52 protein-coding genes and 1 pseudogene (2 of these 53 cut by a window edge) are annotated in these 56349 nt (G+C 61.9%); 20 read left to right on the top strand and 33 right to left on the bottom strand.

Going from position 1 to position 56349, the window contains the following annotated elements:
- Nucleotides 1-1753, bottom strand: the 5' portion of a protein-coding gene (locus J5Y06_RS13480) for an Rne/Rng family ribonuclease (protein ID WP_209335702.1). Its footprint begins 1418 nt before the window's first position; 1753 of the gene's 3171 nt are visible here — the first part of the coding sequence; its start codon is at nt 1751-1753; its stop codon lies off the left edge, out of view.
- Between the two features lie 665 nt (nt 1754-2418).
- Between J5Y06_RS13480 and J5Y06_RS13485 the strand changes: the two genes are divergently transcribed.
- The 3 genes from J5Y06_RS13485 (at nt 2419) to prfB (ending at nt 7536) form a co-directional block, all read left to right on the top strand.
- Nucleotides 2419-3645 carry an N-acetylmuramoyl-L-alanine amidase gene (locus tag J5Y06_RS13485; protein ID WP_209335703.1) on the top strand — a complete coding sequence of 409 codons (1227 nt, stop codon included), beginning with the start codon at nt 2419-2421 and terminating at the stop codon, nt 3643-3645.
- A gap of 198 nt (nt 3646-3843) precedes the next feature.
- Nucleotides 3844-6288: a penicillin-binding protein 1A gene (locus tag J5Y06_RS13490; RefSeq protein ID WP_209335704.1), complete on the top strand. Its 2445-nt coding sequence runs from the start codon at nt 3844-3846 to the stop codon at nt 6286-6288.
- A 116-nt stretch (nt 6289-6404) separates the two neighbouring features.
- Nucleotides 6405-7536 (top strand): peptide chain release factor 2 gene (gene prfB / locus J5Y06_RS13495; protein WP_209335705.1). Its coding sequence is split into 2 segments (ribosomal slippage): nt 6405-6470 and nt 6472-7536, totalling 1131 coding nucleotides; the frame shifts between segments, so codons are not numbered across the junction.
- Nucleotides 7537-7579: 43 nt separating this feature from the next.
- Here prfB and J5Y06_RS13500 read toward each other — a convergent pair.
- From J5Y06_RS13500 to J5Y06_RS13535, 8 genes and pseudogenes are all read right to left on the bottom strand, one after another.
- Nucleotides 7580-8827 (bottom strand): M23 family metallopeptidase, encoded by a 1248-nt coding sequence (locus tag J5Y06_RS13500; RefSeq protein WP_385932098.1) that lies wholly within the window; start codon nt 8825-8827, stop codon nt 7580-7582.
- Between the two features lie 276 nt (nt 8828-9103).
- A complete protein-coding gene (gene fghA, locus J5Y06_RS13505) occupies nt 9104-9943 on the bottom strand; it encodes an S-formylglutathione hydrolase (protein WP_209335707.1) in 840 nt (279 codons plus the stop codon).
- A gap of 15 nt (nt 9944-9958) precedes the next feature.
- Nucleotides 9959-10432: a YaiI/YqxD family protein gene (locus tag J5Y06_RS13510; RefSeq protein WP_209335708.1), complete on the bottom strand. Its 474-nt coding sequence runs from the start codon at nt 10430-10432 to the stop codon at nt 9959-9961.
- 6 nt (nt 10433-10438) lie between these two features.
- Nucleotides 10439-11269: a hypothetical protein gene (locus J5Y06_RS13515; RefSeq protein WP_209335709.1), complete on the bottom strand. Its 831-nt coding sequence runs from the start codon at nt 11267-11269 to the stop codon at nt 10439-10441.
- A 4-nt stretch (nt 11270-11273) separates the two neighbouring features.
- Nucleotides 11274-11815, bottom strand: a pseudogene (locus J5Y06_RS13520) (MOSC domain-containing protein).
- 2 nt (nt 11816-11817) lie between these two features.
- Nucleotides 11818-12945: an S-(hydroxymethyl)glutathione dehydrogenase/class III alcohol dehydrogenase gene (locus tag J5Y06_RS13525; protein ID WP_209335710.1), complete on the bottom strand. Its 1128-nt coding sequence runs from the start codon at nt 12943-12945 to the stop codon at nt 11818-11820.
- A gap of 161 nt (nt 12946-13106) precedes the next feature.
- A complete protein-coding gene (locus tag J5Y06_RS13530; RefSeq protein WP_209335711.1) occupies nt 13107-15710 on the bottom strand; it encodes a GcvT family protein in 2604 nt (867 codons plus the stop codon).
- Nucleotides 15711-15755: 45 nt separating this feature from the next.
- The gene (locus J5Y06_RS13535; RefSeq protein WP_209335712.1) at nt 15756-17333 is read right to left on the bottom strand and encodes a trimethylamine methyltransferase family protein; all 1578 of its coding nucleotides are present in this window, start codon (nt 17331-17333) and stop codon (nt 15756-15758) included.
- 170 nt (nt 17334-17503) lie between these two features.
- Between J5Y06_RS13535 and J5Y06_RS13540 the strand changes: the two genes are divergently transcribed.
- The 4 genes from J5Y06_RS13540 (at nt 17504) to J5Y06_RS13555 (ending at nt 21571) form a co-directional block, all read left to right on the top strand.
- Complete coding sequence (locus tag J5Y06_RS13540) at nt 17504-18289, top strand: DUF72 domain-containing protein (RefSeq protein ID WP_209335713.1); 786 nt, start codon at nt 17504-17506, stop codon at nt 18287-18289.
- 46 nt (nt 18290-18335) lie between these two features.
- Nucleotides 18336-19520 (top strand): MFS transporter, encoded by a 1185-nt coding sequence (locus J5Y06_RS13545; protein ID WP_209335714.1) that lies wholly within the window; start codon nt 18336-18338, stop codon nt 19518-19520.
- Between the two features lie 204 nt (nt 19521-19724).
- Nucleotides 19725-21098 carry an aspartate aminotransferase family protein gene (locus J5Y06_RS13550; RefSeq protein WP_209335715.1) on the top strand — a complete coding sequence of 458 codons (1374 nt, stop codon included), beginning with the start codon at nt 19725-19727 and terminating at the stop codon, nt 21096-21098.
- A 59-nt stretch (nt 21099-21157) separates the two neighbouring features.
- Complete coding sequence (locus J5Y06_RS13555; protein ID WP_209335716.1) at nt 21158-21571, top strand: carboxymuconolactone decarboxylase family protein; 414 nt, start codon at nt 21158-21160, stop codon at nt 21569-21571.
- Between the two features lie 253 nt (nt 21572-21824).
- On the opposite strand, the gene mmsB is transcribed toward J5Y06_RS13555, so the two are convergent.
- Both mmsB and J5Y06_RS13565 read right to left on the bottom strand, forming a co-directional pair.
- A complete protein-coding gene (gene mmsB / locus J5Y06_RS13560) occupies nt 21825-22721 on the bottom strand; it encodes a 3-hydroxyisobutyrate dehydrogenase (protein WP_209335717.1) in 897 nt (298 codons plus the stop codon).
- Nucleotides 22722-22836: 115 nt separating this feature from the next.
- On the bottom strand, nt 22837-24012 hold the full coding sequence (locus J5Y06_RS13565; RefSeq protein ID WP_209335718.1) for an acyl-CoA dehydrogenase family protein: 1176 nt from the start codon (nt 24010-24012) through the stop codon (nt 22837-22839).
- A gap of 117 nt (nt 24013-24129) precedes the next feature.
- Between J5Y06_RS13565 and J5Y06_RS13570 the strand changes: the two genes are divergently transcribed.
- On the top strand, nt 24130-24720 hold the full coding sequence (locus J5Y06_RS13570) for a dimethylsulfonioproprionate lyase family protein (RefSeq protein WP_245247843.1): 591 nt from the start codon (nt 24130-24132) through the stop codon (nt 24718-24720).
- On the opposite strand, the gene J5Y06_RS13575 is transcribed toward J5Y06_RS13570, so the two are convergent.
- Nucleotides 24713-25507, bottom strand: coding sequence for a TSUP family transporter (locus tag J5Y06_RS13575; protein ID WP_209335720.1), 795 nt, complete (start codon nt 25505-25507; stop codon nt 24713-24715). The two genes, J5Y06_RS13570 and J5Y06_RS13575, sit on opposite strands and share 8 nt — an antisense overlap.
- A gap of 122 nt (nt 25508-25629) precedes the next feature.
- Here J5Y06_RS13575 and J5Y06_RS13580 point away from each other — a divergent pair, with 122 nt between their 5' ends.
- A complete protein-coding gene (locus tag J5Y06_RS13580; RefSeq protein WP_209335721.1) occupies nt 25630-26061 on the top strand; it encodes a TerB family tellurite resistance protein in 432 nt (143 codons plus the stop codon).
- On the opposite strand, the gene J5Y06_RS13585 is transcribed toward J5Y06_RS13580, so the two are convergent.
- The 5 genes from J5Y06_RS13585 to J5Y06_RS13605 all read right to left on the bottom strand — a co-directional run bounded on the left by J5Y06_RS13585 (nt 26042) and on the right by J5Y06_RS13605 (nt 32440).
- On the bottom strand, nt 26042-27715 hold the full coding sequence (locus tag J5Y06_RS13585) for an ABC transporter ATP-binding protein (RefSeq protein ID WP_209335722.1): 1674 nt from the start codon (nt 27713-27715) through the stop codon (nt 26042-26044). The genes J5Y06_RS13580 and J5Y06_RS13585 overlap by 20 nt on opposite strands.
- Nucleotides 27712-28581, bottom strand: a complete 870-nt coding sequence (locus J5Y06_RS13590; RefSeq protein WP_209335723.1) for an ABC transporter permease — start codon at nt 28579-28581, stop codon at nt 27712-27714. Before J5Y06_RS13590 ends, J5Y06_RS13585 begins: the two co-directional genes overlap by 4 nt.
- Nucleotides 28578-29525 carry an ABC transporter permease gene (locus tag J5Y06_RS13595; RefSeq protein WP_209335963.1) on the bottom strand — a complete coding sequence of 316 codons (948 nt, stop codon included), beginning with the start codon at nt 29523-29525 and terminating at the stop codon, nt 28578-28580. Before J5Y06_RS13595 ends, J5Y06_RS13590 begins: the two co-directional genes overlap by 4 nt.
- Before the next feature lie 55 nt (nt 29526-29580).
- Nucleotides 29581-31059 (bottom strand): ABC transporter substrate-binding protein, encoded by a 1479-nt coding sequence (locus J5Y06_RS13600; protein WP_209335724.1) that lies wholly within the window; start codon nt 31057-31059, stop codon nt 29581-29583.
- Nucleotides 31060-31168: 109 nt separating this feature from the next.
- On the bottom strand, nt 31169-32440 hold the full coding sequence (locus J5Y06_RS13605; RefSeq protein ID WP_209335725.1) for an acetylornithine deacetylase/succinyl-diaminopimelate desuccinylase family protein: 1272 nt from the start codon (nt 32438-32440) through the stop codon (nt 31169-31171).
- A gap of 147 nt (nt 32441-32587) precedes the next feature.
- Between J5Y06_RS13605 and J5Y06_RS13610 the strand changes: the two genes are divergently transcribed.
- The gene (locus J5Y06_RS13610) at nt 32588-33016 is read left to right on the top strand and encodes a L,D-transpeptidase (protein WP_209335726.1); all 429 of its coding nucleotides are present in this window, start codon (nt 32588-32590) and stop codon (nt 33014-33016) included.
- Nucleotides 33017-33022: 6 nt separating this feature from the next.
- Here the strand turns inward: J5Y06_RS13610 and J5Y06_RS13615 are convergent, their stop codons facing one another.
- The 7 genes from J5Y06_RS13615 to J5Y06_RS13645 form a co-directional block, all read right to left on the bottom strand.
- On the bottom strand, nt 33023-33982 hold the full coding sequence (locus J5Y06_RS13615) for a lipid A biosynthesis lauroyl acyltransferase (RefSeq protein WP_209335727.1): 960 nt from the start codon (nt 33980-33982) through the stop codon (nt 33023-33025).
- Nucleotides 33982-35007 (bottom strand): zinc-binding dehydrogenase, encoded by a 1026-nt coding sequence (locus J5Y06_RS13620; protein ID WP_209335728.1) that lies wholly within the window; start codon nt 35005-35007, stop codon nt 33982-33984. Before J5Y06_RS13620 ends, J5Y06_RS13615 begins: the two co-directional genes overlap by 1 nt.
- Nucleotides 35007-36278: a beta-ketoacyl-ACP synthase gene (locus J5Y06_RS13625; protein WP_209335729.1), complete on the bottom strand. Its 1272-nt coding sequence runs from the start codon at nt 36276-36278 to the stop codon at nt 35007-35009. The genes J5Y06_RS13620 and J5Y06_RS13625 overlap by 1 nt, the downstream gene beginning before the upstream one ends.
- A gap of 8 nt (nt 36279-36286) precedes the next feature.
- On the bottom strand, nt 36287-37459 hold the full coding sequence (locus J5Y06_RS13630) for a beta-ketoacyl-ACP synthase (protein WP_209335730.1): 1173 nt from the start codon (nt 37457-37459) through the stop codon (nt 36287-36289).
- Between the two features lie 13 nt (nt 37460-37472).
- Nucleotides 37473-37754 (bottom strand): acyl carrier protein, encoded by a 282-nt coding sequence (locus tag J5Y06_RS13635; RefSeq protein WP_209335731.1) that lies wholly within the window; start codon nt 37752-37754, stop codon nt 37473-37475.
- Nucleotides 37755-37930: 176 nt separating this feature from the next.
- Nucleotides 37931-38413, bottom strand: a complete 483-nt coding sequence (locus J5Y06_RS13640) for a pyridoxamine 5'-phosphate oxidase family protein (protein ID WP_209335732.1) — start codon at nt 38411-38413, stop codon at nt 37931-37933.
- Between the two features lie 69 nt (nt 38414-38482).
- Nucleotides 38483-39007: a histidine phosphatase family protein gene (locus J5Y06_RS13645; protein ID WP_245247844.1), complete on the bottom strand. Its 525-nt coding sequence runs from the start codon at nt 39005-39007 to the stop codon at nt 38483-38485.
- A 134-nt stretch (nt 39008-39141) separates the two neighbouring features.
- Here J5Y06_RS13645 and J5Y06_RS13650 point away from each other — a divergent pair, with 134 nt between their 5' ends.
- The 3 genes from J5Y06_RS13650 to J5Y06_RS13660 all read left to right on the top strand — a co-directional run bounded on the left by J5Y06_RS13650 (nt 39142) and on the right by J5Y06_RS13660 (nt 41979).
- Nucleotides 39142-39399, top strand: a complete 258-nt coding sequence (locus J5Y06_RS13650) for a DUF2171 domain-containing protein (protein ID WP_209335734.1) — start codon at nt 39142-39144, stop codon at nt 39397-39399.
- A 100-nt stretch (nt 39400-39499) separates the two neighbouring features.
- Nucleotides 39500-40450, top strand: coding sequence for an AEC family transporter (locus tag J5Y06_RS13655; protein WP_209335735.1), 951 nt, complete (start codon nt 39500-39502; stop codon nt 40448-40450).
- A gap of 71 nt (nt 40451-40521) precedes the next feature.
- Nucleotides 40522-41979, top strand: a complete 1458-nt coding sequence (locus J5Y06_RS13660) for an NAD-dependent succinate-semialdehyde dehydrogenase (RefSeq protein WP_209335736.1) — start codon at nt 40522-40524, stop codon at nt 41977-41979.
- Between the two features lie 42 nt (nt 41980-42021).
- On the opposite strand, the gene J5Y06_RS13665 is transcribed toward J5Y06_RS13660, so the two are convergent.
- Nucleotides 42022-42477: an Lrp/AsnC ligand binding domain-containing protein gene (locus tag J5Y06_RS13665; protein WP_209335737.1), complete on the bottom strand. Its 456-nt coding sequence runs from the start codon at nt 42475-42477 to the stop codon at nt 42022-42024.
- Nucleotides 42478-42606: 129 nt separating this feature from the next.
- Here J5Y06_RS13665 and putA point away from each other — a divergent pair, with 129 nt between their 5' ends.
- Nucleotides 42607-46266 carry a bifunctional proline dehydrogenase/L-glutamate gamma-semialdehyde dehydrogenase PutA gene (putA, locus tag J5Y06_RS13670; protein WP_209335738.1) on the top strand — a complete coding sequence of 1220 codons (3660 nt, stop codon included), beginning with the start codon at nt 42607-42609 and terminating at the stop codon, nt 46264-46266.
- 16 nt (nt 46267-46282) lie between these two features.
- Here putA and hmuQ read toward each other — a convergent pair whose 3' ends face one another.
- Together hmuQ and J5Y06_RS13680 are read right to left on the bottom strand one after the other, a co-directional pair.
- Entirely contained in the window at nt 46283-46597 is a 315-nt protein-coding gene (gene hmuQ, locus J5Y06_RS13675; RefSeq protein ID WP_209335739.1) for a heme-degrading protein HmuQ, read from the bottom strand.
- A gap of 5 nt (nt 46598-46602) precedes the next feature.
- On the bottom strand, nt 46603-47043 hold the full coding sequence (locus tag J5Y06_RS13680) for a hypothetical protein (RefSeq protein ID WP_209335740.1): 441 nt from the start codon (nt 47041-47043) through the stop codon (nt 46603-46605).
- A 122-nt stretch (nt 47044-47165) separates the two neighbouring features.
- Here J5Y06_RS13680 and hemP point away from each other — a divergent pair, with 122 nt between their 5' ends.
- The gene (gene hemP, locus J5Y06_RS13685) at nt 47166-47378 is read left to right on the top strand and encodes a hemin uptake protein HemP (RefSeq protein WP_245247845.1); all 213 of its coding nucleotides are present in this window, start codon (nt 47166-47168) and stop codon (nt 47376-47378) included.
- A gap of 67 nt (nt 47379-47445) precedes the next feature.
- Here hemP and rirA read toward each other — a convergent pair whose 3' ends face one another.
- Entirely contained in the window at nt 47446-47901 is a 456-nt protein-coding gene (rirA, locus tag J5Y06_RS13690; protein WP_209335741.1) for an iron-responsive transcriptional regulator RirA, read from the bottom strand.
- 157 nt (nt 47902-48058) lie between these two features.
- On the opposite strand from rirA, the gene J5Y06_RS13695 reads away from it, so the two are divergent.
- Together J5Y06_RS13695 and J5Y06_RS13700 are read left to right on the top strand one after the other, a co-directional pair.
- Nucleotides 48059-48619 (top strand): GNAT family N-acetyltransferase, encoded by a 561-nt coding sequence (locus J5Y06_RS13695; protein ID WP_209335742.1) that lies wholly within the window; start codon nt 48059-48061, stop codon nt 48617-48619.
- A gap of 52 nt (nt 48620-48671) precedes the next feature.
- Nucleotides 48672-49952, top strand: a complete 1281-nt coding sequence (locus J5Y06_RS13700) for a DUF445 domain-containing protein (RefSeq protein ID WP_209335743.1) — start codon at nt 48672-48674, stop codon at nt 49950-49952.
- 1 nt (nt 49953) lies between these two features.
- On the opposite strand, the gene maiA is transcribed toward J5Y06_RS13700, so the two are convergent.
- Nucleotides 49954-50604, bottom strand: a complete 651-nt coding sequence (gene maiA / locus J5Y06_RS13705) for a maleylacetoacetate isomerase (RefSeq protein ID WP_209335744.1) — start codon at nt 50602-50604, stop codon at nt 49954-49956.
- A gap of 224 nt (nt 50605-50828) precedes the next feature.
- On the opposite strand from maiA, the gene J5Y06_RS13710 reads away from it, so the two are divergent.
- Both J5Y06_RS13710 and J5Y06_RS13715 read left to right on the top strand, forming a co-directional pair.
- Nucleotides 50829-51887 (top strand): sugar phosphate isomerase/epimerase family protein, encoded by a 1059-nt coding sequence (locus tag J5Y06_RS13710; RefSeq protein ID WP_209335745.1) that lies wholly within the window; start codon nt 50829-50831, stop codon nt 51885-51887.
- Nucleotides 51888-51906: 19 nt separating this feature from the next.
- On the top strand, nt 51907-53073 hold the full coding sequence (locus tag J5Y06_RS13715) for a Gfo/Idh/MocA family protein (RefSeq protein WP_209335746.1): 1167 nt from the start codon (nt 51907-51909) through the stop codon (nt 53071-53073).
- Here J5Y06_RS13715 and J5Y06_RS13720 read toward each other — a convergent pair.
- The 4 genes from J5Y06_RS13720 to J5Y06_RS13735 form a co-directional block, all read right to left on the bottom strand.
- Complete coding sequence (locus tag J5Y06_RS13720; RefSeq protein ID WP_209335747.1) at nt 53070-53519, bottom strand: RrF2 family transcriptional regulator; 450 nt, start codon at nt 53517-53519, stop codon at nt 53070-53072. The genes J5Y06_RS13715 and J5Y06_RS13720 overlap by 4 nt on opposite strands.
- 464 nt (nt 53520-53983) lie before the next feature.
- Nucleotides 53984-54355, bottom strand: a complete 372-nt coding sequence (locus J5Y06_RS13725) for a hypothetical protein (RefSeq protein ID WP_209335748.1) — start codon at nt 54353-54355, stop codon at nt 53984-53986.
- Nucleotides 54356-54430: 75 nt separating this feature from the next.
- Nucleotides 54431-54838 (bottom strand): nuclear transport factor 2 family protein, encoded by a 408-nt coding sequence (locus tag J5Y06_RS13730; RefSeq protein ID WP_209335749.1) that lies wholly within the window; start codon nt 54836-54838, stop codon nt 54431-54433.
- Nucleotides 54839-54876: 38 nt separating this feature from the next.
- Entirely contained in the window at nt 54877-55308 is a 432-nt protein-coding gene (locus J5Y06_RS13735; protein ID WP_245247846.1) for a response regulator, read from the bottom strand.
- Nucleotides 55309-55702: 394 nt separating this feature from the next.
- Here J5Y06_RS13735 and dusA point away from each other — a divergent pair, with 394 nt between their 5' ends.
- Nucleotides 55703-56349 carry the 5' portion of a tRNA dihydrouridine(20/20a) synthase DusA gene (gene dusA, locus J5Y06_RS13740; protein WP_209335750.1) on the top strand. The gene runs 388 nt beyond the window's last position, so the window shows 647 of its 1035 coding nt (coding positions 1-647); it begins with the start codon at nt 55703-55705; its stop codon lies off the right edge, out of view.

The following is a 56349-nucleotide window of genomic DNA, read 5'->3' on the forward strand; positions in this document are numbered from 1 at the left end:
GCTTTTCGACGGCGCGGTTGTTGCGGTTCTCCTCCATGTCGATGAAGTCGACCACAATCAGACCGGCAAGGTCGCGCAACCGGAGCTGGCGCGCCACTTCGTCAGCAGCTTCCAGATTGGTTTGGAGCGCCGTGTCTTCGATGGAGTGCTCCTTCGTGGAGCGCCCGGAGTTCACGTCGATCGCAACCAGCGCTTCGGTCTGGTTGATGATAATATAGCCGCCGGACTTCAGGTTCACCTGCGGCTGCAACATGCGGTCGAGCTGCGCCTCGATGCCGTTGCGGGCAAAGATCGGAACCGTATCGCGATAGGGCTGGACCATTTTGGCATGGCTCGGCATGAGCATGCGCATGAAGTCCTTGGCTTCGCGATATCCTTCCTCGCCGGCGACCTGGATCTCGTCGATCTCTTTGTTGTAGAGGTCCCGCACCGATCGCTTGATCAGCGAGCCTTCCTCGTAAACCAGGGCAGGGGCCGTCGACTGGAGAGTGAGCGTGCGCACATTCTCCCACAACCGCATCAGGTATTCGTAGTCCCGCTTGATCTCGGCCTTCGTGCGGCTTTCGCCGGCCGTGCGAAGGATCACGCCCATGCCCTGCGGCACTTCGAGTTCCTTCATGACATCCTTGAGGCGCTTGCGGTCCTGGATGTTGGTGATCTTGCGGGAAATGCCGCCGCCGCGTGCCGTGTTCGGCATCAGGACGCTGTAGCGGCCGGCAAGCGACAGATAGGTCGTCAGTGCGGCACCCTTGTTGCCGCGTTCTTCCTTTACCACCTGCACGAGCAGGATCTGCCGGCGCTTGATGACTTCCTGGATCTTGTATTGCCGGCGATTGGCGCGGCGACGCGGCTGCGCTTCTTCGATCGCGTCCTCGGCACCCACAGACTCGACGTCGTCTTCGCCGGAGTCGTCGTCATTGTCGTCGTCGTCGGTGGTTGAAGGGTCGGAGCGAACATCGGAACGAGCCTCAACAGCATCCGCTTCGTCGGACGATGAGTCGTTTAGATCTTCCGAAACAACATCGCCCTCGATCGCTGCGGCCATGGCAGGACCGGACGAATCATCGTCATCGCTAGCGGGCGGAGTGGCCTCTTCATCTGCTGCAGCGGTATCCTGCGTCGCTTCCGCATCCTGCGGTGAAGCGTCCTGCTGCCGCTCGGATTGATTTTGCTGATCCGTGGCCTCGCCAGCCGCGGCCTCGCCGCCTGGTTGCTCTTCGCCTTCGGTGGGGAGCGAAGTGAACGTGTTGGACAGGAACCCGGTTGCTTCGAATGGCTCTATGTCGGCCAGCGTTTCGCCGCCCGGCTGCGGTGCGGAGCCCGCGTCCGCCGACTCTTCGCCACCGTTGTGGTTCTCGGAAGATGCCTTGTTGTCTTCGTCGCGATGACGGTTCTTGCCGTTGCGGCTGCGGCGGCGCTTGCGCCCAGAGCGCTCTTCCTCGTCGTCGTCGTCTTCGGCTTCCGCAGCTTCGGCGTCTGCCCGCAGCAGGGCCTGCCGATCGGCGACGGGGATCTGGTAATAATCGGGGTGGATTTCGCTGAAGGCCAGGAAGCCGTGGCGGTTGCCGCCATATTCCACGAAAGCGGCCTGAAGGGATGGCTCAACCCGCGTGACGCGGGCGAGGTAGATGTTTCCGCGGAGTTGTTTTTTGTCTTGGGACTCGAAATCGAATTCTTCGATACGATTACCGCGGGTAACGACAACCCGCGTTTCCTCCGGGTGGGAGGCGTCTATCAGCATCTTGTTGGGCATTTTCAAAGATCTCCCCGGCAGCCGGCCACCGGGATGCCCTCAAGGGCGGATCTTCCTGGCTGGCCGACACACGTGTGCCGGACATTGTCACGTTCGCTGTTCGCGAAAGGGACGCACAACCCAATCCGACCGCAGCCAACGCGGCGCGGTTTCCGTCAGACGGGGTTAGAAATGCGTCGAAATCCAATCGCGTGCCTCGCGAATAATTTTCATCAAGCCCAGCACAGGCCGGACCAGCTCGTTTCGCTCACCAGTGAGCCGGCACAGTAGAAAGCCTGGCCGTTTCCTCGAACTCAGGGTTCCGCACGGACTGCGAACACCAAGAAGAAATACTGGGATGACAGCCAAAGCCCGTGCGCACCTGACAGCGCGCTTCACAGCGTCCAACGGAAGCATGCACATCGCGCAGGCCAAGCTTGAACCGGTTGTGCACCGAAGCCGGGCATTGCAGTCACCCACGCTGCTTTTAGGATTGGGCCTGCCTTAAAGCAACCTTTTTTCCCTTCTGGCTCTCTGTTGTCGCCTTCGAGCCGCCGCAAGCTTCAGTTAACCAACGATGCATACTTGTGGTTAACTCTGGCGGCCGGTGCCCATGCGCCTCAAGCCGGCCACTTTCGAGCGAGAACCAGTGCGTGGAGCTGTGTGGAGCGGGACGGGAAGGGCGAATGATCAGCCGCATGTTCGATCGAGCCGCAGGTCGCCTGGGCAAGGGCTTGGCCGCATTCTGCGCGATTGTTTTCCTGTTGAGCTTGCCGGCTGCGGCCGATCCGATCGAACTGCGTGACCTTGCGATTGCCGGCGATTCGCTGAAAACCCGCATGCTCTTCCAGGTCGACGCCGAAACCGAGCCGAAGCTGACGCTGCTGCGCTCTCCTTATCGGCTCGTGATCGATCTTCCGGAAGCGAAATTCCGCTTCGATCACAAGGCGCTGAAGCCGAAGGGGCTCATCACCGGCATTCGCTACGGCGACCTCGGCGAGGGCAAATCCCGCATCATTGTAAGTGCCAAAGGACCCTTCAGGCTCGCCGATTTCGACCTGCTGAAGAACGAGAAGCAGGACGGCAGCAGAATGGTGTTCGACCTGGAAGCTGCCTCGGAACAAGCCTTTGAGGCGCTGCTGGCCGAACAGGCCACATCAACCGGCTCCACCGAGACGGCGGCCCGGGTGGCGAATGCGCAGCCTTCGCAGCAAGCCAAACACCGCTTCACCATCGTGATCGATCCCGGCCACGGCGGTATCGACGGCGGGGCGAATGGCGCAACCGGTACGGTTGAGAAGGACGTGACGCTCGCCTTTTCCCGCCAGTTGCGCGATCTCCTAGTGGAGGCCGGCGAGTACAACGTGGTGATGACGCGCGACGATGACAGCTTTCTGCGCCTCGACGAGCGCGTGCGCATTGCGCGGCAGCATGCGGCAGATCTGTTGATCTCGATCCACGCTGACACGATCAGGCTGAAGTCCGTGAGGGGTGCAACCGTTTACACGGTGTCAGACCGCGCTTCGGACGCGGATTCGGCTGAATTGGCTGATCGGGAAAACCTGTCTGATCAGCTCGCCGGCATCCAGATCGAGGACCAGGATCATCAGGTCGCCGATATTCTGGTGGACCTCATCCGCCGCGAAACGCACACCTTTTCGATGACCTTTGCCAAATCGCTGGTCGGCGAGTTGAAGCAAACGGTGACAATGATCAACAAGCCGCATCGTTTCGCGGGGTTCAAGGTATTGCGCGCCCCGGACGTGCCTTCCGTGCTTCTTGAACTCGGTTACCTCTCAAACGAAGGCGACGAACAGCACCTGCGGGACCCGGAATGGCGGGGAAAGGCGGCAGCCGGAATCGCCGAAGCGATTCGCGAATTTGCTGGCGCTCGCCTCCGAAGCGGCGGTTAGCAAATCGATGTTGCGCGTGCTAACGTTGCACGCGAAGCACAGTGCGGTGGTGAAAGCGCGGGTTGGGTCCGGTATGCGAACGTTGCCGTATTTTGCCCATATCGAGCGGGTTAGTGCGCAAGCACCGAGCAACGCAGAGCGGATTGCATGTGGCCATGGGTCACTCCGCGCGCTGTCGTGTCCTGGACTGGAGTGGGAATGATTAGGCTGGTTGGCTACTTCTTCGGCATCGGCGTGGCGCTGGCGCTGCTTGCGGCTGGTGGCGCTGCGCTGTTTGTCACCAGCATGGCCAAGGAACTGCCTGATTACGAAGTGCTGGCAAAATACGAACCGCCGGTCACAACCCGCGTCCATGCGTCCGATGGCGCTCTCATGGCCGAGTTTGCGCGCCAACGTCGCTTGTATCTGCCGATCCAGGCGGTGCCTGATCGCGTCAAGGCAGCGTTCCTGTCGGCCGAAGATAAGAACTTCTACAATCATCCGGGCATCGACATCGAGGGCATCGCGCGTGCGGCTTATGTTGTGGTCCGCGGCGGCCCGATGCAGGGCGGCTCCACGATCACTCAGCAGGTGGCAAAGAACTTCCTGCTGAGCAACGAGCAGACGATGGAGCGCAAGGTCAAGGAAGCCATCCTTTCCTTCCGGATCGAGCAGGCTTATTCCAAGGACCGGATCCTGGAACTCTATCTCAACGAGATCTTTTTTGGCCTCGGTTCCTACGGGATTGCGGGTGCGGCGCTCACCTACTTCGACAAGTCCGTCAACGAGTTGACCATCGCGGAAGCGGCCTATTTGGCGGCGCTGCCCAAAGGCCCGTCTAACTATCATCCGTTCCGCCACACCGAGCGTGCCATCGAGCGCCGCAACTGGGTGGTCGATCAGATGGTTGAGAACGGCTACGTAACGCGTGAGGAAGGCGACAAGGCCAAGGCAAGCGATCTCGGCGTCACACCGCGGCGCGGCGGCACGTATCTCTTCGCCGGCGAATACTTCACGGAAGAAGTGCGCCGCCAGATCATCGCGAAGTATGGAGAGGACGCCCTTTACGAAGGCGGTCTGTCTGTTCGTACGACGCTGGATCCGGAAATGCAGCGCATGGCGCGCAGCGCGCTCCAGCACGGCCTGATTAAGTTCGACACGCTGCGCGGATATCGCGGACCCGTCACCCAGATCGATGCAACAGGCGACTGGGGCAAGCTGCTCGGCGAGGTCAAGGGACTGGATGACGTGCCTGAGTGGCAGGTCGCCGTGGTGCTCGGCGCCGACCGTGATGGCCTGACGATCGGCCTCAAGCCCGGCCGGGAGATCTCCGGCGAACTGAAGGCCGAACGCGAGACCGGCACGGTCGCCGCAGCCGACATGAAGTGGGCGATGCGCCATGTCGTGAATGGCAAGCGGGTCACTGCAAAATCGCCTGCCGACGTGGTGGCGCCGGGTGACGTCGTCTTCGTGGAAGCGAAAGCCGACGAAGGCGATGCCTATATTCTGCGCCAACCGCCGGAAATCGAAGGCGGCCTTGTCGCCATGGACCCCCACACCGGCCGCGTGCTGGCGATGGTGGGCGGCTTTTCTTATGCGCAATCGGTGTTCAACCGCACCACGCAGGCGATGCGCCAGCCAGGCTCATCCTTCAAGCCGATCGTTTACGCGGCGGCGCTCGACAACGGCTATACGCCGGCTTCCGTGGTCATGGATGCGCCCATTACTATTCGCATCGGCAATTCGGTCTGGGAGCCGAAGAACTATGGCGGCGAGTCGGCAGGCCCTTCCACGCTGCGCGCGGGCATCGAACGGTCGCGAAACCTGATGACGGTGCGGCTAGCGAACGACATGGGCATGGAACTGGTTGCCGAATATGCCGAGCGTTTCGGCGTTTACGACAAGATGGCGCCGCACATCTCGAACTCGCTCGGTTCGGGCGAAACCACTGTGATGCGCATGGTGTCTGCTTATTCCGTGATGGCGAATGGCGGCAAGTCCATCAAGCCGTCGCTGGTGGACCGCATCCAGGATCGCTATGGCCGCACCATCTTCCGGCATGACGAGCGGACCTGCGAAAACTGCAACGCGCAGCAATGGGAGAACCAGCCGGAGCCGACGCTGATCGACAACTCGGAGCAGGTGCTGGATCCGATGACCGCCTACCAGATCACCTCCATGATGGAGGGCGTGGTTCAGCGTGGGACGGCAACGACGGTGGCCGAGCTCGGTCGCCCGATTGCCGGCAAGACCGGCACGACCAATGATGAGAAGGACGCCTGGTTCGTCGGCTATACGCCGGACCTCGTGGTTGGTCTCTACATGGGCTACGACACGCCCAAGCCGATGGGCAAGGGTGCAACGGGCGGCGGCCTGTCGGCTCCGATCTTCAAGGAGTTCATGGCACAAGCGCTGGAAGACAAGCCAATCGTCGACTTCCGCATTCCCGAAGGCATGAAGTTGATTGCCATTGACCGGAAAACCGGCATGCAGGCGGCTGAAGGGCAGGCGGGCACGATCATGGAAGCCTTCAAGCCCGGCACGGCGCCGGCTGACAGCTACTGGGTGATTGGCATGGATGAGACAGCTTCGGAGCAGTCGCAACAAACAATCTCGCCGTCCGCAAACCGGGCAATCGTTTCGGGCGCGGGCGGCCTTTACTAGCACTCCGAGCATTACAAGGAGAGGGCGTCCGCTCTGCTGGGCGCCCTTTTGCTTTACACACTGCGGGCCTCTCCCTATGGTCCGGCCGAATCCAAAACACATGAAACGGGTGGCGCATGCGTGCCGAAACGCAATCGATTGTCGACGAAATCAAGCAGGGCGTGGGCCTGCTGAGGAGGCATCTTTGACTGGGATCAGGCTCTCAAGAGACTAGATTACCTCAACATGCGCGCCGAAGATCCGGCGCTCTGGAACGACGCCCAGGAAGCCCAGAAGCTGATGCGCGAGCGCCAGGGGTTGGAAGACAGCGTCAAGGCGATACGCGGGATTACGCAGGCGCTAGAGGACAATATCGGGCTGATCGAGCTCGGCGAAGAAGAAGGCGACGCCAGCATCATCGAGGAAGCGGAAGCGGCGCTGCGCTCCATGCGCGGCGAGGTTTCCGCGCGCCAGATCGAGTCGATGTTGTCGGGCGAAGCCGACGCGAACGACACCTACCTGGAAGTGCACGCCGGCGCTGGTGGCACGGAAAGCCAGGACTGGGCGTCGATGCTGATGCGCATGTATACGCGCTGGGCAGAGCGCCGCGGCTTCAAGGTCGAAGTGCTTGAAATCCACGACGGCGAAGAAGCCGGCATCAAGTCAGTGACGCTGTCGATCAAGGGGCACAACGCGTTCGGCTGGGCAAAGACGGAGTCGGGCGTCCATCGCCTCGTGCGCATCTCGCCCTATGACAGCAATGCCCGCCGCCACACGTCCTTTGCCAGCGTCTGGGTTTACCCGGTGATCGACGACTCCATCCAGATCGACATTCCGGAATCGGAAGTCCGCATCGATACCTACCGCTCGTCGGGTGCCGGCGGACAGCACGTCAACACCACCGATTCCGCCGTGCGCATCACCCATATACCGACGGGCATCGCGGTGGCCTGCCAGATGGGGCGATCACAGCACCAGAACCGGGCAAAGGCCTGGGAAATGCTGAGGGCACGCCTTTACGAGGAAGAGCTGAAGAAGCGCGAAGCCGCTGCCAACGCGACGGAAGCGTCCAAGACCGAAATCGGTTGGGGACACCAGATCCGCTCCTATGTGCTGCAGCCCTACCAGCTGGTGAAGGATCTGCGCACCGGGCATGAAAGCACCAGTCCTTCGGATGTGCTGGACGGCAAGTTGGACAGCTTCATGGAAGCGTCGTTGTCCGCCAAGATCAATGGCGGCGCAGCCGAGCCCGTGGCCGACATCGATTAATCTGTCGACATGCGACGGCGGCCCCCTGCGGCTGCCGTTGCGATTAAAGGAAGGCCGCGACCTGCTTGCCCGCCTTGATGAAGCGCAGCGGGTCGACCGCCTGACCGTTTCTGCGGACCTCATAATGCAGGTGCGGCCCGGTGGACCGCCCTGTGCTGCCCGCCTTGCCGAGCAGGGCGCCGCGCTCGATGGTGTCGCCGACCTTCACGCCGATGCGACTCAGATGGGCGTAGCGTGTCGTGAAGCCTCCCTCATGCGCGATTTCCACCATGCGGCCATAGCCGCCGGCCCAGCCGGCCGCGATCACCGTGCCTGGCGCCGTCGCCCGAACTGGCGTGCCGACCTTCGCCCTGAAGTCCATGCCTGAATGCAGGGCGGCTGTGCCGAGGAGCGGATCGCGGCGCAAGCCGAAGCTCGAGGTGATCGGCTGACCCGGCGCAGGATTGGCGATGGGCAAATTGCGGGCGCGATCCTTCACGTCATCGAGGCGACGCAAGGCAAGGTCCAGTTCGCGCACCCGCGTGTTGAAAATCTGCTTCTTGTCCGCAACGACGAGCGGTCCACCCAGGTCGCTCTTGCCGTAGTCGACATCAATCTTGAGGCCCGCCGCCGCGAGGGCCTCGGAGATCGCGCCGGCGGTTTCCGAGGCATCTTCGGCCAGAAGAGCAAGCTTGTTCAACTGATCCTGTTCGATCGTGCGAAGCGACTTGTTGATTGCGAGAAACATCTTGTCGGCTTCATCGGCCTGGCTCACGCTCGCGGTCCGCGTTTTCCAGAGCGCGGCGATCTGGACTGGGCCTGAAGCGGCGCTTGCAAGCTGAGAGGTGGATTGCCGGAGATCCAGGCTCGCCTTCTTGTCGAGCGTCTCGCTACCGGACTCCTTGTCGGCGTCCCCCAGGCGCTCCAGAATGGGACCAAGCTGTCCCTGGCGCTCAGACAATTCTGTTTGCCGCTTCAGGAGCTCGGCGACTTTGGTTTCCATCAGTTGCTGGTCAAGCAATTGTCGGCTGGTGATCCGGTCAACCTGGGTCCGCAGCGCTGCGATGCGGTCCTCGTAGGCCTGCTGCATCCTGGCTTGCCGCGCGACGCTCGCGCCAATGAGGTCGTCGCGCAGTACGAGATAGGTTGTGGCAAGAAGATAGCCCACCGCCAGCGTAGCGACGGCGCAGCCGATCAGGGCTGCCATCCACGGACGCACCGTGAAATGGCGGACGCTGTCGCCCTTCGCGATAATAATCGTGTGGGGCTCTTTGCGCCGACCAAATGTCGTTTGGTTCGATGAGCGTTGCACGATGCTGCGCACCCAATCTGGTGGAGTGAGCAACAGTTACACACCGTTAGGGTTAAGATTTCTTTTCCTCAAAGAGGTCGTCGCGCGCGAACAACGAAAAAGGCCGGCAAATGCCGGCCTTTGGATCAAAGGAAGATCAGCAGAAGAATGATGATCGGGATCGGTATGCCTAGCATCCACATTCCGAGACCTTTTAGCATCCGGGCTCTCCTTCTTCTTGGCGGATCACGATTGCGAGACGGGAAAACGCCTGTTGGCGGCTGTGGTTCCGGCAGCTCAAGCCTTCAGCCTTTCCGCGTGCCAGCGCAGGTGATCGTCCATGAAGGTCGAAATGAAGAAGTAGGAATGATCGTAGCCGTCGCGCATGGTGAGTGTGAGCGGAATGCCTGCATCCGCGCAGGCCTTTTCAAGCAGCCAGGGCTGCAATCCGTCGTCGAGGAAGCCATCGGCTGCGCCCTGATCGACGAGCAACTCGGGGAAGCGCTTCCCGTCTTCGATCAGCGAAACCGCATCGTATTCCCGCCAGGCGTTTCGATCCTCGCCGAGGTACTTGGTGAAGGCGTCAATGGACCAATGGGCAGTGCTTGGATGCACGATCGGCGCAAAAGCCGAACAGGAGCGGAAGCGATCGGGATGTTTCAGGGCGATGGTCAAGGCACCGTGTCCGCCCATGGAGTGACCGAAGATGCCTTGCCGCTCCATGTCGGCTTGCGGAAACTCTTCGGCGAGCAGGGCGGGTAGTTCGTCCGTTACATAGGTGTACATGCGGTAATTGGCGCTAAATGGCGCTTGCGTGGCATCGAGGTAGAAGCCGGCGCCGCACCCGAACTGCCAGCTGTCCTTCTCATCCGGCACACCTTCGCCGCGGGGGCTTGTGTCCGGGCACACCACAATCACGCCAAGTTCCGCGGCAAGCCGCCGGTACTCGCCTTTGTCCATCACATTCTGATGCGTGCAGGTCAGGCCTGACAAATACCAGAGCACCGGCGCCTTGCGGCCCTCCGCGACCGGTGGCGTGAAGACCGCGAACGTCATCTCGCAGGCCGTGGATGTCGCATGGTGGGAATAAACGCCCTGAATGCCGCCATGGGCTTTGGCCGTAGAGATGGTTTTCATGGCTGATGAGGATCCTTATGCCTTCGCCGCACGCAAGGCGCGCCGCACGGTTTGATCAAGCGCGCTCAGGAAGGCGGAGCGGTCTCTCGCCGAGAAGCCGGGATTGAAGCCCTTGATCTCGCCTGTTTCGCGCAGGTGCTGTTTCAGGTCGCGCATGGCAACAGCCATTCCGATGGACTCAGGAGTGAACGGGCGACCGGTGGGGCCGAGTACGTGGACACCCGCTTCAACGCATCGCGCGGCGAGCGGGACGTCCGCTGTGATCACCACATCGCCTGCCGTCACATGCTCGACGATCCAGTCGTCGGCGGCATCGGCACCTTTCGGAACCACCACATGCCGGATCATGGGGTCTCTTGAAGGACGAAGGCCACCGTTGGAAACAAAGGTCACAACAAGCTCGTGTCGCTCGGCGACGCGAACGACTTCATCCTTCACAGGGCATGCATCGGCATCGACATAGATGCCCGGAGCGCCTTGGCCCGCCATTCCTGCTTAATCGGGTAGGTGGCAGCGAACCAGCTCTTGCCCGCGACCCACCGAGGCGCCGGAGCTGATCCGCAGGCTGTCCGGCGATGTGAGGTTGAGGATGATCTCGCGGGGACCTTCATTGCCCTCAGCGTAACACGATGCTTGTGCGGTGGCCGTTCCGTTCGTGAGCGTCGGGCTTGCCATGTTGCACACGCTGTCGGCTTGCCGGATCGTGGTGGGGGTGATCACGGCGAAATCTGCGGCGCCATTCTGATCGATTTGGGCGCATGCGGCTGGGGTTTGTGCCCAAGCGCCGACATAATCAGGCACCGTGCCGGCCGGGCGCGGTGAGGCCGCTGCACGCGTGTCGGTGTTCAGCCGGTCGAGTGGCGGGAGGGTAGCTTCCGGGTTGCTCGGGGGCGCGACCGGAGTGCCGCGCGCATCGCGGATGCGTTGCTCCAGATCGTCCGCTGCTGCACTCAGATCGCGCGCGGCCTGTTCGGCCGTATCCGCCAGGCGATCCCGCAACTGGGCAGCGAGCTGACCGGCGCGATCCACGAGGGGGCCGGAATTGTCGATTGCTTCCTGGGCACGCTGACGCAAGCGGATTGCTTCTTCGCGCGCCGCATCGCCGGCCAGGTCGGTGGCGTCCTTCAGACTGTCCCATGCCCGCTGCAGGCGGCTCGGTTCAGTTGGTTCGGCTGGTTGCGCTTGCGCAAGCAGGAGCTTTGCGTCGGTAGGCTGGGCCAGGGAAGGGCCGGCAAGAACCAGCAGGGCGGTGGCGGTGATGAGTGCGATCGTTTTCATGGGAAGGGATGTGGCGCCGCCGGCGTGGAGATCAAGCCCGTCTGCCATGCTGTTACACGCATTGGAGCAAGAGGTGAGGTGCCATTGGAGGTTCCACGACAATCGGCATGCCGGCCCGCACGTCGCCGCCTTGAACAACGGTGGCCATTACACCGCATAAGCGCACGAGATTGCCATCCGCGTCGCGGTCCAGAACAGCTCTCATCAGACCCCCGGCTGAAATCCGTCGATCTGGGCGCAGGGGTTACGCAGCCCGGTGAGTTCGACGCTCGCTTCATCGCCGAAGAAAAGGCGGGTACCCGTGGGCAGCGCGAGGAGATCGATGCCTTGCGTGGTTATATTCTCGCCCAGATCGCCCGCAGCGACCGTGAAGCCACGGTTGCTGAGAAGCGCAAAAAGCTCCGCATGGATCAGATGGACCTGCCGCAGGTTCGGCTGGCTGGGATCACGCGCGACCCGCGACCGATGCTTCACGGTGACGCCTTCATGAGCGTCACCGGCTACGCCGAGGCCGGCCCGGAGAGAAATCACATCCTGGACGGTCTTGCTGAAGCCATGTTTCGCCGACGAGCAGACCGCAACGACTGCCGCCACGCCTAGTAAACCACCACCGATCGGATGCTCTCGCCCGCATGCATCAGGTCGAAGCCCTTGTTGATGTCCTCGAGCTTCAGCGTGTGGGTGATCATCGGGTCGATCTCGATCTTGCCTTCCATGTACCAGTCGACGATCTTCGGCACGTCGGTGCGGCCGCGCGCGCCGCCGAAGGCAGTGCCTTTCCAGGTCCGGCCGGTCACGAGCTGGAACGGACGCGTCGAGATTTCCTGGCCAGCTCCCGCGACGCCGATGATGATCGACTCGCCCCAGCCGCGATGGGCCGATTCCAGCGCCTGGCGCATCACCTTGACGTTTCCGGTGCAGTCGAAGGTGTAATCCGCGCCGCCGATCTGGTCGGCGCCGCGCTTGGTCATGTTGACGAGGTGAGGGACGATGTCGCCATCGACTTCCTTCGGATTGACGAAATGCGTCATGCCGAAGCGTTCACCCCATTCCTTCTTGTCGTTGTTGAGGTCGACACCGATGATCATGTCGGCACCGGCAAGCCGCAGGCCCTGGATGACATTCAAGCCGATGCCGCCAAGACCGAACACGACCGCGGTGGATCCGATCTCCACCTTCGCGGTGTTGATCACCGCGCCGATGCCCGTGGTGACGCCGCAGCCGATGTAGCAAATCTTGTCGAAGGGGGCGTCCGGGTTGACCTTGGCCAATGCAATTTCCGGCAGAACCGTGTGGTTCGCGAAGGTCGAGCAGCCCATGTAATGGAAGATCTTGTCCTTGCCGATCGAAAAGCGCGACGTGCCATCCGGCATCACGCCTTGGCCCTGGGTGGCGCGGATGGCGGTGCAAAGATTGGTTTTGCGCGACAGGCAGGAGGGGCACTGGCGGCATTCCGGCGTGTAAAGCGGAATGACGTGGTCGCCCTTCTTCAGCGAAGTGACGCCTGGTCCGACATCCACCACAACCCCCGCACCTTCATGGCCGAGGATCGCGGGGAAAATTCCCTCCGGGTCAGCGCCGGAAAGCGTGAATTCATCCGTGTGGCAGATGCCGGTCGCCTTGACCTCGACCAGCACCTCGCCCGCACGGGGGCCTTCCAGGTCGACTTCCATGATCTCCAGCGGCTTACCTGCGGCAACAGCAACGGCGGCACGGGTCTTCATGGGCGTATCTCCTGGAGGTGAGCTTCAGGGCGACAGGTCTCAGGTTTCGCGTTGTGGATCAAGTCCAAGCTGAAGCCGACAGTCGGTGAACAAGCACGCAATCGGCTGCATCACTCGGCGAAGCGGAGATTGCCCCGCCGAGCGCTGCCTTCGATCCGTCGTCAGCCGCGCATCTTCTCGCCGGCCGGATCAAACGGTGGCTCGACATTGATCCGCGCCGTGCAGCGCTTTCCAAGGATCTCGATCTCGAACAAGCCGCTTCTTTCGTCCTCGGCAAGAGCCGCCGGCACATAGCCTTGCGCCATCGACTTGCCGACATAGTGGGCGAAACCACCCGAAGTGACCCAGCCCACCACGCGCCAGTCGCCGTCGCGGATACCAAGAACGGCCGATGCATCGCCGTCCGTCTCCGATGAAGGAGATCGGTTCCCTGCGGGGATCACCGCGCCGCTCGCATCGAAGCGAGGCGCACCGTAACCGTGCGGCTTTTCAACCGTTCCATGATCCGTGTCGCCGACCTTGGCCCAGATCGGTTCGTCGCCCATCACGTCGGCATCAAGCGCATCCACGATCATGGACACGCGGCGGAGCTTGGGACCCTCAGCGTGTTCCTTCGCCGCGGCTTCGCGCCCGATGAAATCGTTCTTCTCCAGCTTGATGAAGCGATCCATGCCGCCTTCATAGGGGCCGTAGATCGGCCGCAGTTCGCGGAACCAGGTGGGAAAGTTCTTTTCCAGCCGCATGGAAAGAAGCGCGCGCATCCCGAAGTCGGCGATGCCGAACTCTTCGCCCGCGTCCTTGATCGCGGCATAAACCAGCCGCTCGTAAGCCGGCTGCATCCAGATCTCGTAGCCGAGATCGCCGGTGTAGGAGATGCGGTTGACCATGCATGGCGCCCCACCAACGGCCATTTCGCGGAAGTCCATGAAGCGGAACGCTTTCGTACTGACATCGACATCCGTCAGCTTCGCCAGCAGCGCCTGGCTCTTCGGTCCGGCAATGGCCAGACCCACCAGCGTCTGGTCGAAGCGGTGGATCCGCACCGACCCATCCTTGGGCAGATGCTTCTCGAACCAGCGCATGTGGTATTTTTGCGCAGCCGACGAGCCCCAGATCATGAAGCGGTCGTCACCCGACTTGGGCCCCATATTGGCGATCGTGAAATCGCCGATCAGCTTGCCGAACTCGTTCAGCATGGGCGTGAGCACGATGCGCCCAGCCTTGGGCATGCGGTTGGTCATCAACTGATCGAGGAAGGCGCGCGCGCCTGGACCACTCACCTCATACTTCGCGAAGTTGGCGATCTCCGTGACGCCGACGCTCTCGCGTGTTGCACGAACCTCGTTGCCGATGTGCTCGAAATCATTGGAACGACGGTAGGATACGATGTCCTTCGGTTCCGTACCCTTCGGGGCAAACCAGAGCGGCGTTTCCAAGCCCCAGCTGTCGCCCATAACGGCATTCTGCCCGACCATCGTGTCGTAAAGCGGCGTGGTCTGTGCAGGGCGCGCAGCCGGCAGTTCCTCGTTCGGGAAGCGGATCGAAAAACGGCGGGAATAATTTTCGCGGACCTTTGCGTTGGTGTAGCGCAGCGTCGCCCATTCGCCGAAGCGGGCGACATCCATGCCCCAAACGTCGAAGCCGGGATCGCCGTTCACCATCCAGTTCGACAAAGCAAGGCCGACGCCGCCGCCCTGGCTGAAGCCCGCCATCACCGCGCAAGCGCACCAGAAGTTGGTCAGGCCCTGCACCGGTCCAACCAGCGGATTGCCGTCCGGCGCGAAGGTGAAGGGGCCGTTGATGATCTGCTTGATGCCAGCCTTTTCGATACCCGGAAAATGGCGGAAGCCGACTTCAAGCGACGGCGCGATGCGGTCGATGTCAGGCTGGAGCAGCTCGTGGCCGAAGTCCCACGGCGTATTGACCGGCGACCAGGGTTTGCAAGCTTTCTCGTAAGTGCCGAGCAGGACGCCGTTGCGCTCCTGGCGCGTATAGATCTCGCCCTTGAAGTCCATCACACCGATCATTTCGCGGCCGGTGGACTTGTTGAACTCCATGACCTCCGGAATGTCCTCGGTCAGGAGATACATGTGCTCCATGGCAAGCAGCGGCAGTTCCACGCCCACCATACGGCCGACTTCGCGCGCCCAAAGACCACCGCAGTTCACGACATGCTCGCACCGCACGGTGCCGTTGACCGTCACCACGTTCCAGGTGCCGTCGGCGTCCTGTGTGAGCTCCGTCACCGGGTTGCGCAGCACGATTTCCGCGCCGAGCTTCTGCGCCGCCTTGGCATAGGCATGGGTGGTGCCGGAGGGGTCGAGATGGCCTTCGACCGGGTCCCACATGGCACCGACGAAGTTCTTCTCATCCATCAGCGGAAACATCGCCTTCACTTCTGACGGCGTGATCAGCTCGGTGTCCATGCCGAGATAGCGGCCCTTTGCGTGGGCGAGGCGCAGGAAATCCATGCGCTCGGGACTGTCCGCCACCATCGCGCCGCCGGTAAGATGCAGGCCGCAAGACTGGCCGGAAATCTCTTCCAGCTCCTTGTAAAGCTGCACCGTATAAGCCTGGAGCTTGGCGACGTTGGGATCGCCGTTCAGTGTATGGAAGCCGCCGGCTGCGTGCCACGACGAGCCGGAGGTCAACTCCGAGCGCTCGATCAGCATGACGTCGGTCCAGCCGGCACGGGCGAGGTGGTAAAGAACCGAGCAGCCAACGACGCCGCCGCCGATCACAACCGCTTTAACATGGGATTTCATGGTTTTAGGTCCGAGTTCCGCGAGAAAGTCAGGAAGGAGAATGTCTTAGAAATCAGTCGGCGCGCCGCCTTCGGCGCGACGCTTTTCCACGAAGGCATCAAGCTCCTCGCGGATTGCCGCATCCATCGGCGGCTGTTCATAGGCGGCGAGTCGTTCCTTGAACACGCGGTTCGCCTTTTCAACGGCCGTTGGGCTGCCGGCTTCCGTCCAGCTTTCGAAGTTGCGCCAATCGGAAAGAACCGGCGAGTAGAAGGCGTTCTTGTAGCGGGACTGGGTGTGCGGCGTTCCGAAGAAGTGGCCGCCCGGTCCGACATCGCGGATGGCATCCACGGCCAACGCGTCTTCGGTCAGGTCGAGCGGCGTCAGGAACTCCGCCACCATCTGCAGCAGGTCGACGTCCAGGATCACCTTTTCAAAGGACGCGCGTAGACCGCCTTCGAGCCAGCCTGCGGCATGCATCATGAAGTTGCCGCCGCCGTTGATCGCCCCCCAAAGTGAGAACACGCTTTCATAAGCTGACTGCGCGTCCATCGCGTTGGCGGCGCAGGTGTTGGACGTGCGGTAGGGGATGTTGTAGCGCCGCGCCAGCTGCCCGCCAACGATCTGCGCCTTCATGTATTCCGGCGTTCCGAACGCCGGGGCACCGGACTTCATGTCGACATTGGAGGTGAAGCCGCCATAAGCGACGGGCGCACCCTTTTTCACCATCTGGGCAAAGGCGAGACCAGCCAGCGCCTCCGCATTCTGCTGCACAAGAGCGCCCCCGATCGTGACCGGGGCCATCGCACCGGACAGCGTGAACGGGGTGACCACCACGACCTGTCCGGCCGACGCCATCTGGATGATGCCCTCCATCATCGGGATGTCGAGCTTCAAGGGTGAGTTGGTGTTGATGATCGTGAACACCGACGGTTCGCGCTCGAGCTGCTCGCGGCTGATGCCGCGGGCAATCCGCGTCAGTTCGATGCCATCGACATTGCGCTCCTTGCCGAGCGAATAGATGTGAAAAACCTTATTGGTCATCGTCGCGAGGTCGCGGATGCATTCCAGGTGGCGAACCGACGGATGAATGTCGATCGGCTCCACTGGGTAACCACCCGTGCAATGCAGAATGTTGTGCATCTGCGCCAGCCGCAGGAAGTTGCGGTAGTCTTCCTGGTTGCCGGGCCGTCTTCCCCGATCATTGTCCGAGCAGTTGGGAGCTGAGGCCACCATCGCAAAGACGACATTGTTGCCGCCGAAGGTGATGTTGTGCGCGGGATTGCGCGCATGGAGCGTGAACTCTGAAGGGGCGTGGCTGACCAGCTCGAGGATCATGTCAGCGTCGAAACGGACTCGATCGGAGCCGGCTGAGACGTCGGCGCCGTGCTCCTTCATGATCTGCTTGGCGCCTTCGTGTAGGACGTCAACACCGATCTCCTTGAGCACGCGGAGCGAGGCAAGGTGGATCGATTCCAGCTCGTCATCGGAAACCAGACGGGTCGGGGCCAGCGGGTTCTTCAGCTGACGAAACGGCGGTTGCTCGAAGGCCGCGGCACCTCCGACGCGCTTGCCAGCTCGGCCGCCACGGCGTGCACGATCAGAAGATTGAGGTGCTTCACCCGGCAAAACAACGTCATTCATTGATTGGTCCCGATAGTCCCCACGATAGCCGCATATTGGCGATGAGCTCCTGTCTCTCCTGACAGCGCGACGACCAAAAGCGAGAGCAAAGCGACATGGTGGGAGGAGAGAACCGAGCGTTGGCACAACAACCGATCCTGAGCGTTAGGGCGAGGAACGGGAGGTTTGTCATGGATCGGGCGATAGTGGAGGCAGGCTCAACTTCCGCTGAAAGGCGCAACCGTCCGGCAGAACTTCGGATCGGGACCTCGGGCTGGCATTACGGCGACTGGTGGGGGCCGTTCTATCCCGAAAAGCTGCGCAAGAAGGATGCGCTTTCCTTCTACGTCACACGCTTCGATGCCGCCGAACTGAACGCGCCCTTTTACCGAACGCCGACGTTGGAAGCCGTGCGAAACTGGGCGGAGTCCACGCCGGACGATTTCCGCTTTGCCTGGAAGGCGTCGCGCTTCATCACGCATTTTCGCCGCCTCCTTGTGAACGAGGAGTCGATGGCGCTGCTGAAGTCGCGGCTTGACCAGCTCGGCTACAAGCTTGGGCCGGTGCTGTTTCAATTGCCGCCGCAGATGAAGGTGGACCGCGAGCGCCTGGCGAACTTCATCAGCCGGCTGCCTCCGGGAATCCGCGCTTGCTTCGAGTTCCGCCACGACAGCTGGTATGACCCTTCCGTCCTTTCCCTGCTTTCCGATCATGATGCGGCACTCTGCTTGTCCGACCATGCGGCTGCGCCGGCGCCGCGCGAAGCCACTGCGAGTTGGGTTTATGTGCGCAATCATGGTCCGAGTGGGCGCTATTACGGCAACTATACGCCGGAGGCGCTGGACAGCTGGGCGCAGGACATGCGCCGTTGGCGCGACGAAGGCCGCGACGTCTGGTGCTTCTTCGACAACGACGTGAAAAGCGCGGCGCCTGCAGACGCCGCCCAGCTCAAGCAGATGCTGGACCAAGCGACATGAAGGTTCAGCCGATAGTGCCACGCGCAGGGGCGTGATAGCGGCAGCAATGGTCGATCAGCCGCTGCCCCTACCTGCCAATCCGTGGCCCGCCCTCGGCGGCGTGACGAGCGCGCTGGCTATGTTCGGCGTGGCGCAAGGCTTGAGCTACCCGCTTTTTGCGCTTCTGATGCAGCGGCAGGGGATGTCGCCGGCCGAAATCGGCCTGTCCGCCGCAATGATGCCGTTGGGCCTGACGCTTTGCTCGCCTTTCGTGCCAACCCTCGTGCGCTGGTTCGGGGCGCGCGGCCTCGGCGTCGGGTGCGCGCTGCTTGCAGCCGCATGCTTCCTGGCTATTGCCCTCCTGCAGAACTGGATCGCCTGGTACCCGCTGCGCTTCCTTGTCGGCCTCCTGATCAACCCGCTTTATGTGTTGGGTGAGGTTTGGGCACTGACCCTCGCGCCGCCCGGGCAACGCGGGCGCGTCATGGGCATCTTCAACTCGGTCATGGGCCTCGGCTACGCCATTGGGCCTATGACCCTGACCGTTGTCGGGGTGGAGGGGCTTGCGCCCTTCAGCGTGGCGATCGCCGGCTTTCTCTGCTGTGGCCTGATCTTGTTTATGGTAACGCGAGGCTTGGGCGGCTTCGAAGACAATGATGACCCGAGCGCCAGCGTCACACGCTTCGCGCGCGTCGCGCCTGCGCTGTTGCTGGCCGTTGGCGTTGCCGCGGCCGTCGGCCAGAGCAGCTATGCGCTGTTGCCGCTCTATGGTGCGGCGCAGGGCCTGGCGGACACTGCAGCCGCGGCGCTCCTGACTGCCTTTTCCTTCGGCAACATCCTTCTGCAGATCCCGCTCGGCTTTGCGGCCGAACGCTTTGGCGCGCGCTTCATGATCCTGTTTTGCGCCGCCACCACTTTGGTGGGGACCTTGCTGCTTCCCGTTCTGTTCGAAACGGTTTTCCTGTGGCCGTTGCTCGTCGTAATGGGCGGGATCGGCTACGGCATCTACACGATGTCCACGGTGGAGATGGGAAACCGCTTCCACGGCCAGATGCTGGTTGCCGGCAATGCGGCCTTCGCGCTGCTGTGGGGTGCGGGCGGCATCGTCGGCCCGCCGATTTCCGGCGGCGTCATGCAGATCGTTGGACCGGGTGGATATCTCGGCGCTGTGGTGAGCTTTTGCCTGATCCTCATCGTCTTCATGGGCTACCGCACGTGGCACCGCACAAGACAGGCAGCCCCTCCCGCTTGAAGTGCCGCGCCAGAGCGGCTTAGATGGCGGCATGCTGATGGCCAGCGCCGCACCACTTTCCTTGCTTTTTGCCGTGACGCCGTCACGGCGGACCCGACATGTGGAATTGCTGCGGCTTTGCGCCCGTATTGGATATTCACCCCCGCTTCACTCGTGACGAGCTCTCCGGACACACCGGATCGTTTCAATCTCACGAGGCAAAGCATGACTTACCAGAACTTCTCGCTCGAGCAGCTGCAGGCGATCGACTCGGCGCACCATCTTCATCCCTTCACCGACCATAAGGATCTGCGAGGCGCAGGCGCGCGCATGATCACCCGTGCCGAAGGTCCGTTCATCTACGATCTCGAAGGCAACCAGATCCTCGACGGAATGGCGGGGTTGTGGTGCGTCAACATCGGTTACGGCCGCGAAGAGCTCGCCAAGGCGGCTTATGAGCAGATGAAGGAGCTGCCTTACTACAACTCCTTCTTCCGCTGTTCGTCGCCCACCCCGGTGCTGCTGGCCCAGAAGATTGCCGAGCTTGCGCCGAAGGGGCTGAGCCAGGTGTTCTACGGCTCGTCGGGTTCAGAAGCCAACGATACAGCGCTGCGGCTGGTTCGCCAGTTCTGGGCGCTTGAAGGCAAGCCGGAAAAGAACCGCATCATTTCACGCAGGTCGGCTTACCACGGGTCGACCATTGCCGGCACGTCGCTTGGCGGGATGGCCGGGATGCACGGGCAGCTCCATGGAGCCGTACCCAACATCGTCCATGTGATGCCGCCTTACGCGTTCGAGGAAGCCAAGCCGGGAGAAAGCGATGACGCCTTTGGTCTTCGTGCGGCGAAGGCGGTGGAGGACGCGATCCTAGAGGCGGGTGTCGATAACGTTGCCGCCTTCATAGGCGAGCCGGTGATGGGGGCGGGCGGCGTGAAGATCCCGCCCGCAACGTACTGGCCGGAAATCGAGCGCATCTGCCGCAAGTATGATGTGCTCCTGATGCTCGACGAGGTAATCACCGGTTACGGTCGCACCGGCAACTGGTTTGCGGCTGAAACCTATGGCATCACGCCAGACACCATCACTACGGCGAAGGCGCTGACATCCGGCTATCAGCCTCTTTCCGCGCTTCTGGTGGGCGATCGAGTGGCCGACACGATGGTGCAAAAGGGCGGCGAGTTCTACCACGGCTATACCTATTCCGGTCACCCCGTGGCCTGCGCCGTGGCGCTGGCCAACCTCAACATCATCGAAAAGGAAGGGCTCGTCGAGCGGGTTCGCGAGGACACCGGTCCGTATCTCAACAAGGCGCTCGCCGAAGCCGTAGGTGATCACCCGCTGGTGGGCGAAACGCGCAGCATCGGCATGATGGCCGCGATCGAAATCGTGAAAGACAGGAACACGCGCGAGCGCTTTCCGGGCGATGGCAGCGCGGCCGTGCTGATCCGCGACCACGCGATAGCCAACGGCCTGATGATGCGGGCGACGGGCGACACGATGATCCTTTCGCCGCCGCTGATCTGGACGCGCGAAACGATCGACACGGCTTGCGAACGCATCAAGAGCGCGCTCGACGCTGCCGCAAAAACCCTCATCTGAGATCAGGGGCTGCCGGCGGTAAACCGGCAGCCCCCTCCTTTTTCTGGGATACGAAAACCATGTCGAACCCGTCGATCATGCCGCCCATCGAGATTGAAGACGCCTCGCCGGAGGTGCGCGCAATCTATGAGGACATCATGCAAACGCGCGGCACCGATTGGATCAACAATTTCTGGAAAGTGCTGGCGCACGATCCGGCCTTGTTGAAGCGAACCTGGGACACGCTGCGGGCAACGATGGCGCCCGGCGCGCTCGATCCGCTGGTCAAGGAGATGATCTATATCGCGGTGTCCGCCACCAATGGCTGCGAATACTGCACGTATTCGCACACTGCCTCCGCCCGCGCGAAGGGGATGAGCGACACCCAGTTCATGGAACTGCTGGCGGTGGTCGGCATGGCCAACGAGACCAACCGGCTGGTGAATGGTCTGCGACCTGCCGTCGATGAACCCTTCAAGCGACAAGCTGGCTGAGACGTCGAAGGCCTCGATGCAAAAACCGCGCTCGCATCACTGCGATCGCGGCTTTGCCAGTAGAAACGCTTGGCCTTCGCGCACTCGATACACCGCGAAGATTACGGCCCCGGTACGCAGTACCTGATCCGGAGCAAGGTGTCGGTTCGTTTCGCCCCGCCACACGCAATCTATGCCACGAACATCCTTACCGGCCGGTTATCGAGAGCTTAAGCAAACCTGAATATGGCGTTTTTCGCTGCTTTTCCGAAGATCAAGTCTGGGTCTTTGTTTCGCTGCCGCGCAGGAAGTTGATGATGCCGGAGAAATCTTGGCCACCTTCGCCCAGCGCGTTGAACAAGCCGTAGATCTGCGCCGCTTCTGCACCGAGCGGGGTCTGCGCGCCGGCCGAAAGCGCAGCTTCCTGGGCAAGCTTCAGGTCCTTCAGCATAAGGGCCGCGGCGAAGCCTGGCTTGTAGCCGTTGTTTGCAGGGGAGGTCGGCACCGGACCGGGCACGGGGCAATAGGTGTTGATCGACCAGCACTGCCCGGATGACGTCGAGGCAACATCAAACAGCGCTTGGTGCGACAGGCCGAGCTTTTCTCCAAGCACGAAAGCTTCGGCAACGCCGATCATCGAAATGCCAAGGATCATGTTGTTGCAGATCTTCGCGGCCTGGCCAGCGCCGGCCTCACCGCAATGCACGATGCGCTTGCCCATCTTCTCCAGGAACGGCTGCGCCTTGGCAAAAGCATCCTGCGTGCCGCCGCACATGAAGGTCAGCGTACCCGCTGTCGCGCCGCCCGTGCCGCCCGAGACCGGGGCGTCAACGAAATGCATGCGCTTTTCCGCGGCGATCGCGCTGGCTTTGCGCGCCGAGTCGACATCGATGGTAGAGGAATCGATGAAGAGCGTGCCCGGCTTGGCCCTTGGTACGATGTCGCCAAAAACGGAAATGACATGCTTGCCGGCCGGCAGCATCGTCACCACCACATCAGCATCGCTCACCGCCGATGCAGCATCGGACGCAACGGAGATCCCGTTTGCTTCGGCTGTTTTCAGATTGTCGGCCATCAGGTCGAAGCCGACAACCCTGTGGCCGCCTCTAACGAGGTTCGCGGCCATGGGGTTGCCCATGTTGCCGAGGCCGATGAATGCGATGGTGGTCATGTGTATCCCTCCGGAAAAGCGAATAGGTGGTGAGTCGGCGATCGGTGAACAGGCGGAGAGAAAGCTTTCGGTGTTGCCTACTCGCCCGCTCGCTTGCTCACCTATTCGCGTGCACTCACCGCCCGATCATGTGGCGCGCAATAATGACGCGCATGATCTCGTTCGTGCCTTCCAGGATCTGGTGCACACGAAGGTCACGCACGAGTTTTTCGACGCCGTAGTCGTGAAGATAGCCGTAGCCGCCGTGTATCTGCAGGGCGTCGTTGACGATTTCGTAGCCCGTGTCGGTCACCAAGCGCTTGGCCATTGCCGACCACTTGCCGGCATCATGCGCCTTGCGGTCGAGTTTGGACGCCGCCGTGTACAAGAACATGCGCGCGGCCTGAAGCGTCGTTTCCATGTCGGCAAGCTTGAACTGGAGGGATTGAAAACGGTCGATGGTTTGGCCGAACGCCTTGCGTTCGCCGGCATAGGTCAGAGCCTTGTCCAGCGCGAGCTGTGCGCCGCCAAGCGAACAGGCCGCGATGTTAAGGCGTCCGCCATCCAGTCCAGCCATGGCAATGCGGAAACCGGCCCCTTCGCCGGACAGGACGTTCTCAGCCGGGACTTCGCAATCGCTGAAGATCACCTGACGGGTGGGCTGCATCTTCCAGCCCATCTTCTGTTCCTCGGGGCCAAAGGAGAGGCCGGGCGTCCCTTTCTCGATCACGAAGGTGGAAACGCCCTTCGGGCCGTCTTCGCCCGTGCGCGCCATCACCACGTAAAGCTCGTTCTCGCCGGCACCGGAAATGAACTGCTTCGTGCCGTTGAGGATGTAGGTGTCGCCATTGCCGCTGGAACGCACCGCCTTTGTGCGCAGGGCGGCAGCGTCGGAGCCCGCACCCGGCTCGGTCAGCGCATAGCTTGCGAGCCACTCCATGGACGCAAGCTTGGGCAAAAAGCGCTGGCGCTGGTCCTCGTCGCCGAAGCGGTCGATCATCCAGGCAGCCATGTTGTGGATGGAGATAAAAGACGAGAAGGCGGGGCAGGCGGCGGCCAGCGCCTCGAAAATCAGAACTGCGTCCAGGCGGGTGAGAGCCGAACCCCCGACGTCGTCGTTGACATAGATGGCACCCAAGCCGAGCCCCGCAGTTTCGCGGATCACATCGCTTGGAAAGAAACCCTTCTGGTCCCATTCAAGCGCATGCGGCGCGACCTTGTCGGCAGCAAAGGCGCGAACCATGTCCTGGATTGCAACCTGGTCTGCGTTCAGTTCGAACTGGCTGGAAGTGGTGTCGACGACTGCATCCATGGCGTTTTCCCGACATCTTTTCTTGAAACAAGCAGCGATCTTACGGGAAGCTGGTTGCCGTTCCAACCTGCGCCCGCGCACAGGGCATGTGCAGGGATCAAGCAGGAAAACAAACGTTTGACCGTCCAGTTCGCCGAGCTTCTCGATAGCTTTCTTTCGCACCTGATTTCAAGGCGCGATCCGCTGGTGCAGCGCTTTCTCGGGGGTCTCTCAGGGGCCATGCGATCCCGTCTGCTGCCAACCCGCCGCTTGCCCTGCGAGCGCCACCTCGCACCCGCCTTGGCTTATGCCGATGGTCCCACCCTGCCGCTGCTCCGGCAGTTCGTGCAGGACGGGCCGGCGCTCAACTGGGGCCAGACCTACAGCGCAACTGACCTCGGTCGCGACTTCCTCGACAACTACGGCTGGGTAGAACTGTTCGGCACGCGCGGCCATTTCGAAAACGACCTGGTTGCAGGCGGCTTTCTGGTGCTCGGGCCCAACACGCTTTACCCGGATCATCATCACTTGGCGGAAGAACTCTATGTGCCGCTCACCGGCGGAACGGAGTGGCACAAGGGAGATGCGGAGTTCAAGGAGCAGGCGGCAGGCGCGCTGATCCACCATGCTTCGGACGTGAACCATGCCATGCGAACCGCGGATGCACCGCTCGTTGCAATCTATCTCTGGCGAGGCGGTCCGCTTGCGGCAAAGTCGACGCTCAGCTGAACCAGCCGACGAAATAAACGTGCAGCGGATTCCGCTCATCGGCAAGGAGGCGGATCGCCAGCGCCGTGCAGGTCAGAACCAGAAGCGGACGGATGAGCTTGGCGCCGACTCGGATCGCCAGCGCAGCGCCGACTCGCGCACCGAGGAATTGCGCCACGCCCATGACAAGTCCGACCTTCCAGGCGATCACGCCAACAAGCATGAAGGCTAGAAAGCCGCCGACGTTGGACGCGAAGTTCAGGAGCTTGGTGTGGGCTGTTGCTTTCAGCATGCCGTAGCCAGCAAGCGTCACGAAGGCCAGCATGAAGAAGGAGCCGGTTCCGGGGCCAAACACGCCGTCGTAAAACCCGATCAACGGAACAACGGTCAGCCCGAACGGGAATGGCGGCACGCGCTGGGCGCGATCAAGATCATCCAGGTTCGGCTTGAGCAGGAAGTAAAGCGCGATCGTTACCAGGAGGAAAGGCAGGACGATCTGCAGCCACTCACCGGGGAGCATCGTTGCCAGCAGCGCGCCAAGCGCGCCGCCCACACCCGCAAGCGCGGCAAAAGGCAGCTGCCGGCGAAGGTCGACATGACCCTTCTGCGCATACGCAAGGGTTGCGGACCCTGAACCGAACAGGCCTTGAAGCTTGTTTGTGCCGAGCGCTTCCACCGGGGCGAAACCGACCAGAAGCAAAGCCGGAACGGTGATGAGACCGCCGCCGCCGGCTATCGAATCGACCATGCCGGCGAAAAAGGCCGCGATGGCGAGGATGGCAAGGAGCTGCAGCGTGATCTCGGGCATGATGGCTGCGTCCCTAGAGCAGAGAGCGCCCACAAGCCAGTGCTGACGCGTCAGTGTTGCGCTTCTGCGCTATTGCTGTTTCGCGGCATGGCCTAAAATCCGGGTGCTTGTGAGGAATGAGAATGGCCCAGGGACTGATTTCCAAACTGATGTCGCTGTTTGATGGCAACCGCTCGGTTGCGCGTGTGGCGGAAGATCCGGTGCTGACGGCCGAGCTGCTTTTGCTGTTCCGCATGATACTGGCCGATGGCGAGGTCAGTGAAGCCGAGCTTGCGACGCTCCGTCGGATCTGCCGTGAGTCCTTCGGCATCGAGGAAGCCAGCATGGACGATGTGGTGGATTACCTCAGGACCTATGGCTACGAGACCGACACCGCGCAGTCGCTCGCAATGTTCCGGCGTCTGGACCACGACCGCAAGCAGATGCTCGCGCAGCACCTCGCAGAAATGGCAAAGGCCGATCACCAGCTGGCGCGGCAGGAAGTGCAGCTCCTGGCCCGGGCCATGAAGCTGCTTGATATCCGGCCGGACGAGATCAGCCCGAAATCGGCCTGAGCGCTTCCGCGCGTTTTGTGCGAGACCGTGCCGCCAGGGCGCGGTCGAGATCGGGAGCGGCTGCGACCAGCGCCTTCGCTGCATCGGACTGAGGGTTGTCGAGGATCGCGCCTGTCGGGCCGCGTTCCACGATCTCGCCATCATGCATCACGAGGACATCGTCGGTGATGGCCCGCGCCACCGTCAGATCGTGCGTAATGAAGACGTAGGCCACGCCGAGCCGGGCGTTCAGATCGGCGAACAGGTCGAGCACCTGAGCGCGGATGGAGACATCAAGCGCCGACACCGGCTCGTCGGCTACAATCAGTTTCGGCTTTGTGATCAGCGCCCGGGCAATCGACAAACGCTGCCGCTGCCCGCCGGAAAACTCGTGCGGGTACTTCTCCATGTCGGATGCGGCAAGGCCAACTTCTTCCAGCGCCGTTTCCACCAGCGTGCGGCGCTCGTCTCGGTCAGGTTTGTTCTCCAGGAGATGCAGCGGTTCGGAAACGAGACGCTCGACCCGGTGGCGCGGATCGAAGGAGCCATACGGGTCCTGGAACACCACCTGCATGTTGCGCCGAGCCGCCCGAAGCTTCGCGTCCGGAAGAATGTCGATGCGCTGGCCGTCAAATGTAATGGAGCCGCCCGTTGGGCGGTCGAGGGCCAGAATCACGCGGGCAAGCGTCGACTTGCCGCAACCGGAGCGCCCCACAAGGGCGACCGACTGGCCGTGCCCGACGGAAAAGGAAACATCCCTTACGGCGCGAAACGGCGCTTCCCGCGAGAAGATGCCAGTGCGTCGGCCAGGGTATTCGCGGCTGAGCGACTGGACCTCGAGCAGGGGCCTCGGCGCGTCCGTCGCCAGAGAAGGCGTTGTTTTCGGCGCGGCAGCCACCCGCACGGACGGCACATGGGCCGAGGCTTCCGCGAGCTGTTTGGTGTAGGCGTGCGCCTTTGCCTGGAGAATCGCGGAGGTTTCTCCAGCTTCCACCACCTCGCCGTGTCGCATGATGGTGATGCGGTCGGCCATCTCGGCCACCACGGCAAGATCGTGCGAGATCAACAGCAGCCCCATGCGCTTTTCCTCCACCAGGTCGCGCAGGAGGTCGAGGATCTGCTTCTGCAGCACGACGTCGAGCGCCGTGGTGGGCTCGTCGGCGATCAGGAGCTTGGGGTTGAGCGCGCAGGCAATGGCGATCACCACGCGCTGGCGCTGCCCTCCTGAAAGCTGGTGCGGGTAGCGCGACAACGGGAACTTTGATTGCGGCAGGCCCACACGATCCAGCATGGCCGCGGCCCGCTGTTCGGCTTCGGCCCTGCCGACGCGGGTGTGCCAGCGGATCCCTTCGGCAACCTGTTCCCCGATTGTCTTCACCGGGTTCAGCGCGGTCATCGGCTCCTGAAAGACCATGCCGATATCATCGCCGCGCAGCCGTAGCATGTCTGCCTCGGACGCCTTGAGAAGGTCCTGTCCATCGAAGATCACCCGGCCGCCTGTTTTCGACCCTGGTGGCAGAAGCTGCATCAGCGTCAGGGCCGTCATCGACTTGCCCGACCCGGACTCACCAACCACCGCCATGACTTCGCCGGCCTCCAGCGAAAGATCGACGCCCTTCAGGATCGACGCGCCCCCGATGCTCAGCGTCAGATTTTCGATCTCGAGAAGGCTCAACGGACGCGCCTCAGCCGGGGATCAAGGATGTCGCGCAAGCCGTCACCGAGAAGGTTAAGGCCAAGCACCGTCAGCACGATCGCGAAGCCGGGGAACAAGGCGAGGTGCGGTGCTGCCATCATGCGGGTTTGCGCATCAAACAGCATGCGCCCCCAGGACGGCATCGGCGGCTGCGTCCCGAGCCCGAGATAGGACAAACCGGCTTCTGCCAGAATGCCAAGCGCGAACTGAATGGTGCCCTGCACGAGCAGGAGGCTGATGATATTGGGCAAGATGTGTTCGACGGTGATCAGTCCCTTGCTCTTTCCCGCAGCCCGGGCAGCCAGAATGAACTCGCGCGGCCACAAGGACAGCGCGCCGGCTCGCGCAACGCGGGCAAAGACGGGAATGTTGAAGATGCCGATCGCGATGATGGCATTGGTGGCGCTGGGGCCGAAAATCGCGGTGATCATCACGGCTGAAAGGAGGGCCGGGAAGGCAAACACAAGGTCGTTGACGCGCATCAGCGCTTCATCGATCCAGCCGCCTCGGGCTGCCGCATAGCAGCCGAGCGGCACCCCGAGAACGATGCCAATACCCACCGCGACCACGGCCACGGCGATGGAAGCGCGGGCGCCCACCATGATCATGGACAGCAGGTCGCGGCCAAAATGATCCGTGCCGAACCAGTGCTCGGCTGAAAGGCCTTTCATGCGGTTTGCCACCGCCAGTTCGAAAACGGAATAGGGGGTCCAGAAAAAGGAAACCAGGGCCATTGTTGCGATCAGCAGCGTCAGGACGGCGCCGATCACAAAGGAACGGTTGCGCAAAGCATGGCGCCAGAAGCCGTCGTCCGGCAGCGGCTGGTCAAGCGCGGCGTCGGTCATGCTGCTTCTCGCAGGCGCGGGTCGACGAGGGCGTAGGCGAGGTCGACCAGAACGTTGACAATGATGACGCTGGCGACGAGCAGCATCACGACGCCTTCCACCACGATCAGGTCGCGCTGGGTGATCGACTGAAAAACCAGTCGACCAAGGCCGGGCAGGTAAAAGACATTTTCGATGATGATCGTGCCGGCGAGCAGAAAGGCGAACTGCAGGCCGAGGATCGTCAAGACCGGAATCATCGCGTTGCGCAAAGCATGGCGGCGCAACACGCGACCGCGCGGCAAGCCCTTGGCGCGAGCGGTGCGGATGTAATCTTCGCCGAGAACATCAAGCAGAGCGGAGCGCGTCACCCGCGCGAGGATCGCAGCCTGGGGCAGGGCAAGCGCCACGGACGGCAGGATCAGCGACTTCAGGCCGTTCCAGATGCCGCCGCCCCAGCCAGGAAAGCCTCCAGAGGGTACGAGCTGCAGCCCCACCGCGAAAACATAGATCAGCAGGAGTGCGAACCAAAAGTTCGGGATGGCGACGCCGAGCTGGGCTGTGCCCATGGCGATGGAGTCGGGCAGGCGGCCGCGGCGTGCGGCGGAAAAGATGCCAACCGGGATGGCGATCACCGTGGAAAGCACGAGCGACATCAACGCCAGCGGTAGCGAAACAACAAGTCGCTCGGCAATCAAGGACGAAACGGGCGCAGAATACGTGTAGGAGCGGCCGAAATCCCCCACCAGCAGCCCGCCGACCCAGCTGATGTAGCGCCACATCAAAGGCTGATCGAGCCCCATCTGCTCGCGCAGATTTGCAGTCGCTTCCGGCGTGGCGCTCATGCCGAGCATGACCTGCGCAGGGTCCCCCGGCAGCACCTCCATGACGGCAAACACCACTGCTGACGCCAGCAACAGCGTTGCAGCGCCGATCAGCAGCCGTTTGAGGATGTAAGCGATCATGAGGAAAGGGCGGCCGGACGCAAGCCCGACCGCCATGGTGTTGAGGAATGCGCGCTCACTCGGTCCAACGCACCTTGCTCAGGTCGTTGGCAGGCGTCGGCGTGTTTTCCCACAAGCCTTCGAGCTTCGCGTCCCACACGCCGATCTTCGGAAGCTGGAACAGAAAACCAACCGGCGCGTCTTCGGAAAGCATCTTTTGCGCCTGGCCGTAAAGCTCGTTGCGCTTGGCCTGGTCGGAGGTGACGTTCAACTCCTCGATCAGCTTGTTGAACTCCGGGTTCTGGTAGCCGATGTAATAATCCGGACGCGAATAGATATCGATGTCGTTGGGCTCGACATGGCTGATGATCGTCAGGTCGAAGTCCTTGTTCTTGAAGACCTGATCCAGCCACTGCGCCCATTCCACCGGGATCAACTCGACGTTGATGCCGATCTGGGACAGTTCGGCCGCAATGATCTCTCCACCCTGCCGGGCATAAGGCGGCGGCGGCATCTTTAGCGTCACGTTGAGGTTGGATGCGCCTGCCTCGGCAAGAAGCGCTTTGGCCTTCTCCAGGTCATGCGAATAGGTGCCGACGAGATCGACATAAGCCGGATTGTGCGGGGCAAAGTGCGATCCGATCGGCGTGCCCAGACCGTTGGACGCTCCGGCAATAATGTCCTCGCGATTCAGCGCGTAGGAGATGGCCTGCCGCACCAGCTTGTTGTCGAAAGGCGCCTTCTGATTGTTCATCGAGAGGATCGTTTCGCCTTCCGTCGACCCAATCACGACCTTGAGGCGGCTATCCCCTTTGATTTGCTCCAGCGCATCGCCCACAGGTGCGTTCGGGAATGCTTGCACATCGCCGGACAGCAGCGCCGGAACGGCCGCGGCGGCATCAGGAATGAAGCGGAACTGGGCCTTCTCCAAAGCGACCGGTTCGCCCCAATAGTCGGGCGACTTGGTCAGCGTCACGGATGAGCCGCGTGCCCAGTTCTCGAAGCGGAACGGGCCGGTGCCGATCGGCTTTTCCTTGTTGCCGGCCGCAGATTCCTCACCGACGATCACTGCGTCACCCCAGCCGAGGTTGTAAAGGAATGCGCCCTGCGGCTGCTTCAGCGTGACCTTGACGGTGGTAGGATCAACCACCTGGACGGCGTCGATCTGGGCGAACAGCGCCTTTTGCGCGTTCACCGTATCGGGCGCGATGGCCCGCTCCAGTGAATACTTCACGTCGTCGGCGTTGAACTCGGTGCCGTCGTGGAATTTGACGCCCGGCCGTAGCTTGAAGGTGTATTCCTTGCCGTCGTCGGAAATGGTCCAGCTTTCGGCGAGTCCGGGCGCCACTTCGCCCGTCGGCCCGATCTTGGTCAGGCCCTCGAAAACATTGGAATAAACAATTTCGTCGATCGCCGCGGCTGCACCGGCAGTCGGATCGAGATGCGGCGGTTCCAGAACCATGCCAAGCACCAGATCCGTGCGGGCAGCAAAGGCGGCGGTGCCGGACGCCAGCACCAGTGCGGTGGCCGCAACGATGGATTTCCACTTGGTCATCGAACTCTCCCAATAGGTCTTCATGTTCAGCGGATCAAAGCGCGAAAACGCAGGCGAGTAAATCGGCTTCTGTTTCGTGCTTGTGCACTGCCGCGGAATTCGTCGGCCGTCAGTGCCCCTGCAGCAGTCGCTCGAGCGCCACGGCCATCACCTTAGCAGATTGCACCATGTCCTCGATGCCAACCCACTCGTCGGGCTGGTGGGCGAGATCGAGAACGCCCGGTCCATAGGCGATGCAGTCATGGATGTGGCCGATGCGCGCGATGTGCTTCTGGTCATAGGTGCCGGGCGAAATCACATATTGCGGCTCGCGATCAAAGATCGCCTGGATGCCTTCCGCCACAGCCTTCACCACGGGCGCATCGCGCTCGGTCATCGTGGGATGCACTTCCATGAGGTCGCGGATGGCATAATCGAAGCGCGGGCGATCACGCTTCAGGCGGTCGAGGATCTCCGTGATCTCGCGCTTCACGTCGCTCAAGTCTTCTTCCAGCAGGAAGCGTCGATCGATCACAAGACGACAGGCATCGGCCACATTGGGCGAGGGGAGGCCCGGACGAAAATCCTCCGTTTGGCCGCCATGAATGGAATTCAGGTTCAAGGTCGAACGGCGCGCGCCTTCCGGCACCACGGGCATGACCGTCTGCTTCTTATCAAGCGCGGGAAACAGTTCCTCCTCAAAGGCATCGAGAAGCGCGCCCATGTGGCGGATTGCACTGTCGCCCAGAAAGGGCATCGAGCCGTGCGCGATCTTGCCCTTGGTCTGGATCTCGGCCCACCACACGCCACGATGGCCGAGGCAGATCCGATCCTTGTTGAGCGGTTCAGGGATGATCACGTGATCGACACGCGGAGCGGAAAAATAGCCCTTGGATGCCAGATAGGCTACGCCGCCGAAACCGCCGGACTCTTCGTCAACCGTGCCGGAAATTTCGATGGCGCCAGCGAAATCCGGGTTCTGCTCGATGAAGACCTCGGCCGCGATGATGGAAGCCGCGAGGCCGCCCTTCATGTCGCAGGTGCCGCGGCCATAGACACGACCGTCCTTCACCACACCTTCGAAGGGATCGACAGTCCAGCCCGCGCCGGCTTCCACAACATCGATGTGGGAGTTGAAGTGAACAGTCTTGCCGGGCTGCTTGCCCTCGAAGCGCGCAATCACATTGGTGCGCGGGTATCGGTCGGTGTCGCCGGGCGTTCCTACGCCGCGCACATACTCAACCGCGAAGCCCTTCGCCTTCAGCCGCTCCCCAATATACTCGGCGCAAGGCGTGTAAGCCTCGCCGGGTGGGTTCACCGTCGGAAACCGGATCAGGTCCTGCGTCAGGGATGTGAGTTCATCGACTCGGCCGTCGATGGCGCGAAAAAGCATTTCGATCATGGGTGATCTCCAGCACGTCCGATGTCGATTTGGCAAGATGGCGGAGTGGTTATGCGAGCCTGCGTCCGCTGTTTGCATCTTCACCCTCGCTTCACCGGCGAGTGCTACGAAGGGGAGTGCCTTGGTTGTTCTGCGTCGGGGAAAATCATGTTGAAAGTTGTGGCAGGGCTTTGCGTCCTTGCTCCGGTTCTTTTCGCGCCTGTTGCGGCAAATGCGGCAGCACTTGTTGCTCACGTTGACATCGGCAAGCAGACCATGACGGTGACGCAGCAAGGCAAGCTGCTTTACACGTGGCCGGTCTCAACCGCACGGCCTGGCTTTGCGACGCCAAGCGGATCGTGGCGACCTTACCGCATCCACACGATGTGGAAGTCGCGCAAGTATGACGATGCGCCAATGCCCTATGCCGTGTTCTACCATCAAGGCTGGGCTGTGCATGGAACAAGCGCAGTTCACCGGCTCGGGCAGCCGGCTTCGCATGGCTGCGTCCGGCTTGCCACAAGCAACGCGAAAACGTTCTACGATCTCGTGAAGGAGATCGGCGCCGGAAACACCCGCATCATCGTAAAGGACTGATCGTCGTTAGCCGGCGCTCTTCGGGGCAGCCGGCTTCTTCTTTGGCTTGCGGATCTTCCAGCGCTTATGGAACCACATCCACTGCCCGGGATCCTCGCGGACCCAGCCTTCAGCGATGTCGTTGAGGAGCTGGGTTGTAGCCGGCACGTCGACTCGACCGTCCGGGCCGCGGGGAATTGCGATCGCTTCCTGGATCTCCAGCCGGTAGCGGTTGTTCGGCAGCCGCACACAACGCGCCGGGTGGACGTCGCAGTTGTAGTTGCGCGTCAGCTTCGCGACGAGCGGGCTGCTCTCACAAGCGCGGCCAAAAAAGGTCGTAGGCACACCGTGGGAGAAATGCTGATCCACCAGCACGCCAACATTGCCCTCATTCTCCAGAATGCGTGCGACAGTGAATGCAACGCCGCGCCGTGACGCCAGGAGCGCCCCCATGGCCCCGGAACGCCGGCGAAACACATAGTCGGCAATGTAGGGATTGTTGGGCGGCCGGAACATGGAGGTCATCTCCAGCCCGAAGGTTGAGGCGGCGATTGGCAGGAACTCGAAGTTGCCGAGATGCCCGGTGAAGAACAACCGCGCCTTCTTCTCCTCATGCAGGCGCCGGAAGATGTCGGCACCCACGACGTCCACACGTCCCGACCCGGGACGCTCCGGGTCGTAGTCGAACAAGCGGTCGAGAAAGATGTATTCCGCCGCCAACCTGCCCATGTTGCCCCACATGGCGCGGGCGATGGCTTCGTGCTCTTCGGCCGATTTGTCCGGATAAGCCTGGCGCAGATTGTCCAGGGCGACGCGGTGACGGCCACTCAAAGGACCCAGCGTGCGCGCGGCCTTGTCGGTGAAGGTGAGGGCGCTGTCGGCCGGCACCAGGCGCAGAACCGCCATCAAGCCGAAGGCAAGCTGGGCAATAAGCCAATACTGGAAAAGCTGCAGGCGATTACGCAGTTTCGCGACGAGCGGCCGCATCACATCCTGAGCACGATCTTGCCGAACACGTCGCGGCCTTCCATGCGCTTCAACGCAGTGGCGATGTCGCCGAACCCGACTTCCGTGTCGATTACCGGATGAACCAGCCCTTGCGCCATCTTCTGCATGGCATTGCCCAGATTGTCGATCCGGCAGCCAAACGATCCGTGCAGCTTCAGCTGCTGCTGGAACAGTTGCATGAGGTTGATCTGCGTCGAAACGCCGGAAGTTGAGCCGCAGGTCACAAGCCGCGCGCCCTTTTTCATGCACAGCATCGAGCCGGCAAAGGTGTCTGCGCCGACATGCTCGAACACGACGTCCACTCCGCGCTTCTTGGTCAGCTTGCGCACAACTCCCTCGAAGCGATCGGTGCGGTAGTTGATCACGTGATCGGCACCGAGCGCCTTGGCAGGCTCGATCTTGGCATCCGAACCGACGGTCGTGATCACCGTGCAGCCCATCTTCTTGGCAAGCTGGATGGCTGCCGTGCCGATGCCGGAACCGCCGGCATGAACAAGGATCGTTTCGCCGGGCTGCAGCTTGGCGTTGTCGAACAACATGTGCTCGACGGTGCCGAACGTGACGGGCGCAAGCGCGGCTGCAACGTCGGATACGCCGGGCGGTGCCGGCACCAGAAGGCGAGCCGGCAGGTTCACATATTCCTGCGCAAAGCCATCAAGATGAAAGCCATGCACGCCCTCCACGTGCTCGCAAAGATTGTCGCGTTTTTCAACGCAGTTCTTGCAGCGGCCGCAGGTGCGTGCGCCATAGATGGCCACGAGTTCGCCTTCCCGCAGGTTCGACACACCGGGTCCAATCGCGGCGATCGTGCCGGAGGCTTCCGCGCCGATCACCAGCGGCATCTTGCGCTTGGCAAACGCCATGCCGCGCCAGCCCCAGACGTCGATGTGGTTGAGCGCGACAGCCTTAATGGCGACGGTCACTTCGCCCTGGTTGGGCGCTGCGGGCAAGGGGAGATCCACCGGCTCCAGCCGGCGATCCTCGACCAATTGAAGCGCACGCATCAGGCAGGTTCCCGCGTCATAGCGAGGCAGGCATTCTGCCCGCCAAAACCGAAGGAGTTCGACAAAACGGCCGACACCTGCGCGTCCCGCTTGGCATTCGGGACGACGTCAAGGTCGATCGCCGGATCGGGATGGTCATAGTTGATCGTGGGCGGAAGCACGCCGTTCTGCATCGTCAGAAACGAAAACACAGCTTCCACGGCGCCTGCCGCCGAAAGCGTGTGGCCGATCATCGACTTGTTGGACGATACAGGAATCTTGCGGATGCGCTCGCCAAAGACCGTGGAAAGCGACAGATGCTCCATCTTGTCGTTTTCCGGCGTTGAGGTGCCATGCGCGTTGACGTAGTCGATCGCCTCGATCTCGAGCCCTGCATCCGCGAGTGCCGCCTTGACCGCGGCAATGGCCGGCGACCCGTCCGGCTTGGACCGCGTGCGGTGGAAATCATCGGCGCGTTCGCCGCAGCCCTTCAGGATCCCCAGCACCTTGGCGCCGCGCGCCTGGGCGCTTTCAAGCGACTCAAGCACCAGCGCCGCGCCGCCTTCCGCCAGCACAAACCCGTCGCGGTCGCGCGAAAACGGCTTGGAAGCCTTTTCCGGCACATCATTGTTGGTGGAAAGCGCAGACAAAAGTGAGAAGCGGATCAAGGCTTCGGCGGTCGCCGATCCATCTGCGCCGATCGCCAGCGCACGATCGCATTCACCGCGGCGGATCGCTTCCACGCCAAGCTGAATGGCGGTGGCACCAGATGCGCAGGCGGTTGAAAGCGTGATCGGCAGCCCGCGCGTCCCCAGCCGTTCCGACAGTCGGTCCGCGATGAAGCCGAACTGCGCGGACTCGAACATGGCGAGATCGTTGCGCACCCGGGCAGAACCGAGCAGACGCTGATAACCTTCCACATCCTCAATGTTGGCACCGTAGAGCGTGAAGCGGTCTTCCCATTCGAGTTCAACCGGCGGAGACGCAAGGAAGAGCGGCCCCCCGAATTCGCCATCGATCCCAGCCTGCGCGATCGCTTCCCGCGCCGCCGTTTCGGCCAGCTCGCTGGTCAGCGCGGAGTTGCCCTTGCCGCTGGACGCGAGGAAGTCCACGGTCCCCGCAATAGTGGTTTTCAGGTGCTCGGTCGGGAAACGCGTGATCCGGTGGATGCCGGAGCGCCCGCCTGTCAAAGCGGCCCAATTGTCTTCCTTGCCGATGCCAAGCGAGGTGACCACGCCCATGCCCGTGACGGCAACCACAGGCCTGCCAAGATGATCTTTCGCAGCCGTCATGATCGTCCTCAAGCTCCGGCGACGGTCGCAACACCGCCGTAGCGATGATAACCGATGGCGGTCGCCACGGCGGTTTCCACCGGGCCGTCGAGCGGTTTCTCGTGATCTGCCTCAAAAGGGGGGCAGGCCGCGCCACGGTGGACCGCCAGCGCCGCAAGCGCAACCGCGAACGGGAACTGCACCTCCTTCATGTGGCCGGTCAGCGTTGAAAAGCCGCGTGCGGCCAGCCCGCGCTGATCAATCGCAATCTTTTCCATCTCCGTGGCGCGGTGGGCGCCAGACGCGCCGGAAAACACCAGGTGCGGATGGTCGGGAAGGTCCAGTTCGCCCAAGAGATGTGAGATCGCCGCTTGGTCCGGCTTCGCGCCGGCGGCCGCAACCCGACCGAGCCGTGCATACGCTTTCCGGCCGCGCTTTTCCGCGTGGTCGCGCGATTCCAGCACCAGAAAGGCGCCGCCCGAACCGGGCACGATCCCGCCCCCTTGCGTTTCCGAGCGTGACCAGACCGGTGCCCACGAGCCGCGGTGAAGGTAGGCCGCCAGTTCATAGCCAAGCAGCATGTCGGGATGCTCGGTCTGAAAGGCTGCGCCAACAAGCACATGCGTGGATTGCCCCGAGCGGATACGGGCTGCTGCGGTCTGGATTGCGGCAACCCCGGCGCCTTCTTCGCCCATGAAGGTGCGCGACGAGCCCGTGACCTTGTGGACGATGGAGATGTTCCCGGCAAGCAGGTTGGAAAGCTGCGCGAGAAACAAAGTGGGGCGCAGATCGGTGGTCAGGCGCTCATTGAGGAGAACACCGTGATCGCCGTTGCTGCGCGACTGGTCGAGGATGGAGATGTCGACCGCCGTATCACGTTCGCCGCCACCGGCCGCAACCACCATGTCCATGGTTGCGCATAGCGCTTCGTCGTTCTTGATGCCGGCATCGTCCAGCGCCAGGCCGGCCGCATAGGTGCCAAGCCGCTGCCAGGTTTCCATCTGCCGCTGGTCACCGCGCTTAGCGATCTGCTTGCCCCAATCGATCTCAGGCAGCGGGTGTACCGTGTAGGGTGCAAAGCGCTCGCCATCGATCACGGGCGCGGGAGACGCGTCGCTGATGCGGTTCCAGTGTTCGCTGGTGCCTTCGCCCAACGAAGACACAAGCCCGATCCCGGTTATGACAACGTCGTTGGCGCTCATGGCGGAGTTTGGCTCAAGCCGCCTTGGCCGCAACCAGCGCGTCGATCTTGGCGCAAAGGTTCTTCATCACGAAATATTCTTCTGTGGAAGCGCGCCCTTCGTTTACGTCCTGGGTCCACTTTTCCAGTGGAACCTTGATGCCGAATTCTTTGTCGATGGCGAAGACGATGTCGAGAAAATCGAGGCTGTCGATGCCCAGGTCGTCGATGGTGTGGCTGTCGGGGGTAATGGAGTCACGATCGATCTCGCTCGTCTCAGCGATAATATCTGCGACCTTGTCAAAGGTGGAGGGCACGGGCGATTCCCTTGCTGAAATACTTCATGTGCGATTTGGGCCGGGTTCCTAGATCGTTTTGCCGGGAAGGGAAAGGGGCTTTGCCGCAGCTGAAGGGCAAGCCTCCGCCGGTGGTATGTTCAAGCCAAAGAAAAAGCGGACCGAAGCCCGCTTCTTTTTGTGCGATCGAAGACCGGTCACCGACCGAAATTGACCTTGCCGTGTTCGCCCACATTCGGCGTGCCGCCGGTCACCTTCGTGCGCACGATCTCGAACGCATGGAGGATGGAGCTGCCGGTTGAGTCCCAATACTGGCCTTCGGTGGGCCGGAACGAGATCACCACCACGTCAGCGGTTTCTGCGTCGCCGTCGAACCACGCGTCAGCATAAGCGTTCCAGAGCTCCTTGATCATGGCACGATCCTGGCTCTGGGTTGCGACGCCCGACAAGGACGCGAAGTCGTTGGTGCTTTCGTTCGCGAAAGTCAGGTTGATGTGGTGCTCTTCGTTGATTTCGGTGGTCTTTCCGGACTGACGCTCCGACAGGAAGCGCACAACAAAGCCGTCATCGTCGAAATGCGGCGCCATCGGCCGCGAGCGAATGTCTTGGCCATCATGAGTGGCGACCATCACCACCTTGAAGCTCTTCAACATGGACCAGAATTCTTGCTTGTCTTTCATGGGCGGATCTCCCCGTTCGAGTTGCTGGGGGAATGCACGACGAGCGAGGATGGTTCCGGAAGGAGGCGTTCAGTTGAAGACGATCCGCGCGGCAACATGGAGCAGTTCTCCAACAGGCCGCACGATCAGGGCTTCACCTTCTCGAGCCGCTTGTCCGGTGAGGGCACGGATGGTGACATCGTTGGTGACAAGAACGAGGTTCTCGGGCTCGGCATACTGCTCCACCAGCGCCCGGATTTCCGCAACGGCTGCCGCTGCGGCGACGTCGTCCGCCGGTTCGTCCAGCGCCGGCAGATCCATGATGTCTGCTCCGCGAAACGCCAGGTCTGCGGTTTGGCGCGCCCGGCAGCTGCGGCCTGTGTAGACCTGGTCCACCACCTGTGCGCGCGCCAGAAACAACGACCCGATCCGCCTTGCCTGTTGTTGGCCTCGATCGGTCAAGCCGCGCCCGGCCCGGCATGCAGCCGCTTCATTCGGCGCGGCAGCTTGTCCCCCGACGGAATAAGCATGCCGGAGGAGAACCACATGTCCGCCCTCGCGCAGCATCGCCCAGCCGGCCTCCGTAGCCTGAACGGGAGCGGCAAGGAGCGTCATCGACATTGCGAGTAGAAGAGGAAGGAAGCGACTCATAGGCTGGAGATAGTCGGTTTCGATCGAAGCCCCAAATAAAGCCTGTGCATCTTTCCGTGCACTCAACCGTTTGGCGTCACCAACCACGAGGATCAATCATGTCGATAGCTGACCAGATCAAGGAACATGCCGAAGTCATCGGAGCCGATGGCGTTCACGTCGGAACCGTGGATGGCGTGGAGGGCGATCGCATCAAGCTCACCAAGAAGGACAGCGGCCAGGGCCGCCATGAAGGGCATCATCATTTCATTCCCCTGAGCCTCGTTGCCGAGGTGGAAGGCGACAAGGTGCGCTTGTCGGCCAATGCCGATGTGGCGGTGACCTTCGAGGAAGAACAAGGCGGCAGCGCCGCCTGAAACAGGCGATGATCTGTTTGTAAGAATGGGTGGGCCTGGTCCCGCCCATTCTTTTTTGTGCCTCGTTGCGCTGCAGCAATGAGCGACCTATCGAGGCTGCATGCACCAGCTCATCGAAACCATCCTGTTTGTGTTCGGCCTCGTGGCGCTCGGCTACCTTGCGGGGCTGACCAACTACCTCAAGCTCGATGTCGGCGAAGCCCTAACGCATTTTGCGGTTGGCATCGGGCTGCCCATGCTGCTGTTTCGAACGGTGGTCACCGCCGACTTCGGGGGTGAAGCACCCTGGGCGTTGTGGATCACCTACTTTTCCGCCGTGTTCATCGCTTGGGCAGCGGCGTTCTTCACCCTAAAGCTGCTTCATGGCCGCGATGACAGGACCGCGGTTGTAGGGGGGCTGTCGTCCGGTTTCTCCAATCTGCTGATGCTGGGTATCCCGATCAGCCTCGGTGTCTACGGCGAAGAAGGCTTCAAGACGCTGTCGCTGGTGATCTCCATCCACCTGCCGATCATGATGGGCGTGTCGATCCTTCTGTTCGAACTCATGCGCCCGAAGGGGTCCGTCAGTCCGGGTGTAAAGGTAGTGCTGCTCGATTTTCTGCGAAAGCTTGCGGCGAACTCCATTGTGATCGGGATCTTTGTTGGCCTCGTTTGGCGGTTCACGGGGCAGCCGATCCCGCGCTTCCTGATGCTGTTCATCGATGCCTTCGCCAATGCGGCCGTTCCGGTTGCGCTGTTTGCGATGGGCCTGTCGCTGCGCAAGTTCGGCATCGGCAACCATCTGGCTCCCGTTATGTGGCTGGCGGGATTCAAGCTCCTGCTGATGCCCGCAGCGGCGCTTGTCATTGCCCTTCTTCTCCAAATGCCGCCGCTCAGTGCGAAGGTGGCGGTGATCGCCGCAGCCATCCCGAGCGGCATCAACCCGTACCTGATCGCCACGCGCTTCGGCACGGGCCAGGCGCTGACCGCGAACACCATGACCTCAAGCACCGCGTTTGCGGTGGTCACCACCGTGTTATGGCTTTTCGTGGTGGAGCATGTGTTCTCGTGATGCTGTGCCTCGACCCCAGGCGTCAGACAGTCTAGATCAAACGCAACAGATTATCCGAAGGAGCCAAGACCATGCTGCAGCGCTACAGCCAGTTCATGAAGGAAGCCAACCTGATCGGTGGCGAATGGGTGCAGGCCGACAGCGGCGCCACGGTTGACGTAATCAACCCGGCAACCGGTCTCAAGCTCGGCACGGTTCCAAAATCAGGTCGCGCCGAAACCAAGCGCGCGATCGAGGCGGCGAACGCCACGTTCCTGACTTTCCGCAAGACCTCCGCGCTCGAGCGCTCCAAGCTGTTGCGCAAGCTGCACGACGCCATCATGGACAACCAGGATGCGCTTGCCGAGCTTCTGACGCTGGAACAAGGCAAGTCGCTCACCGAAGCCAAGGGCGAGGTCGGCGCTTCGGCCGCTTATGTGCTTTGGTTTGCCGAGGAAGCGCGCCGCACCTATGGCGATGTCGTGCCGTCGCCTTGGGCGGACCGGCGCATCATCGTCACCAAGGAGCCGACTGGGGTTATCGCCGCGATCACGCCCTGGAACTTTCCGTCCTCCATGTTGGCCCGCAAGATTGGTCCGGCCTTGGCTGCCGGCTGCACGGCGGTGGTGAAGCCTGCTTCCCAAACGCCTTATTCCGGGCTCGCCTGGGGTGCGCTTTGCGAGGAGGTCGGCTTCCCCAAGGGCGCCGTCAACGTCGTCACCGGCTCGGCCGGCGAGATCGGCGACGAGATGTGCGAAAACCCGCTGGTGAAGAAGATCACCTTCACGGGCTCCACGGAGGTGGGCAAGATTCTGATCGCGAAGTCCGCCGGCACGGTGAAGAAGGTGTCGATGGAACTCGGCGGCAACGCGCCGTTCCTTGTGTTCGACGACGCCGACCTTGATCGCGCGGTGGAAGGCGCAATGCTCGCCAAGTATCGCAATTCCGGTCAGACCTGCGTTTGCACCAATCGCTTCTTCGTTCAGTCCGGCATCTATGATGCCTTCGTTGAGAAATTCGTGGCCGCTTCGCAGAAGCTGAAGGTCGGCGATGGCACCGAAGCCGGTGTCCAGCAGGGCCCGCTGATCGACACCAAAGCGGTGGAAAAGGTCGAGGAACTCGTCGAAGACGCCAAGGACAAGGGCGCCAAGGTCGTGACCGGCGGCAAGCGTCACGCGCTTGGCGGTTCGTTCTACGAACCGACCGTGATCGCAGGCGCCACGCCAGCGATGCGCTTCATGAAGGAAGAGATTTTCGGGCCAGTTGCGCCCGTCTTCAAGTTCGAAACGGAACAGGAAGCCGTCGACCTCGCAAACGACACCGAGTTCGGCCTGGCCTGCTACTTCTATACGGCCGATCTCGGACGGGCCTTCCGGGTCATGGAAGGGCTGAAATACGGGATGGTCGGCGTCAATGAAGGCCTGATCACCACGCCGGAAGCGCCGTTTGGCGGCGTCAAGGAGTCCGGGCTTGGCCGCGAAGGCGGACACCAGGGCATCGAGGACTACCTCGACACCAAGTATGTCTGCCTCGGCGGGCTGGGGCTCTAACGTCCTTCCTCAGCCAGCGGCAGCAGCTTCTGTTGCCGCTGGCTAGCGGTCCTTCACCGACTCCATCGCCACAAAGGTCGAGGTCTGGGCGACATGGGGCAGGGCGGAAATCTTCTCGCCCAGCGTGCGCCGGTAAGACGCGATGTCCGACGTGCGGACCTTCAAGAGATAATCGAAGCTGGCCGCCATCATGTGGCATTCCTCGATCTCGCGAACATCCTTGACCGCACGGTTGAAGGCGTCCAGCGCTGCCGAGCGCGTGTCGGACAGCTTGACCTGCACAAAGGCGATATGGCCTTCGCCCATGCGCACGCTGTCCACAACAGCCTGGTAGCCGCGAATGAAGCCGTCCCGCTCCAGGCGACGCACCCGCGCTTGAACCGGCGTCTTCGACAATCCCACCTTCTGCGCAAGATCCGCCATCGACAAGCGTCCTTCGCGGCCGAGTGCAGCCAGGATGCTGCGGTCGAAACGGTCCAGATCGTCTGCAGTGCTCATCAACTTGGCTCCCCCGGCCGCTTCTTGCCCTTAGCATAAGTCCAAATGGACTGGAGCGCCTCAAAATATGGTCTCGTGCGGCGAATGGGAGGCGTGATATCGTCGGCTTCTTCATCAAAGGGCCGCCAGATGTCCGAGCCGCTTGCCGTTATTCGCCAGAGAATGCGTCGCCAGATCCTCCCTGACGAGTCGGCTGTTGTGGCCGCGTTGATCGAAAGCGCTGGGCTTGATGGGCGAAGCCGGGCTGATATTTCGGCGCATGCCGCGCGCCTGGTGCGTTCAGTTCGCGCTTCCGAAGAGCCGAAGCGGATGGAGGAATTCCTCGCCGAATACGGGCTTTCCACCAAGGAAGGCGTGGCGCTGATGTGTTTGGCGGAAGCGCTTCTGCGCGTTCCCGACACGGAAACCATGGACGATCTGATCCGCGACAAGATCGCGCCGCATGACTGGTCGGCCCATTCAGGCGAAAGCGCCTCCATCTTCGTGAACGCCTCCACCTGGGCGTTGATGCTGACCGGCCGGGTCCTCGAAGACGGCGACACAGGCGTTGAAGGAACTCTGCGAGCCATGGTGCGCCGTCTTGGCGAGCCGGTGATCCGCCGTGCCGTCTCGGCCGCCATGCGAGAAATGGGCGAACAGTTCGTACTTGGCCGCACCATCAGCGAGGCAGTGAAGCGCGGCTCGTCCATGGCGGCGAAGGGCTACCTTTATTCCTACGACATGCTGGGCGAGGCGGCCCGCACAGAAGCGGATGCCCGTCGTTACACGCGCGCTTATGCCGACGCGATCTCCGCACTCGACAGCGGGTCCACCGGCACGGATGTGCGCCGCAACCCCGGCATTTCGGTGAAGCTGTCGGCCCTTTACCCCCGCTATGAGTTTGCGCAGCGGGAAAGGGCGGTGCCGGCGATGGCCGAGCGGCTGCTGTCGCTTTGTCTGGCGGCGCGGCATGCCCGCATGGGCCTCAATATCGACGCGGAAGAAGCGGATCGATTGGATCTGTCGCTCGACATCATCGAGCGCGTGCTGGCGGAGCCGGAGCTTGCCGGCTGGAACGGCTTTGGCGTGGTGGTTCAGGCTTATGGCCCACGCGCGGGGCATGTGATCGACTGGCTTTATGCGCTTGCGGAACGACACGACCGGAACGTGATGGTGCGCCTCGTGAAAGGCGCTTACTGGGATAGCGAAATCAAGCGCGCGCAGATGCTCGGCCTCGCCGGTTATCCGGTGTTCACCCGCAAGGTGAACACTGACATCTCGTATATCGCCAATGCACGGAAGCTGCTTGGGTATACGGACCGCATCTATCCACAATTTGCGACGCACAACGCCCACACGGTTGCCGCCATTCTCGCCATGGCGAAGGACCGTCACAGCTTCGAGTTCCAGCGCCTTCACGGCATGGGAGAATCGCTGCACGACACCGTTCTTCGGCAGGAAGGCACGCGCTGCCGGATCTATGCGCCCGTTGGTGCACATTCCGACCTGCTCGCTTATCTTGTGCGCCGTCTGCTTGAAAATGGCGCAAACTCCTCCTTTGTGCACCAGATCGTGGACGAGGAGGTTTCTGCCGAAACCATCGCCCGTGACCCGTTCGAGGTGGTTGCGGAGGAGGGTGGCCCTTCAGCCAATCCAGCGATCCCCAGCCCGCGCGCGATCTTCGGCCGCAACCGCGTCAACTCCAGGGGTATGGATCTGACCGATCCCATCGTGATCGCACAGCTTGATGCTTCTCGCCGACCCTTCGCGGCTCCTCATCAATGGCATGCGCGGCCTGTGACGCCCGCGTCCGGTGAAACAACGGAACGGCTGATCCGCAATCCGGCGCGCCCGGATGACCTTGTTGGAACCGTGCATGAAGCCAGCGCTGAGCTTGTTGACGGCGCCGTTGCGATCGCCCGTGCGGCACAGCCAGCTTGGGCGACGCGACCCGCTTCGGAGCGGGCCGCTATCCTCCAGCGTGCAGCTGACCTATACGAAGAACACGAAGTCGAGTTCTTCGCCCTCGCCACGCGTGAAGCCGGCAAGACGCTGGCAGACGGGCTGGCCGAAGTGCGCGAAGCGGTGGATTTCCTGCGCTACTACGCCGTGGAGGCAGCCGACGAGGCCGGCACGCAGGCCCGCGGCGTGATCGCCTGCATTTCGCCCTGGAACTTTCCGCTTGCCATCTTCACCGGCCAGATTGCCGCTGCGCTTGTTACCGGCAATGCCGTGATTGCGAAACCGGCGGAACAAACGCCGCTGATTGCCGCGCGCGCCGTAGCATTGTTGCATGAGGCCGGCGTGCCGGCTGAGGTGCTCCATCTTCTGCCGGGGGATGGCGCGAGCGTGGGTGGGCCATTGACGGCGCATCCGGATATCGCGGGCGTGTGCTTCACCGGATCGACGGAAGTGGCGCGCCTCATCGAGCGCCAGCTGGCCGAAACAGCGGCGCCCGATGCCATGCTGATCGCTGAAACCGGCGGCCTCAACGCCATGATCGTCGATTCCACGGCGCTGCCCGAGCAAGCGGTGCGCGATATCCTCGCTTCCGCCTTCCAAAGTGCGGGACAGCGGTGTTCGGCCCTGTGCATACTTTACGTCCAGAAGGATGTGGAAGCCAAGGTCATGGAAATGCTGACCGGAGCAATGCAATGCCTCAGCGTCGGCGACCCGTGGCAGCTTGCAACCGATGTGGGCCCCCTGATCGACCATGAAGCGCAGGAGGGGATCCGCGACTACGTGACGAACATGGAGCGGAAGGGAAAGCTCGTCGCAAAGCTGGAGGCCCCGGCGAACGGCACATTCGTCGGCCCGCATATCCTCAAGGTCCAAAGCATCGGGTCACTGGAGCGCGAAGTCTTCGGTCCGGTGCTTCATGTCGCGACCTTTGGCGCCGAGCAACTGGAGCGCGTCATTGGTGACATCAATGCGCGTGGCTTTGGCCTCACTTTCGGCCTTCACACGCGCATCGATGCCCGGGTGCAGGCGATTATCGACCAGGTTCATGCCGGCAACATCTATGTGAATCGAAACCAGATCGGCGCCGTGGTGGGGTCGCAGCCGTTCGGCGGGGAGGGCCTTTCTGGCACGGGACCAAAGGCTGGCGGACCGCACTATCTGCGCCGTTTCCGCAAGGCAGCCGAGCCGATGGCACTGGCAGAAACGGTATTCACCACACCGCCACTTCGGCTGCGCGCGGGCCAGTTCCCCGATGCGGCAGAGAAAGGCTGGTCAACCAGCGTCGACCGGATTGCAACTCTGCGCAAGCTCCTGCGTGGCAAGGGGCGCGCAGCCATCGCAGCGGCAGCCGCCACGGAATACGGGCCAATTGATCTTCCCGGGCCGACTGGTGAAGGCAATACGCTGACGCTTTACCCGCGGGGCCGTGTTCTGTGTCTCGGACAGGAGCCGGAGGTGCTTCTGGCGCAGGTCATCCAGGCGCTTGCCGCCGGCAACTCCGTTCTTGCGGCGGCACCCAGCGCTTCCGCGACCTTGAGCGCGCTTGTCGGCAAGGACCTGCCGCTTGTGGTCCTGGACGGCATGGTCGAGCCCGGCAGCCTGGCCGCAACCGACGCAGACTTGGTGACTTGCCGTGGCAGCGCTGAATGGATGCAGTCGGTGCGCCGCGCGTTGGCGAAGCGCGTGGGTGCGATCATCCCGATCGTGAGCGAAACGCTTTACCCGACGGCGTACACGCATGAGCGGGCGGTGTGCGTCGACACAACCGCGGCTGGCGGCAATGCCAGTCTGCTTGCGGGGTCTTCGGAAGGCGGAACCGGCTTCAGCGGAGCCAGCGCGGGGCTTTGAAGCCCGCGCCGAACCCTCAAGCGTCCAGAACGCTGTTGAAGCCCTCAAACTGCGGGTGGCCGAGATACACCGGCTTATGGTCGCCCGCATTGCGGTGCGACGCGCGGAAATGTTCCGAGCGCGTCCATGCCTTGAAGTCGTCTTCCGTTTCCCAGATCGTGTGCGAGGCGTAAAGCGTATAGCCTTCCTCGGCATTGCTGGCGCCACGCAGCAGGTGAAAGCTGCGGAAGCCAGCCATCTCGTTCAGCTTCGAGTCGCGGTTGCGCCAGATCTCTTCGAAGTCGCTTTCCGCGCCAGCGCGCACCTTGAAGCGGTTCATTGCCACAAACATCAGGCTCAAACTCCGAACTGAACGGCGTCGGCTCGGGAAGTGGCCTTAAGCGCGGCCCGGCAAGCGGCGGCATCGACACCCGCGCCTGCGCAGTCGGTCACCTCGTTGATCAGAATGCGGCTGATCTTGCTGCAATCAGCGCCCGAAAGGTTGAAGCGCGTCACCTTGGTCTTGCCTGCCGGCAGTTCCTTGAACTCAAGCACGGTCAGACGATCCACGACACCCTCGCTGTTGAAAATCGCGATCTCGAAGGCTGCGCGATCCAGTGCATCGCTGAAGCCGTTGTTCACCACGAAAGTCAGTCGACACCCATTATCGGATGCTTCCAGCGCATTCAGTTCCAGCGCCAGGGATGCCGCCGGCGTTTGAGCAACGGCAGCAGTTGCCCCGCTAAGAAGCATGAGCGCACTTGCTGCGCCAGCGGTCACCTTCGTCATGAACTTCATCTGGGCATCCTTCTTCGTATCGCCGCCACCATAACGGTCTTGCGCGGCGTAGAAAACATGATAGTTCTTGTCAAGAAATCACGGCGGGACGGTCCTGCCGTTTCGACACGAAGGAGAGAGCGATGTCGATCACTGCTACTCGCATGGAATTCCGGCCGCAGCCGCGCCAGTTCGCGGCGGCACCTGCCGAACATCGCCAACCTGTGCTTCGTTCGGTGCGCACCCTGGCAAGCGACAGCCTTTTTCATGGAGCAACGGAGATCGGGATCGAACATCGCGGCTCCCTCTACCGCCTGAAGATCACGCGACAGGGCAAGCTGATCCTCAACAAGTAGGACTGCCGCAACGAAAAAAGCCGCGCTGACCCAGCGCGGCTTTTTTCGTTCTTTCAGAATGCTGCGTTCAGCTGGCTTGCTGAAGCTCGACGTGCTGGAGACCAAGGAGGCGGTGAACTTCCGACTCTGGCGTGGTGAGGCTTGCGATGGTCACGCCGGCCAAGACCTCGAAGAAGGCCCCAAGCGCCCTGCGAAGCGCATTGTTGAGGCCGCAGCTGTCGATCAGCGGGCAGTCCGAGTCCGTATCGAAGCATTCTGCCATTGAAAAATTATCTTCGGTGACGCGAACCACGTCGAACAGCGTGATGGCGTCTGCAGGCTTTGCCAGCCGGACACCGCCGTTGCGCCCGCGAACGGTTGCCACGAAGCCGTGCTCCACCAGCGGCTGCAAAATCTTGAACAGAAAGAGCTCGGAAACGTTGTAGGCCGAGGCGATCTCCGGGATGCGGCTGAGGCGGCCCTCATTGGCCGCGCAGTACATCAAGATCCGGATCGCATAGTTCGTTTGTCGTGTCAGACGCATGGAGAGGATTCCCGTGTCATGTTCCTCCATATGACGCCTTCTTTAGAATAATTCCAGAACAATATGGAGCCGGTCCATGCTTGCAATCCATGCTGCACTGCACAATATTAGGAGCGTGTCGGGCGACTCGTCGGGGAGGACCCCAGTTGGAGCTGACATGACTTCTATTGCTGCCTCGAACAAATCGCTCCCGGGCGTCATCCGGCAGCTGCGGCCTTCGGACCGCGCGCGGTTCAAGGCGCATCTATTGCGTTTGGACAGTGAAAGCCGGCATGACCGCTTCAACGGCGGCACGTCCGACAGCTTCCTTCAGAACTATGCTGATCGCTGCTTCCGCGATGGCGCGACCGTGGTCGGCTATGTGGAAGGCGATAGGGTGCTTGGCGCAGCCGAACTGCACGAACGGCCAGAGTTTGAGGAACCGACCGGCGAGATCGCCTTTTCCGTGGAACGGATGTTGCAGCACCGCGGCCTCGGCGCGCGGCTCTTCCGCCGCTTGATCGGCCATGCCTATGCGCTGGGCTACACACAGCTCAAGGTCACGACCCATCCCAACAACATTGCCATGCGGCGCCTGGCGCATTCCTTTGGAGCGCGCATCAGCTTCACAGATGGGGAAAGCACGGGCTCGATCTCCTTGACGCCGCAAGAGGAAAGCGCCTTCCCGGTCGCCTTGCCGAGCCGGTCGTCCTTGCGTCCGGCCTTCGAAATCGCCTGAGCCGCACTAGATCCTTCTGCATGATGCAAGCAAAACACCAGCTGCCTGCCTGATGCAGCAGAGCGTATCTATATCCCAGCGCGCGGATGATGCAGCGAAGCTGGCAGCGCTCCAGCGCGTAAAGGCCTATGCCACTGCTGCGCTGGTTGTGTGTGTGGCGGTGTTCATCGTGTGCCGCCTTTACGCAGATGTTTCGCCGGTGATCGGCTTCATCGGTGCTTTCGCTGAAGCAGCGGCAATCGGCGGACTGGCGGACTGGTACGCCGTGGTGGCCCTGTTCCGTCGCCCGCTTGGCTTGCCGATTCCCCATACGGCCATCATCCCCACCAACCAAGCGCGCATTGCCGACAATCTCGGCGGCTTCATCGAAACGAACTTCCTTGCGCCGGACGCCGTTCGCCGCAAGCTGGGAGAGCTCGATTTCGCCGCGCAGGTGGCGGAATGGCTGAGCGACGCCAAGCGCTCCGAAGCACTCTCGAACTTCGTTGCACGCCTGGTGCCGCGGATGCTGGAAGCCGTTGAGGGGTCGGGTCTTCGGACCTTCGTGGCGCAGCGCGTCACCGAACAGGTGCAGAAGGTGGAGGTTGGGCCTCTTGTGGCGGACGTGCTGTCGACCTTTACCCAGGATCGCCGGCACCAGAAGCTGTTCGATGAATTGATCGACCTGATCAGCCGCTTCCTCACCGACGAGGATGCGCAAGCCTCACTGCGCGACCGGATCCGTGCCGAATTGCCGACGCTCGCGAAATTCTTCCGCGCCGATGCCTATCTCCTGCGCAAGATCGTGCGTTCAAGCGCAACGCTGATCACCGAGATCAAGGCGGACGACGATCATCCCATGCGCCACGAGTTCGATCGCTTCGTGGACAACTTCATCAATGACCTGCGCACCTCCGAGGACTACCGGGGCCGCATGGACAAGCTCAAGCAGGATTTCCTTGCGCGGCCGGAACTGAAGACGCTCGCACGCGACATGTGGAAGGAAGCGCGTGCCTTCATCGAACGCGATGCGGGTGCGGATGATTCCACCCTGCGCCGGCATCTCACCGCCATGTTTGTGGAAGTGGGCGAAAGCTTGGCGGACGATCCCCGGATCCGCAGCGAGATGAACGAGGGTTTCGTGATAACGCTGACTTCCTTCGTGGAAGCACAGAAGGGGGGCGTCTCGTCCTTCATCTCGGAACAGGTGCGCAGTTGGGATCTCGGCCAGCTAACCAGGCTGATCGAGCTCAACGTAGGGCGCGACCTTCAATATATCCGCTTCAACGGCATGCTGATCGGCGGCATCGCAGGCGTGGCGCTGCATACGCTGGAAGTTCTGGTTCTGAGCTGACCTACTCGGCATCCGGCTGATTGGTGGGGTGAGCATCAATAAACGCGCTGAGCTTTAGGCACTCCTCCACGATGCCGCAGATTACGGGGTAGGGGCTCATGTCGATATCGTAGCGGCGGTTGTTCACGACCTGCGCCACAAGGCAGATATCCGCCAGGCCCGGCGTGTCGCCATGGCAAAAGGTGCCGCTTTCGGCGCTGGAGCTGAGGATCGTTTCCAGCGGCTCGAAGGTCGTCTTCACCCAGGTCCCGAACCAGTCAGCCACGGCGGCGTCATCCGCTGCAAAGCGCTCCCGCAACGCGTCAAGAATGCGGAAGTTGTTCACCGGGTGGACATCGCAGGCAATCATCTGCGCCAGCATGCGGACGCGTGCACGCCCGAACGGATCGGCCGGCAGCAAGGGCGGGTTTGGACGCATTTCATCGATGAACTCGATGATCGCCAGCGACTGGCCAAGCACGGTACCGTCCGGCCAGACCATTGTGGGAACCAGCCCCTGCGGGTTCATCGCGAGATAGTCGGGCATTCGGTTGCCGCCACGCCGGATGTGACGCGCGACGTAGGTGAAGCTCAGGCCCTTCATCGCAAGCGCGATGCGCACGCGGTAGGAGGTCGAGGAACGGAAATAGTTGTGCAGAACAATCGGCAGCATGAAGGTCAAACCTGTTCAGACCGCCGTCTAAGGCAGCGGTGCGGTACTTGTCGAGGCGCAGCCACCCCGGGGAGATCCGCCTTGGGGTAAAGTTTTCCGCAGCGGCCGCGGCCTGGAGAGCCCACCTGTATTTTCATTTTGTTTCATGACGTTTTTGCTCCCCTTGAGCTCTAGCGGGCGTTAAATCCGTTTCCAGCCGTTTATGCCGCAGCAAAGGAGCGTTTATGCCAAAGACCATGAAGGGACCGGGCATTTTCCTCGCCCAATTCGTCGGCGACGCTGCGCCATTCGATACGCTGCCCAATATTGTCCGTTGGGCCGGTGACCACGGGTATAAAGGCGTCCAGATTCCCTCCAATGAAGGCAAGCTCTTCGACCTGAAGAAGGCGGCTGAGTCGTCTGCCTATTGTGACGAGGTGAAGGGCATCTGTGCCGATGCCGGTGTTGAAATCACGGAGCTTTCAACGCACCTCCAGGGCCAGTTGGTGGCAGTTCACCCGGCCTATGATGCGCAGTTCGACGCCTTCGCGCCCGCTGCCGTCCACAACAAACCTGCCGAACGTCAGGCTTGGGCCGTCGACCAGATGCTGCTGGCCGCCAAGGCCTCGCGCAATCTCGGCCTCGATACGGTCGTGTCGTTCAGCGGCTCGCTTGCCTTTCCTTATCTTTATCCATGGCCGCAGCGCCCGAAAGGCCTTCTTGAAGAAGCCTTTGGCGAGCTTGGGCGCCGCTGGAAACCGATCTTCGATGCCTATGAGGATCACGGCGTCGATGTGGCGTTCGAGCTTCATCCGGGCGAGGACATCTTTGATGGAGCAACGTTCGAGATGTTCCTAGATGCTGTTGGCGGTCACAAGCGCTGCACGATCAACTACGATCCCTCGCACTTCCTTTTGCAGCAACTCGATTACCTCGCCTTCATCGACATCTACCACGAGCGCATCACCGCATTCCACGTCAAGGACGCCGAGTTCAACCCTGACGGGCGGCAAGGCGTTTATTCCGGCTATCAGCCCTGGTTGAACCGTGCAGGACGGTTCCGCTCCCTAGGAGACGGGCAGGTGGATTTCACCAGCATCTTTTCCAAGCTCGCGCAGTATGACTACGACAGCTGGGCGGTGCTGGAATGGGAGTGCTGCCTCAAGGACGCCGAACAGGGAGCGGCCGAGGGCGCGCCCTTTATCGACGGCCACATCATCCGCGTCACTGAAAAGGCGTTTGATGACTTCGCCGGCGGCAACACGGATCGGGCCGCGTTGCGCAAGATGATGGGCATCCATTGAGCGGAAGGAGACCCTAAGCATGATCCATACTCCCCTGCGTTTGGGCATGGTGGGCGGCGGACAGGGCGCGTTCATTGGCGGCGTCCATCGCATCGCGGCGCGTCTTGATGGGCAATTTTCTCTTGTTGCCGGTGCGCTGTCGTCCGATCCGGAGCGGGCCCGTGCCTCTGCCGCCGAACTCGGAATCGAGGCGGAGCGCTCTTATGCGTCGTTCCAGGAGATGGCGGAAATGGAGGCCGCCCGAGCCGATGGCATCCAGGTGGTGTCGATTGTCACGCCCAATCACCTTCATTTCGCGGCGGCAAAAGCGTTTCTCGAAGCCGGCATCCACGTCATCTGCGACAAGCCGGTGACCTCAACTCTGTCCGACGCCAAGGCACTAGCGGGGATCGTCGCGGGAGCGGGCAAGCTCTTCGTTTTGACCCATAACTACACCGGTTATCCGATGGTGCGTCAGGCGCGCCAGATGGTGCGCGACGGGCTGCTCGGCGACCTGCGGGTGGTGCAGGTGGAATATCCGCAGGACTGGTTGACGGAGAAGGTGGAGGACACGGGCGCCAAGGGCGCCGTATGGCGCACGGATCCCAATCAGTCCGGCGCGGGGGGATCAACGGGCGACATCGGAACTCACGCGTATCACCTCGCGCGCTTTGTGACAGGGCTTGAACTGGATGCGCTGCTCGCAGATCTCGACGCGTTCGTTCCAGGCCGCCAACTCGACGACAATGCCAACGTCCTGCTTCGCTTCAAGGCGGTTGGCGGTACACCCGCAGCAAAAGGCATGTTGTGGGCGAGCCAGGTGGCGCCCGGCAACGAAAACGGGTTGCGGCTGCGGGTCTACGGCACAAAAGGCGGCATCGAATGGTTTCAGCCCGAGCCCAATGCCTTGTGGTTCACGCCGTTCAACCAACCCAAGCAGCTGATAACGCGCAACGGGGCCGGCGCCATGGCGGCCGCAACCCGCGTCAGCCGCATCCCGGCCGGCCACCCAGAGGGCTACCTGGAAGGCTTTGCAACCATCTATGCCGAAGCGGCACGCGCTATTCGCGCTACGCGAGAGGGCGGGAATATGCGATCCGACGTGCTGTACCCCGGCATCACCGATGGCGTGGAAGGTGTGGCGTTCGTGGATGCCTGCGTTCGGTCAACACGCGCGAATGGAGCTTGGACGAGGCTCGACCTTTAGGCGTCGAGCTTCACCACCAGCGGCATGTCGTCATTGGCGGAGTCGCGCAGGGAAGCGAGGCTGCGGTTGTCCAGCACCTCCGCCATGGCGTGGCGCACCTCCATCATCATGTGGCGAACCTGGCACGTGGGTTCGTCACAATCCTCGCACCGCTCATATTGCGTGCGGCTGGCGCAGGCAATCGGCGCCAGCGGACCGTCTAGCACGCGGATAACATGCCCGATCTTGATCTCGGTGGCAGGCTTGGCCAGTCGGTATCCGCCGTCCTTGCCCTTGCGGCTGATCACGAAGCCGGCGTTGCGCAGTTCGCCCAAGATCGCGTCCAGGAACTTCTTCGGAATGTTGTTGGCAACGGCGATCTCGTTCACGAAGGCGAGTTGGCCGACCGGCATCTGCGCCAGATGCACCAGCGCCTTGAGGCCGTATTTGCCTTTTTTCGTCAGCATCTGATTTCACGAATAGGGGCCGAATAGCCCGTTGGAAGTCCCGACCTGTTTGCTCTATGCCTCCAATCATGCCGGAACAATGACGAAGGCTGGTCCGCAGGCCGATTTCGCGCGGCGCGGTAAATGCGCCACGGTGGCACGGCCGCATACGTGCCGTGAGATCTTAGAAATCTTCTCCTTCGCCGCGAGTTTCAGACCATGGACCGGCACCTGTGGGACCAAAGTCTGACCTGGTGCCTACTCAAGTCCAATTCAGCCGAGCGGGAGGAACTCTTTGTCGCTTCGCCGCTTACCTGTCCTCCGAAGGGGGATCGGTTCTTCATGTTCGCTTTTATTGGACTGCGGTGATGCCGTTGGGGGGAATGCCTGTACCGGTCGCGCTTCTCGCGGCGTTTACCGCGGCGCTCGCTTTGATGGGCTTTGCAACGGATCAGTGCCCGCTACTTGCGGTCGGCGCGCCCTGTCTACTCCATTAGCCCGCCGGCGTTGCCACGCGCGTGCCTTGGCAGGACGACCTGAGCAGAAAGCGCGGCTTGCCTTGTATTTTCCAGCTCTTCCTTGGCTTGCGGCGGGTGCGCAGCCGTCCTCGTAGGCGGTTGGCGCGAGTCTGCTCCCCGCGCTTGAGGGAAAATTAACCAACTCACGCGCCATCTTTTCAGATGCACGATCAGGCTGAAACTTAGTGCCGACTGGCGAGTCTTGGCCACATGCACAAATTGCCAATCTCGGTCGCGCTGGTCATCAGCTTCAGCCTTGCGCTCTCCGCGTGCTGGCTGGTTGTCTCGCCTCCCGAAGCGGAGGTCAGAGCTGAAATTGCCGCTTACCAGCAGGCCCATTCGTCCGAAGCTTCCCCCCTGACGAGGGGCGGCTTCACTCGATTGGTTATGGGCTGCCTTGCAACCCAAAGGGGCTCAGCCGACCGGCTCTGAAGCATGCAGCATGCGCCAATTCCATCGGCCGCTCTGCCAACTCAGGACCCCTGACATTCGGAAGGGGTAGGCTTTTTCGAGGCCCGAGTGGCCGACCAGCGCTTGGCCATTGGCGAAAAACCAGCCAGTGGGGCCTTCAACCCGCATCTCCAGCAGATCCCATTCCCAGCGGACGGTGAACGCCTTGGCCATGTTGGTGGCGAAGTGCTGCTGGACCTCCAAGCCGTCCAAGAAGATGTCTGCCGCTTCGGAGCCGCAGCCGATGCTGTCGGGCTCGAACTCGTCGGCGAGGCCGATGTCCTTGGCGAAACGACGCACGCTCAGTCGTTCTATCGTCTCCTTGAGCCATACCAGCCGATCGGCTTCATCACTCTGCTGGGGACCATCCATTTTGCCGCCTATACGTTGCTTAGGCTACAGGTTTGGGATCAGGAGACGCCTGGCGAAGATTGCGCCTGATTGATCAGCTGTGAAATCGCTGTGATCAGCTGTGCAAGGGCGAAGGGCTTCTGCAGAATGATGCTGTTCGGAACGCCATGAGCTGTCCAGTCAACAACACTGTCACCGCTCATGTAAACGATCGGAATGGCGGGGGCCAATACCCGCGCGCGATGTGCAATGTCCCAGCCGTTCGGGCCCGCTCCGAGCTTGATGTCCGTCACGATGCCTTTGAAGCGCCCAACATCCTCTTCAAGAGCTTCGATGGCGTCAGAACCGTTCGTTGCAACGATGACTCCATAGCCTGCATCTTCGAGTGCATCTTCGAAGACAGGATGAAGGGCCTCTTCATCCTCGACCAACAAAAGGATTGCTGCGTCCATAGGCTTTCTCCCGTCGGCGGGAGTTTGCCGCTTCTTCATGCGTCATACTCTCACGTCAGGTGCCTTGATCGTACTGACGGTAGAAGACGTATATCGAGCAATGGTTTCTGAGACCAGCGATGGATCTTCGTGATGACCTAAAGTCTTAGGCTCGGCTGGCGCCACCGTGTCGCAGATGGGCGCAGCCCTGCAGGCTGCTCAAGCTTTGAAATCCGCGCAGGTATGCGGTTTGCGGCCAGACCCATTTCCTTTAACAGCCGCGACCGAGCCGAGGGCCGACCGAAGAAAGCATGCGCTGACCGCATCGGTCGAGAAGGGGAAGATTTGCTCGTCGACTTTTACCATCGGTGCTACAAGCCTGCCGCAGAAGGCTACGGCGTAGCCCGAGCATCACCTGAAAGGGCCACACGGCCTGCAAAGCGATCAAACAGGCATGGTCGACCAAGCGTTCAACCCGCAGAGTTCCGCCAAAGTGGCGCTGCCCTATCACCACCCATTTGCGGTGGCACCGATGATCGACTGGACGGATCGGCACTGCCGTTTCTTTCATCGTCAGCTGAGCGCGCGAGCCCTGCTTTACACCGAGATGGTGGTTGCCGATGCCATTCTGCACGGCGACCGCGACCGGCTGCTTGCTTACAACGCTGCCGAGCATCCGGTGGCGCTTCAGCTCGGTGGTTCGGATCCGCTGAAACTCGCTGCTGCCGCGCAGATCGCCGAAGCCTTCGGCTATGACGAGATCAACCTGAATGTCGGTTGTCCGTCCGATCGTGTGCAATCCGGCACCTTTGGTGCCTGCCTCATGAAGGTGCCCGAGGTGGTGGCCGATTGTGTTGCCGCAATGAAAAGCGCCGTGTCGGTGCCGGTGACCGTGAAGTGCCGTATCGGGGTCGATGACCAGGATCCGGGTCCGGCCTTGGACGCTGTCGCGGACGGTGTCTTCGCAGCCGGCGCCGACGCGCTTTGGGTGCATGCCCGCAAGGCTTGGCTGCAGGGCCTTTCTCCCAAGGAAAATCGCGAAGTCCCCCCGCTCGACTATGATCGGGTTTACGCGCTTAAGGCGCGGTTGCCGGACCGGTT

This window comes from Tianweitania sediminis, from assembly GCF_017813335.1.
GTDB lineage: Bacteria > Pseudomonadota > Alphaproteobacteria > Rhizobiales > Rhizobiaceae > Tianweitania > Tianweitania sediminis.

Coding starts and splice junctions, on each gene's coding strand:
- J5Y06_RS13485 (WP_209335703.1), top strand. CDS start 2,419: ATGATCAGCCGCATGTTCGATCGAGCCGCAGGTCGCCTGGGCAAGGGC.
- J5Y06_RS13490 (WP_209335704.1), top strand. CDS start 3,844: ATGATTAGGCTGGTTGGCTACTTCTTCGGCATCGGCGTGGCGCTGGCG.
- fghA (WP_209335707.1), bottom strand. CDS start 9,943: ATGAAAACCATCTCTACGGCCAAAGCCCATGGCGGCATTCAGGGCGTT.
- J5Y06_RS13510 (WP_209335708.1), bottom strand. CDS start 10,432: ATGGCGGGCCAAGGCGCTCCGGGCATCTATGTCGATGCCGATGCATGC.
- J5Y06_RS13515 (WP_209335709.1), bottom strand. CDS start 11,269: ATGGCAGACGGGCTTGATCTCCACGCCGGCGGCGCCACATCCCTTCCC.
- J5Y06_RS13525 (WP_209335710.1), bottom strand. CDS start 12,945: ATGAAGACCCGTGCCGCCGTTGCTGTTGCCGCAGGTAAGCCGCTGGAG.
- J5Y06_RS13530 (WP_209335711.1), bottom strand. CDS start 15,710: ATGAAATCCCATGTTAAAGCGGTTGTGATCGGCGGCGGCGTCGTTGGC.
- J5Y06_RS13535 (WP_209335712.1), bottom strand. CDS start 17,333: ATGAATGACGTTGTTTTGCCGGGTGAAGCACCTCAATCTTCTGATCGT.
- J5Y06_RS13540 (WP_209335713.1), top strand. CDS start 17,504: ATGGATCGGGCGATAGTGGAGGCAGGCTCAACTTCCGCTGAAAGGCGC.
- J5Y06_RS13545 (WP_209335714.1), top strand. CDS start 18,336: ATGGTCGATCAGCCGCTGCCCCTACCTGCCAATCCGTGGCCCGCCCTC.
- J5Y06_RS13550 (WP_209335715.1), top strand. CDS start 19,725: ATGACTTACCAGAACTTCTCGCTCGAGCAGCTGCAGGCGATCGACTCG.
- J5Y06_RS13555 (WP_209335716.1), top strand. CDS start 21,158: ATGTCGAACCCGTCGATCATGCCGCCCATCGAGATTGAAGACGCCTCG.
- mmsB (WP_209335717.1), bottom strand. CDS start 22,721: ATGACCACCATCGCATTCATCGGCCTCGGCAACATGGGCAACCCCATG.
- J5Y06_RS13565 (WP_209335718.1), bottom strand. CDS start 24,012: ATGGATGCAGTCGTCGACACCACTTCCAGCCAGTTCGAACTGAACGCA.
- J5Y06_RS13575 (WP_209335720.1), bottom strand. CDS start 25,507: ATGCCCGAGATCACGCTGCAGCTCCTTGCCATCCTCGCCATCGCGGCC.
- J5Y06_RS13580 (WP_209335721.1), top strand. CDS start 25,630: ATGGCCCAGGGACTGATTTCCAAACTGATGTCGCTGTTTGATGGCAAC.
- J5Y06_RS13590 (WP_209335723.1), bottom strand. CDS start 28,581: ATGACCGACGCCGCGCTTGACCAGCCGCTGCCGGACGACGGCTTCTGG.
- J5Y06_RS13595 (WP_209335963.1), bottom strand. CDS start 29,525: ATGATCGCTTACATCCTCAAACGGCTGCTGATCGGCGCTGCAACGCTG.
- J5Y06_RS13600 (WP_209335724.1), bottom strand. CDS start 31,059: ATGACCAAGTGGAAATCCATCGTTGCGGCCACCGCACTGGTGCTGGCG.
- J5Y06_RS13605 (WP_209335725.1), bottom strand. CDS start 32,440: ATGATCGAAATGCTTTTTCGCGCCATCGACGGCCGAGTCGATGAACTC.
- J5Y06_RS13610 (WP_209335726.1), top strand. CDS start 32,588: ATGTTGAAAGTTGTGGCAGGGCTTTGCGTCCTTGCTCCGGTTCTTTTC.
- J5Y06_RS13615 (WP_209335727.1), bottom strand. CDS start 33,982: ATGCGGCCGCTCGTCGCGAAACTGCGTAATCGCCTGCAGCTTTTCCAG.
- J5Y06_RS13620 (WP_209335728.1), bottom strand. CDS start 35,007: ATGCGTGCGCTTCAATTGGTCGAGGATCGCCGGCTGGAGCCGGTGGAT.
- J5Y06_RS13625 (WP_209335729.1), bottom strand. CDS start 36,278: ATGACGGCTGCGAAAGATCATCTTGGCAGGCCTGTGGTTGCCGTCACG.
- J5Y06_RS13630 (WP_209335730.1), bottom strand. CDS start 37,459: ATGAGCGCCAACGACGTTGTCATAACCGGGATCGGGCTTGTGTCTTCG.
- J5Y06_RS13640 (WP_209335732.1), bottom strand. CDS start 38,413: ATGAAAGACAAGCAAGAATTCTGGTCCATGTTGAAGAGCTTCAAGGTG.
- J5Y06_RS13645 (WP_245247844.1), bottom strand. CDS start 39,007: ATGACGCTCCTTGCCGCTCCCGTTCAGGCTACGGAGGCCGGCTGGGCG.
- J5Y06_RS13650 (WP_209335734.1), top strand. CDS start 39,142: ATGTCGATAGCTGACCAGATCAAGGAACATGCCGAAGTCATCGGAGCC.
- J5Y06_RS13655 (WP_209335735.1), top strand. CDS start 39,500: ATGCACCAGCTCATCGAAACCATCCTGTTTGTGTTCGGCCTCGTGGCG.
- J5Y06_RS13660 (WP_209335736.1), top strand. CDS start 40,522: ATGCTGCAGCGCTACAGCCAGTTCATGAAGGAAGCCAACCTGATCGGT.
- J5Y06_RS13665 (WP_209335737.1), bottom strand. CDS start 42,477: ATGAGCACTGCAGACGATCTGGACCGTTTCGACCGCAGCATCCTGGCT.
- putA (WP_209335738.1), top strand. CDS start 42,607: ATGTCCGAGCCGCTTGCCGTTATTCGCCAGAGAATGCGTCGCCAGATC.
- hmuQ (WP_209335739.1), bottom strand. CDS start 46,597: ATGTTTGTGGCAATGAACCGCTTCAAGGTGCGCGCTGGCGCGGAAAGC.
- J5Y06_RS13680 (WP_209335740.1), bottom strand. CDS start 47,043: ATGAAGTTCATGACGAAGGTGACCGCTGGCGCAGCAAGTGCGCTCATG.
- hemP (WP_245247845.1), top strand. CDS start 47,166: ATGTCGATCACTGCTACTCGCATGGAATTCCGGCCGCAGCCGCGCCAG.
- rirA (WP_209335741.1), bottom strand. CDS start 47,901: ATGCGTCTGACACGACAAACGAACTATGCGATCCGGATCTTGATGTAC.
- J5Y06_RS13695 (WP_209335742.1), top strand. CDS start 48,059: ATGACTTCTATTGCTGCCTCGAACAAATCGCTCCCGGGCGTCATCCGG.
- J5Y06_RS13700 (WP_209335743.1), top strand. CDS start 48,672: ATGCAGCAGAGCGTATCTATATCCCAGCGCGCGGATGATGCAGCGAAG.
- maiA (WP_209335744.1), bottom strand. CDS start 50,604: ATGCTGCCGATTGTTCTGCACAACTATTTCCGTTCCTCGACCTCCTAC.
- J5Y06_RS13710 (WP_209335745.1), top strand. CDS start 50,829: ATGCCAAAGACCATGAAGGGACCGGGCATTTTCCTCGCCCAATTCGTC.
- J5Y06_RS13715 (WP_209335746.1), top strand. CDS start 51,907: ATGATCCATACTCCCCTGCGTTTGGGCATGGTGGGCGGCGGACAGGGC.
- J5Y06_RS13720 (WP_209335747.1), bottom strand. CDS start 53,519: ATGCTGACGAAAAAAGGCAAATACGGCCTCAAGGCGCTGGTGCATCTG.
- J5Y06_RS13725 (WP_209335748.1), bottom strand. CDS start 54,355: ATGGGCCTGCTGGTAAGCGGCAATTTCAGCTCTGACCTCCGCTTCGGG.
- J5Y06_RS13730 (WP_209335749.1), bottom strand. CDS start 54,838: ATGGATGGTCCCCAGCAGAGTGATGAAGCCGATCGGCTGGTATGGCTC.
- J5Y06_RS13735 (WP_245247846.1), bottom strand. CDS start 55,308: ATGAAGAAGCGGCAAACTCCCGCCGACGGGAGAAAGCCTATGGACGCA.